Origin of the sequence: Alsobacter soli (genome assembly GCF_003004785.1) — a bacterium.
GTDB classification, from domain to species: Bacteria; Pseudomonadota; Alphaproteobacteria; order Rhizobiales; family Beijerinckiaceae; genus Alsobacter; species Alsobacter soli.
Genome location: NZ_PVZS01000034.1, coordinates 1 through 52,451 on the forward strand (window position 1 = coordinate 1; position 52,451 = coordinate 52,451).

A 52,451-nucleotide genomic window follows, 5' to 3' on the forward strand; every position below is an offset into this window, starting at 1 on the left:
GCCACCGTGGGCGAGCAGCCGCTTCCGGACACCTACGCGTTCTGGACCTTCGGAGCCCTCGGGCTGTTCGTCGGTCTCCTGTTCACCCTGCCGATGAACTGGTGGCTGGTGGCCATCGGCTGGAAGCACGGACAGGGCCACGAGCATATGCTGAAGCAGATGGCCCAGCGCGACGGAGCCCGAAACGCGCCGGAGCGCCGACACGAAGCCCATTCGGGCGTACGCGCCAGCGGGGCACGCCGATGAAGCGGACAGGGATCGCGGTGATGGCCTGCGCGGCTGCGGTGTTCCTCGCTGGGCCGCTGCGGGCGGACGAGGGCGCCAAAGGGCTTGTCACGAGCCATTGGGCCGCGAGCCTCGACCCGTTCAAACGCGGCCTGGTTGCAGACATGCGGGACAGCGCCGCCGGCCTTAAGGACGACCGGCGCGCGTCGGCCATGGCGGCCCTGAACAGGGCGCGGCATCTCGCGCTTGCGACCACGACGGTCGGCAGCCTCGACCAGCAGACGGCCCAAGCTTTTCGGCAGGCCCACGATGCGATCAAGAAGGCGCGCGCCCTCGTGCAGGACGGCCGCCCGGAGCGGGCCGCGGAGGTGCTCGGGCAAGCGGCGTCAGGACTGGAAAAGGCGCCGACGGGACAGCCCGCGGCGTTCGGGGCGGCGGACGTGCTGTCGGGCGCGCTCGGACAGACAGCGGTCAACGCCCGCGGGGAGAGCCTGGGGACACTGAACGCGCTGCGCGCGGACAAGGACCACCTGGTGGCGGACCTTCGTGTTGGCGGCGTGCTTGGGCTCGGAGCCAAGACGATCAGCTTGGACGCCGAACAGGTGCTGCTCGGTCGCCCATACGTCGCGCTCGCCACCGAGGCGCGCGCGACTGATCTGAGAAGGAAATCCAGCAGAAGAGGCAGCCCGTGACACCGAAGCCTGATGACTTCCGTCTTGAACGCGACGGCGACGCCGTCATCGCGACCTTCGCGCCGACCGGCGCCCGCTACACCGCCGCGGGCGGCCAGAGCGCGGCGCAGGTCGAGGCGCCCCGCGACGGCCGGGGCGACTATGTCGAGGACGAGGTCAGGGCCATGGCCGGCAAGCTCATCGCCTTGGCTGCCCAGCCGACGCCTTCGAACTGAGGCGACGCGCCATGCGGACCTACGTTCTCGCGCCGACTGGCGAGGGGCGGGGCGAAAAGGCCCTTGAGGATGCGCTCCGGGCGTCGCTGCCCCGCGACATCCCCGTGAGAATCGACCTTCAGCACGGCGAGGTCCGGGTGGGCGCCGACGCCGACCCGCAGGCCGTCGTCTTCGCCATCGAGAGCGCGGGGTATCCCGTCAGCTCGGTCGAGGAGGTCCGGTCGTGAGCCGCCTCGTGCCGGACGACCAGGGACCCGACACGCCGATCAACGCGGCGGCCTCGGTGGCCGACGAGGAGCCCCCGTTCGCCGGCTCGACCCCCGACGCACCCGCCATCGCCGAGCCCGGATCCGCCCGGGACTTCGACGCCTTGTCGACGCCTTCCCCACGCGCCGACCTGGACGCCCGCACGCCCGAGCAGGTCCTCGACGAGCACCTTCGCCTCAGTCGAACGGGGACCCTCGACGAGGACCTCGTCCGAAACTTCTCGCCCGATCTCGTGGTGCTGACCGGCGATGGCGTTCACCGAGGCCACGCTGGGATGCGCGACCTCGCCGCGCGGCTGCGGCGCGAGCTGCCCGGCATGGAGTTCACCTACAAGGCGACGGTGGTGTCAGGCCACATGGCCTTCCTTGAGTGGTCGACCACCGCCCGCAACGGAGCGCGCGTGGACGACGGCACGGACAGCTACTGGATCGAGGGGGGCAGGATCGTGGCGCAGACGATCCACTACACGGTGATCCCGCCCCAGAGCTGAACCCGCGTTCAGAGCCCGACCCGGTGTCGGGCAGCACTGCGGCCGCCCACCGTGTCACTTTTTCGCATGCTTCTCCGCCAGGCGGTCATTTCCTGGAAGTCCTTCTCCTGGTCCTTGATCATCCGCTCGGCAATCTTCCTGGCCTGCGGGTCGTCCCCGTGCTTGAGCACGACGCGAGCCATCGCGATGGCGCCCTGGTGGTGGGGGATCATCCCGCACACGAACGCCACGTCGGCGTCCTTGGCCATCATGCCCTCCATCATCGGCTGGCGCATGTCCACCATGGCCTGCATGTAGCCCTTGTGCGTCTCATCCATGCCCTTCATGGCGTCCTGCATACTCTGCTGCGTCCCGCGGACGCGCTAAAGCGTCTCCTGGCCGACCGTCCCGCCGGAAAAGGGCTGGCCGTGCCAGGCATGCCCGCGGGCTCGCCCGGCATGGACGCGCCGGGAGCGAAGGGCGACATCTACGAGGCCATCGTGTTCGGTGCCGAAAGCCCGATCGTGTTCGCCCGCTGCAAGGGGGCGACCGCCCTCTGACCGGTGATGCAATTCGGACGAACTCGCGCTAAAGCAGCTGACCGTCTCATTCGCCGGGATTTGTGAGCGGCCGCGCCGACCAAGCAGCCAACTTAGAAAAAGGGCCAGACGGATGTCGGCCGTGCTTGGCGGCGCTTCGGCCACTATTCGCGCGGGCCATCCGGGCCTCTGCCGCTTTGCGTGAAAGTGCGGACTGCACGAAAAGACCGCCGGAACTTGCACTTTGCACTGTCCCAAGGTGGTACACAAAGATGGCGCACTTAGCTCGGCGTGGCGACGTTAAGATATTGATTATGCTTGGTTATAGTAAAGGGGGTTCGCCTCCCCTCAGCTCCACCAGGGTGTTCTGTTGATCGCTGACGAGATCCGCGCCGCTCGTTTTGAGCCCGCGAACGGGCCTGCGTGCGCCCTGAGCGTTTGAACGAGCCGCGAGCAGCTCGGCTCCCTTCGACGGGCCCGCGCGACGATTGAACCTTTCGCGCTCACCTCGCGTTTGGATCATCATTGGAAACGCTTGGGAGCTTCACATGAAGACTATGATTCTCGCTGCCGCCGCGCTCGTCGGCATGGGCACGCTGGCCGCCAACGCGCAGGGCGTCGACATCCGCGTGCGCCATGACAATGGCTACCACCGCGGGTGGGACCACCATCGCGGCTGGGAGCGCCGCCACGAGTTTCGCACCGGCAGCATCCATGGCTGCAAGACGGTGATCATCCACCGCGAAGGCATGACGAAGCGCATCAAGAAGTGTGGCTGACCCGCAAGGAAGGAGGCCGGGGCGAAGCCCCGGCCTAACCTGCAGCCTGTTCATCGGCCGGGCCGCCCCAGGGCGCCCGGCCGAAGCGCGTTACGGGGTGTCGGCGTCCATGATGCGGACGACCTGGCGGCTGCGCGGCTCAACGACGACGATCTTCTCGTCGGGCGAGATGAAATACGCGAAGCGGGCCATCCGGCCCGAGCCGAAGGAGGTCATGGGCCTCAGCTCGACATCCTCAGGCACGATGCTGCCGACCCGCACGGTCCCGCCCTGGAGCTCCACCGGGGGAAGCCGCTCCTGGATGATCCGGCGGCGGATGATGGTTTCCTGCTCCGGCGGCAGGTCATAGCCCCCGTCGACGGCTCCAGTCTGGTCCTCGATGATGGTGGTCGTCTGCGCCTTCGCGGACGGCGCAGCGAAGAGACCGGCCGCCGCGACGCCGAACAGCGCCGCCGTCACGATGCGGTTGAGGGTCATGGTGTCGCTCCTGTCCTGGTTAGGGGACCGGGCAACGCCTCGCCGCGGCGGCGGTTCCGCTCGGCTCAGTGCGCGAACAGCACCGGAAGGGTGGCGTTCGCCAGGATGTGGCTGGTCACGCCGCCGAAGATCATCTGCCGCAGGCGGCTCTGGGTGTACGCCCCCTTGATCATCAGGTCGGCCCCGAAGGCGCGGGCGTGGTCGAGGCTCGCCTCCCCCGCCGTCATGCCGGCCGGCGTCACCGTCACGGCGTCAGCCTCGACGCCGTCGAGCCGGAGGCGGCGGACCAGGTCTTCGCCGGAGGGGCCGGGCACCGTGGCGCCTTCCACGGTGAGCACGCGGATGCGCCGCGCCTGGACGAGGATCGGCATGGCCATCGCGACCGCGCGGGCGGTCTCCGTGCTGCAATTCCAGGCGATCACAACGGTCTCTCCGATCGTCGACCGCTCCGACAAGCCGGCCGGCGGCGCCATCAAGACCGGCCGGCCGCTCTCGAACAGCACGGCCTCCAGCAGCGACAGCCGCGGCCCCGCCGAGCCCGAACCCGGCCGCCCCACGATGGAGATGTCGAAAACCCTGGCGTGCGCCGCCACGGCGCTGTCGCCCAGCAAGGCGCCCTCCCGCATGGCCCAGCACGGTCCCTGGCTGGCGCGCTCCCGGCGATGGACGTCGTGCTCCTCCATGAAGCGCTCGAACAGGAGCAGCGCCTCGCGCGAGCTGTCGCCCGTGCCGGTCTGCGCCGGCGGCCACAGGGGCACCATCTCGCCCACGATGTAGTTGTCGATGAGCGGAAGCGGAGCCACGGCCTCCAGGCAGCTGCCGAAGCGGCGGGCGAACACGAGGGCGGTCTGCAGGATCGATTGGGCTCCCTCGTTGTCCTCGATCGGGACCAAGACCGATTTCATCACCATGGGCGCGCTCCCCAGCTTGTGCTCGACATCGAAAGCTTAGCATGTCCGCAGCCGGCGGCGAGTGGCCAGAAAGAGGTGGGATCTCTGCGTCTTACGCCGGCCGTGGCCTCCCGGCGCTTGCGGCGGCGCGCGATTGCTGCAGGCTGTGGCGGATGATTCGGGGGCGGCGATGGGCTGGCGCGTTCTCTTTGGGTTTGTGGCGGGATTTCTGTCTGTGCTGCTGGTGCACCAGACGGCGCTTTATGTCGGCGGCCGGGTCGGCTTCGGCGGCGGGGGAGCGTGGTCCATGGCCCCGGTTTCCCACTGGCGGATCCCGTCGGTCATCGTGACGGCCGCCCTGGGCGGGCTCTGGGGCGTCCTGCTGGTGCATATCCTGCCGAACCTGGGCCGGGGGCTCTGGGGGGCGGTTTCGGCCGTGCTGATCTTCGCCGTCCTGATCAGCCTGACGAACTGGTTAGTGCTCGCCCCCCTGTTGCGGCACGGCAGCGGTTTCGCCGCCAGCACGGCGATTTACCCGCTGGTGTACAATGGCGTTTGGGCCGCCGGGGCCCTCGCGCTCTTGCGCCTCACCCCGCGCGCGGGAGGCTGATCAGCTGGTCTGCTCGCAGCGGCGCCAGAGTTCCGGCGCGCTGGTTTCGCCGGCTTGCACCTGCACCACGTTCTCGCTCAGGAGCCGCATCGCGACTGCAGCGCCTGCCGGCGCTTCGGCCTCCGGGACCGTGTAGCGGAACGAATGCCGCGTATACGCGCCCTCGAGCCGCGCGCCGCCCGGGGTTACGATCGAAGGCCCGTGAATCTCGAAAGTCTTCCCGGTCTTCTCGTTGCACCACGTCCCATCGATGGCGTCCGCCATGCAAGGGGAAGCCGCGAGAAGCGGAAGGCCGGCGGCGAGAACCGCAAGTGAGACTTTGGCCATGGGCTCCCTCCTGGTGAGGATGCCAGATTACGCCGGCGGCTCCGGAACGCGAAGCGCCCAAGGGCCGCTCTCGCGCAGCCGTGAAGGCCTCAGGCGAAGGCGGGTGCGCGATCCGGGAGGGCCGCGACGGGGACCTGGTCCTTGGCCGCACAGCGTTGCGCGCCCGTGGCGGCCTGCGGCGGAGACAGCCAGTGGTCGAGGAAAGCGTCCAGCCAGCGGCGGACGCCGGCGTCGTTCAGGTGCCACCCGTGCAGGTGTTCGTGCCGCGGCCGGGCGCCGGGCATGGCCATGCGCTCATGGGCCCGTACGGTCCACCGGCACATCATCGCGTAGGTCACTTCCGGGTGGAACTGAAGCCCGAACGCCCTCTCGCCGCACCGGAAGGCCTGGTTGGGGAAGATGTCGCCTTCGGCCAGGGGCTCGCAGCAGGACGGCATGTCGAACCCTTCCCGATGCCACTGGTACACCCGGCTGGGCCAGGCGGCCCCGATCTCCTCCGCGAAGCCGTGGCCGTGCGGGTCCGTCGGGCGCAGGTCGTAGTAGCCGATTTCGGCGTGCCCTTCGGGGTGCTTGTCCACCCGCCCCCCGAGCTGGCGCACGAGCATCTGCGCGCCCAGGCACAGTCCCAAGTAAGGCGTACCGGCGTCCAGCACGGAGCCGATCCAGTCGATCTGGCGCTTGGCCCAGGGAAACTCGTCGTTGGCGCTCATCGGGCCGCCGAACACCACGGCTCCGGCGTAATCGCCCATGTTCTCCGGCAGCTCCTGCCCGAGGGGGGTGCGGCGGATGTCCAGGGCGTAGCCACGCTCCTGCAGCAGGCGCCCGACCCGGCCGGGCGTCGAGTGCTCCTGGTGGAGCACGATGACGATGCGGTCACTCACGAGCGAAGGCGCCCCGATAGCCAATGGCGACGTAATCTGTCGCACTGAACAGTCTTTGCATCAAGCGTGCCACAAGCGGCGCCCGTCGTCGAGCGGCGGATCGGCGCATGCTGCCCCTCACGTCGCCGCCTCCCCCGCGCGGATTCGCGCGGTGTCCTCGGCGGAAAGGCCCAGGATCTCCGCCGCGCGCTCGATCAGGCTCTCCTCGACCTCATGAATCCGTCCATCCGCGAGGGCGACGCGCCACATCAGGGAGACGATCTGCTGGCGCTGGTCGGACGGCAGCTGGCGCCCAAAAGCCGACAGGCTTTCCGCGGCGCCGCCCGCCTCCTGTACGCGGGCGCGGGTTTCGGCGATGAAACGACGCGCCTCGCTGGGACCAAGGCCGGCGCGCGCCATGACGGCGTCCTCCAGCCAGCGCTCCTCCGCTTCGGTGATTCTGCCGTCCGCCAGCGCGACCTGCACCAGAAGGGCCGCGCTGGCGCGCTGGCTCTCGTCGATCGCCGGCTCGCCCGCGGGCGCGCCGCCGGCGATGGACTGGAGCAGGTCAGCGAGGGTCTGAAACATGGTGGCTTCTCGCACGATGCAACCGGGCCGTGTGGTTAGGCCCGGATCCGCTGCACGGCAAGGCCGCCTTTCGGGCGCCGGTCAGGGCGTGGACAAAGCCGCGCAGTTCCGCCGGCCGGCCTCGAAGCAGTTCTGCGCCTTTCTGGCGCGATCCATGGATTCGACCAGGAACAGTCCCGCTCCGAGCAGCAGCAGGCACACGATGGCGGCCACCAGGTTCACCGTCGTCCGGCGGCCATCGTCGGCCTCGTCAGGTTCGTCCCGCCTGTCCAGCATGGGGCTCTCCTCGGAGCCAGCGTACGTGAGTCGTCGGCCCGCGCAACGGGCTGCAACTCTGGATCACTCGCGTGCGTTGCAAATCCAACCCAAGCCTGGAACAGGCCCTTCGAGGGGGCGCTGCGGACAGCCGCGGCCAAGGGGGTCTCGTCGGGACAGACGATGACCGGCGAGCCATGGCCAACTTGCCTGGCGACCGATGGCGCGTGCGAAGCCAGGGCCGCCCGACCCGAACTGGATGCCGTCATGAAGCTTGGACTCGCCGCATGCGCGTTTGCGTCTTGCGTGGTCGCTTCGCCGACCGCCATCAGCCACGATTTCTGGATCAACCGCGGCCAATACAAGGATCCGACCAGCGGCGTGCATTGTTGCGGCCCGAGCGACTGCTCGTCCGTTACGCCGGCCCGCATCACGGTCGTCAAGGACGGCTACCTCATCGACGGGCAGGAACTCGTGCCCTTCGCGGAGGCCTATACGTCCGAAGACCATGATTTCTGGCGCTGCAAGAGAGCCGACGGCTCACGCCGCTGCTTCTTCGCGCCCACCATGAGCTTCTGAGGCTCAGCGAAAGAGCCACCATCCGACGGGGCTGCGCGCCCACGACTTGGCGGAGACCGGAGCCGGGCTGGGGGCATAGCCCAGCGGCTCGGCCGGCGCACGGCGGGCCGCGTAAGTGGCCGGGGTCCGATGGCGGGCTGACGCGTAGCTCTTGGCCTTCCTGGGGCCGGAAGCCACCGCGGTGGTCGGCGCGGACCCCGTGATGGTGATCACCGCGCCTTCCTTCTGCACCATGGCGTAGAGCTGCGCGGCGTTCCCCTTGGCCAGCCGCACGCAGCCGTGCGAGGCGGGACGGCCGAGCGACCCCACCGCGCCGGTGCCGTGGATGGCGTAGCCGCCCTTGAAGAAGATGGAGTGCGGCATCGGCGACAGGTCGTACTTGCGCGAGTAGTGCATCTTCTCCAGCCGCTGCGCCCGGTAGACGCCCCGCGGCGTGACGTATCCCTTGCGGGCCGACGAGATCTTCCAGGTGTGGCTGCCGCCCTCGTCCGACGAAACGTGCATGGTCTGGGTCGTCAGGTCCACGTTGACCCGGACGGTGGCTTGGGCGCCAGGCAGGAGCGCGAAGGAACCGGCGATCAGGCCGACGACGGCCACGAGACAACGAGCCAGGAAACGCATGGCGAAAACCTTCGGATGAATGACGGACCCTGTCGGTCGGACGGTCTGCGCCGCCTCGCCGCTGCTGCAGCAAACAGCAGGAAGGTTTCCCTTCGCCTACAATCCTGACTCCGCCGACGCGCGAACGCCAGCATCTTTGAGTTGCAGTGAACGTAGATCGCGAAAAGTTTAAGCGCCCGACTTTCCGTCAACCGGCGGCGGATAGATGTGGCGCGCGCCGCGAAAGTCCTCGACCATGCCGCCGTCCATGGCGTCCGGCCCGATCGGGGCCTTCCCGTGACCGCCGGGGATGTCGAGCACATAGGTGGGCTGGCACAGGCCCGAGAGCCGCCCGCGCAGGGCCCTCACCAGGGCGCGCCCTTCCTCGACAGTGGTCCGCAGGTGGGCGGTGCCCGGCGCGAGGTCGCCATGATGCAGGTAATAGGGCTTCACCCGCGCTTCCACGAAGCCGCGCATCAGGGCCGCGAGCGTCTCCACGTCGTCGTTCACGCCCTTGAGCAGCACCGTCTGGCTCACCATGGCGATGCCGGCGGCGATCAGGCGCGCGCAGGCGGCCCGCGCCTCGGGCGTGAGCTCGCGCGGGTGGTTGGCGTGAAGAGCGACATAGGTCGTCTTGTCCGAGGCCGTCAGCGCGCCGATCAGTTCGGCCCCGACCCGGGCGGGATCGACCACCGGCAGCCGGGTATGCCAGCGGATGATCCGCACATGCGGGATCGCCCCGATGGCCTCCACGACCTCGCGCAACCGTCGTGGGGAGAGCACCAGGGGGTCGCCTCCGGTGATCACCACCTCCCATATCTCCGGCCGCGCGCGAACGTAGTCCAGCGCCGCCTCGAAGGCGGCCGGCGACAGCGTGCCCGAGCCCGCCGGCCCCACCGTTTCGCGCCGGAAGCAGAAGCGGCAATACACGGCGCAGACATGCACCAGCTTCAGCAGCACCCGGTCGGGATAGCGGTGCACCAGCCCTTCGGCCGGGCTGTGGGCGTCGTCCCCGATCGGGTCGGCCAGGTCCTCCGGCCGGGCGTCCAGTTCGCGCGGGTCGGGCACGAACTGGCGCGCGATGGGATCATCCGGGTCGCCCGGGTCGATGAGGGCCTGCATGGCGGGCGTGACCGCCACCGCGTAGCGCTCCGCCACGGCGGCCGCTCCCTCGCGCTGCTCGGGGCGCAGCAGGCCGGCCGACACCAGGTCGTCCGCGCTGCGCAGGCTGCGAGGCAAGGGGGTCGGCTTGGGGGCGGACTGGGTCATGGGGGCTCCGGGCGCGCGGGTCTTCTCACGGCGGCGACGGACTGACAACACCGTCGTCCATCATCCGTCATCGCGAGCGAGCGACGCGATCCAGGAAGACGGCCCGGGCGCGCCTGGTGCAAGCGAGACGCTCACCCCGCCACGGGCGTCCACACCACCTGCTCGATGCGCGACGCGCCGGTGGCCAGCATCACCAGCCGCTCGAGCCCCAGGGCGATGCCGCTCGCGGAAGGCATGAGCGCCAGCGCGGCCAGGAAGTCCTCGTCGAGCGGGTAGCGCTCGCCATAGACGCGCTCCTTCTCGGCCATCTCCGCCTCGAAGCGGCGCCGCTGCTCGGCAGCGTCCGTGAGCTCCCCGAACGCGTTGGCCAGCTCCACCCCGCAGGCGTAGAGCTCGAAGCGCTCCGCCACGCGGGGGTCGCCCGCCTTCGGCCGCGCCAGCGCGGCCTCGCTCACGGGGTACTCGCACAGGATCGCCGGGCGGCCGAAGCCCAGGTGCGGCTCGACCTTCTCCACCAGCACGCGGCTGAACACGTCCGCCCAGGTGTCGTCGTCCGCCACACGGATCCCGGCGCCCCGGGCGGCAGCCGCAAGGGCGTCCCGATCCGTTTCGGTGGGCGTCATCGTCGCCAGAAGGTCGATCCCGGCCCGCTCGGCGAAGGCCTGCGCCACAGTCACGCGCTCAGGCGCCGCCAAGGGGTCGGCCTCGCCGCCCCGGAAGCGCAGGCGCGCGGCGCCCGCCGTCTCGGCCGCCAGCCGCAGCAGCGCGGCGCAGTCGTCCATCAGCGCCTCGTAGGGCTCGTCCGCCCGGTACCACTCCAGCATGGTGAATTCGGGATGGTGCAGCGCCCCGCGCTCCCGGTTCCGGAACACCTTGGCGAAGTCGAAGATCCGCCGCTCGCCGGCGGCCAACAGCTTCTTGCAGGCGAATTCTGGCGAAGTGTGCAGGTAGAAGGGCGCGCGCTCGCCCGCCGGGCCCAGCATCTCCGTCGCGAAGGCGTGCAGGTGCGCTTCGTTCCCCGGCGACGCCTGCAGGATGGCGCCCTCGACCTCGATGAAGCCGCGCTCGCCGAACCACGCGCGCATCGCGGAGACGATGCGATTGCGCGCCAGCAGGAAGGGCCGGCGGTCGGCGTGCACGTGCGGCGTCCACCATGGCGACGCGCCGGGAGCCGCGCCCTTCACGGCGCGGACCCGTGCGAATCGCTGGTCATTTGCGCCAAATCGTGCTGAAAGGCTGCAGCCTCGGCGACCCGCATGCGCGGTCGCGCGCCCCGCTTTTCCGCGACCCGCTCCGGGACGCGACCGTCAGTTGAGAGAGACACACCCGTGAAGGTCATCGCCAGCTCGCTCCGCAAGGGCAACATCGTCGAGAAGGACGGCAAGCTCTACGTCATTCTGACCGCGGAAAACATCCACCCCGGCAAGGGCACCCCGGTCACTCAGCTCGACATGCGCCGCATTTCCGATGGCGTGAAGGTGTCCGAGCGCTATCGGACCACCGAGCAGGTGGAGCGCGCCTATGTGGAGGACCGCGACTACAACTACCTCTACAGCGACGGCGAGGGCCATCACTTCATGAACCCGGAGAACTACGAGCAGATCGCGGTTCCGGACGACGTGATGGGCGACCAGGCCATCTGGCTGCAGGAGAACATGGTCTGCACCATCAGCGTCCACGATGGCGTGCCGGTTGCGATCCAGATCCCCGCCCGCGTGGTGCTCGAGATCACCGAGACCGAGCCCACCGTGAAGGGCCAGACGGCCTCTTCGTCCTACAAGCCCGCCATGCTGTCGAACGGCGCCCGCACCATGGTGCCCCCGCATATCGGGGCAGGCACCCGCGTCGTGATCATGACCGAGGACAGCTCCTACGTGGAGCGCGCCAAGGACTGACCCGCGCTGCGGCGCGGAACGGACCGGCAGCTTGGGCGTTGCTCTCGCCCAAGCCTGAGGTCCCGCCGTGCCGCATCCCATCCTCGATCGCCGCCGTTTCACTGCTCTCGGCGGCGCGGCCCTGGCGGTCGGCCCTTTGGCGGCCCCAGGCGCTCTCGCCCAGACCGCGCCCGCCCAGCCCCCGGCCCAGTCGCCCCCTCCACCCGCGCCCCCTCCGAGCCCGCCGCCTCAGCCGAACTTTCGCTTCGAGGACGTGATCGACCGGGCGCGCAGGCTCGCTGGAGAATCCTTCCAGGCGGAGCCTCCGCCCCTGCCGCCCGAACTGGCGCAGCTCGACTACGACGCCTACCGCGACATCCGCTTCCGCCCCGAGAAGGCCCTGCTCGGCGAGAACGGCAGCCCGTTTCGCATGCAGCTGTTCCACCTGGGCTTCCTGTTCAAACGCCCCGTGGTGGTGAACGTCATCGACCATGGCGTCGCCGCGCCCGTGCCCTACTCGGCGTCCCTGTTCGACTACGGCAAGAACAAGTTCCCCGGTCCGCTCCCCATCGGGCTCGGCTTCGCCGGCTTTCGCCTCCATTACCCGCTCAACAATCCCGATCAGCTGGACGAACTCGCGGTCTTCCTGGGCGCCAGCTACTTCCGCTTCCTGTCCCGTGGGCAGCGCTACGGCCTCTCGGCCCGGGGCCTCTCCATCGGCAGCGGCCAGCCCGACGAGGAGTTTCCGTTTTTCCGCGAGTTCTGGGTGGAGCACCCGGCGAAGGGCGACGAATTCATCGTCGTCTACGCCTTGCTGGACGGCGCGTCCGTGACCGGCGCCTATCAGATCATCCTCCGCCCGGGCCCCGAGACCGTGGCCGAGGTGCGCAGCCAGCTCTTCCCCCGCAAGCCGATCCCGTCCATCGGCGTCGCGCCGCTCACCTCCATGTTCTACACCAGCGAGAACGACCGGCGGCTGCGCGACGACTTCCGCAACGAGATCCACGATTCCGACGGCCTGCTCGTTCACACCGGCGGCGGCGAGTGGATCTGGCGTCCCCTCGCCAACCCGCCGGCGCCCCGCACCTCTCATTTCGGCGACAAGAACCCGGCCGGCTTCGGCCTCCTTCAGCGCGACCGCAATTTCGCCCGCTACGAGGACCTTGAGGCCCGCTATGACCTGAGGCCGAGCTACTGGGTCGAGCCGCGCGGCGACTGGGGCGAAGGCAGCATCGACCTCGTCGAGCTCAACACCCCCGACGAGACCAACGACAACATCGTCGCCTTCTGGCGGCCGGCCAAGGCCCCGGAGCCAGGCGCCCCGCTCGAGCTCAACTATCTCATCCGCTCCCTGGATAGCCGAGAGCTGCACCGCGGCGGCAAGGCGGCAGGCACCTTTCAGACGGGGCTCGCCGGCCCGCCGGGCTCCGGCGACGTCGTGCGCCGCCGCTTCATGGTGGATTTCACCGGCGGCGACCTGCCCTTCTACCAGGCCTCGCCCAAGCGCGTGGCGCTGTTCGCGGAGGCCAGGGGCGGCCGGTTGGCCCGCAGCAACCTTGAGCCAAACCCGGTCACACGCGGCTTCCGCGCCTATCTCGACATCGAGGCGCCGAAGGCCGCGACCGTGGAGATGCGCAGCTACCTCACCGTCGAAGGCCACCCCATGACGGAGACATGGGCCTTCGCCTGGCGCGCGCCTGACTAGGCCAAGGGTCGTCACGAACGTTCCAAGCTTGAAACATTCGTTCCGCTCGTGCTTCATCGCTGGGCGCCCCGGACGTCTTCGGAGGCCGCGCTCAGAGACCGGCCATGCAGATAGACGCTCCTCGCGACTACGATCAGCTGAAGGCCCTGCTGGTGGCCCGCCGTCCAGACCTGCCCCGGCGGCTCCAGCAGGTGGCGGAGTTCGCCGTCAGCCACCCCGACGAGCTCGCCTTCGGCACCGCCGCCAGCATCGCCGAACTCGCGCAGGTTCAACCCTCGACCCTGGTCCGTTTCGCCAAGGCCATCGGGTATTCCGGCTTCTCGGACCTGCAGAGCGTCTTCCGACGCCGGATGCGGGACCGCTGGCCCGACTACGGCGAACGCTTGCGCTCTCTGCACGAGGCCAGGCCCTCCGCGGAGGATCCCGCCAAGTTGCTCTTCGGCTTCGCCGAAGCCGCCACCGCCTCCATTCATCGCATGCGGCAGACCGTGGCGGCCCGCGATCTGGACGCGGCCGTCGACATCCTGGCGGAGGCCGAGACCATCTACCTCGTCGGCCTGCGCCGCGCCTTCCCGGTCGCGGCCTACCTGGCCTACGCGCTGCCGAAGCTGGGCATCCGGACCTCGTTGATCGACAACGTCGCCCACATGGGGGCCGATCAGATCGCCCATGCGGGCCCCCAGGACGCCCTGCTGGCGATCAGCTTCTCGCCTTATACCCAGGCCACCATCGATCTCGCGGAAGCCGCCGCCCAGCGCGGCGCGCCCGTGGTGGCGCTGACCGACAGCCCCTTCAGCCCGCTGGCCGAGATCGCGTCCGTGTGGCTGGAAATCGTGGAGGCCGACTTCGCCGCCTTCCGGTCCATGGCGGCCACGCTCTGCCTCGCCATGACCCTGGCGGTGGCCGTCGGGGAACGCCGGGCGGGGTGATCCGCCGCCCGGCGCCGCGTCTCAGAGAACCGTGCTCCACTGCGCGGGCACGAACGTGTAGCCCTTGCCGTCCTTGGCGATGTAGCCCTGCGCCGGGAACGGGAAGTGGTAGCCGGCCACGTGCATCCGCTCCGCGGCCATCATGTCCAAGACCTTGTGCCGGGTCGCCCGCGCCATGTCGGCGTCCTGGTCGAAAACCGCCGACCAGTCGGGATTGCGCACGAACAGCGCCGGATGATTTGTGACGTCCGACAGGATCATCATCCGGGCGCCGCCGGAAGCCACCGCGAAGATGGTGTGACCGGGCGTATGGCCGGGCGCCCCGATCGCGGTGACGCCAGGCGCGACCTCCCTGTCCCAATCGAAGCGCTTCACGTCCTTGGCGATGGGCCCGAACACGCGCCGCACGTTCTTGAAGTTGGCCACGAGGCCCTCCGGGGCCTGCGCCATCTTGGCGTCATCCATCCAGAAGTCCCATTCCGGCGCCGGGACGAGGATCTCGGCCTTGGAGAAGCTCTCGAAGCCTTCCTTGGGCCGGATGCCGTTGATGTGGTCGCCATGGAAGTGGCTGATCACCACCGTGTCGATGGCGGCCGGGTCGATGCCGGCGGCGCGCATGTTCGGAATGAGTTGCCCGCTCGTCGGCCCGCCGAGGCCGCCCAGGCCGGTATCGATCAGGACGAGCTTGCCGCCGGTGTTCACCACGAGCGCCGTGAAGGTGATCGGCAGTTCGTCAGGCGCCATGAACGCCTGCTTGAGCGCGTCCTGCACGTCCGGGAGCTTGGCGTTGCGCACGAAGCCCTCGTTCAGCTTCATGCGGTTGACGCCATCGTGCACGGCGGTGATCTCGATGTCGCCGACCTTGTACCGGTAGGCGCCGGCCGTCTGCTTGCCGATCGGAGGGGCGCTCGCGCTGGCGGCTTCGGGGAGAACGGTTGCGGCCGCCAGTCCGGCGGCCGCGGTCATCAGGGTGCGGCGGTCAAGCGACATTCGGAAGCATCTCCTCGCGAGCTTCTGGGCGCGCGGGCTGTGGCCGCCCGCGTCGACGCGCCCTGAGATAGGGCGCGCGCCCGCATGGTGCAGAGGATTGCGCCGGAGCGCCGCTCACGGAAGCGTGAGGCGGCGTGCCGTCAGCCGCGGCCCACGAACGGCATCTTGGTCGCCATGACGTTCATCGTGAGCACGTTCGCGTCCAGCGGCAGCGTGGCCATGTACACCACGGCGCGCGCCACATGCTCGGCGTCGATGCGCGGCTCGGGCGCCATCGTCCCGTTCGCCTGCATCACGCCGCCGGTCATCCGCTCCGTCATCTCCGTGGCGGCGTTGCCGATGTCGATCTGCCCCACCGCGATGTCGTACTTGCGGCCGTCCAGCGAGGCCGACTTGGTGAGGCCCAGCACGCCATGCTTGGTGGCCGTGTAGGGCGCGGAGTTCGGTCGCGGCGCGTAGGCCGATACGGAGCCGTTGTTGATGATGCGCCCGCCCCGCGGATTTTGGTCCTTCATCACCCGGAAGGCGTTCTGGATGCCGAGGAAGACGCCGGTCAGGTTGGCGTCCACCACCGTCCGCCACTGGTCGAAGCTGAGCTCCTCGAGCGGAATCGCGGGGGCGCCGGTTCCGGCGTTGTTGAACACCACGTCCACGCGCCCGAAGGTCTCGACCGTCTTGTCGAACAGGGCGCGCATGGAATCCGGGTTGGCGACGTCGGTGGGGCAGGCCAGCGCCTTGGCCCCGCCCTGGGCCATGCCGATGGCGGCCTCCAGCGGCTCGCGGCGGCGGCCCGCGAAGGTGACCGCGAACCCTTCCCGCAGCAGCGCCAGCGCGGCGGCGCGTCCCACGCCCGTGCCTGCGCCCGTCACGATGGCGACCTTGCTCATGCCCTTCCTCCCAGAAATCCATTTCGGGGCTCGATCCCCGTTCGGCACGCACTCTGGAGGGGGCCCCGCGAACGAGCAACCGCTTTGTCGCAGCCCCGCCCTGCGCACAGGTCGGCTTGAGCGCGACGGGGAACCGGGTCCGACCTCGACTGTTGAGTCTCAAACAGGACGAAGGAGGACGTAATGGCTTCCGAGACCGGAATTCGAAGTTTGCGACTGGGCGTCGTGGCCCTCGCGTGCGCGCTCTCGACGGGCGCGATGGCGCAGGTCAAGGCCCAGCCGCCGAGCCAGCCGCCGAGCATGGATCCCAAGCAGACCGTCCCTGAAAAGGTCGACCCGCCTCTGAACGCGGACAAGCCCGGGACGCCCGACACCACGGGAACCATCAAGGGCCGCTCGCTGAGCGACCAGCTCAACAAGAGTGACGGCGTGATCACTCCGCCCCCCGGGACAGACCCCGGCATCAGCGCTCCGGCCCCCGTTCCGAACCCCGGCACGACGCCCGTGATTCCGCCGCCCAACGGCCAGAACAGCACGGTCGATCCCAAGTAGCGTCCCACGTGGAGGAGGACCGCATGAGCGACGCGCATCCTGGCCCGACGCACGAGCGCGGGCTTCCGATCAACGAGACGGAGCGCCTGATCGCCTCTGACAAGGTCGAGGGAACCGGCGTGTACGACCGTCAGGGCCGCAGCCTCGGCACGGTGTACAACTTCATGGTCGACAAGGTCACCGGCAAGGTCGCCTACGCGGTGATGTCGTTCGGAGGCTTCCTGGGGATCGGGGAGAGATACCACCCATTTCCCTGGAAGAAGCTGGAATACGACACCCGCATGGGCGGCTACGTGGTGGACATGACCAAGGAGGAGCTCGAGCACGCGCCGAGCTACACCGCCGCCGAGACGCCCTGGCAGAACCCGGAATACGGCCGCAGCGTCTACGAGTACTATCGCATTCCGTTCTACATGTAGGCCATGCGGCCGCGCCGGGACGGCAGGCCAGGCGGAGAGCCGCCTGGCCTCTCGCCGTGTCCGGGCGCTTGGAGAGAGTTCTCCGCGCTTGCAATCGCCGATTGGTTCAAATTGCGCGCATCGGATGAAGTCGACGGTGACCGTACCGTCGTCCTGCCCAGCCGTTAAGGCCCGGATCCCTCAAATTTGAGCGGATTTTCTCAGCGGCTGCTGGGAAGCGCGCGCCAAGGATCATCCCAACACACAGGGATGATCATGTTCCTCCGTTCGCTTCTCACCCTCTCCGGCGCCGCCCTCGCCATTTGCGCGGGCATCGGGGCGGCCGCTGCGGGCCCGGTTGACCGCCTCGCCGGCTTGCCCCCGCTCGCCCAGCCCGCGCTCGCCTCCGGCGCCGCCCGTCCGATCGTGGCCTGGCAGGCCTTCTGCGCCCAGTACCCCGCCGAATGCCGCGTGGACCTCAACGAACCCGAGCGCATCGTCGTGACGGCGACCGCCTGGAAGCAGATCGCCGACGTCAACGCGCGCGTCAACCACAGCATCAAGCCCCTGACGGACCTCGAACACTGGGGCGTGGTCGACCAGTGGGACTTCGCCGACGACGGTTATGGCGACTGCGAGGACTACCAGCTCCTCAAGCGCCGCAGGCTGGCCGAGCTCGGTTTCCCGCGCCGCGCCATGCTGATGACGGTGGTGCTGGACGAGAACAACGAGGGCCATGCGGTGCTGATGATCCGCACGGACCGCGGCGACATCATCCTGGACAACAAGCGCGACGACGTCCTGACCTGGCAGCAGACCGGCTACGTCTACGTGAAGCGCGAGAGCCAGGTCGAGACCGCCTGGGTGAGCCTGAACCACGTCTCTGGCGTGACCGCCACGGCCTCGCGGCGCTGACGGCCGCCAGGGCGCGCCGCGCTCATAGCCCGCAGCTTCAACCCGTCATCGCGAGCGTAGCACTTCGCGAAGGACAGACCCCTACTCCGCCGCGTTCAGCCGGCTCACCGGCGTGATGCGCAACGCCGTGATGCGGTTGCGGGACTTGCGGAGCACCTGGAACCGATAGCCGTAGAAGGTGAACACCTGCCCAGCGTCCGGGATGATCTGCGCCTCGTGGATCACGAGGCCCGCGATGGTGGTGGCCTCCTCGTCCGGCAGGTTCCAGTCCATGGCCCGGTTCAGGTCGCGAACAGGCACGGACCCGTCGACGCTCACCGACCCGTCCGGGTGCGGCCGGACGCCCTGGACGCTGAGGTCGTGCTCGTCCTTGATGTCGCCGACGATCTCCTCGAGGATGTCCTCGAGGGTCACGAGGCCCATCACCTCGCCGTACTCGTCCACAACCAGCGCGAAGTGCGTCTTGCGGCTCAGGAAGGCCTTCAGCTGGTCGGCCAGCGACGTGGTGTCCGGCACGAACCACGGATCCAGCGCGATCGCCCGGACGTCGAGCTTGCTGGCGTCGCCTTTCACGGCGTCCAGCGCCCGCAGCAGGTCCTTGGCGTGCAGCACGCCGACGATGTTCTCCGGCGTGCCGGACCACAGCGGCAGGCGCGTATAGGGCGAGGACAGCACCTCGCGCACGATCTCCTCGGACGAAAGGTCCGCCGAGATGGTGCGCATCTTGGTGCGGTGGATCATGACGTCGGAGACGCCGAGCTCCTCCAGGTCGAGGAGGCCGCCGAACATGCGGCGCGCCTCCTTCTGGACGCCGCCTTCCCGGTGGAGCAGGTCCACCGTGCCGCGGATTTCCTCGCTGGCCGACAGCACGCTCTTGTGTTCGCTGATGTCGATGCGGAACAGCCGCAGCGTCACGCGCACGAAGGCCTCGATGGCCATCGTGACCGGGCCGAACAGGGCCACGATCCACGACACGGGGCGCGCCAGCAGCAGCGCTGCCTGGTCCGGCTTGTTGATCGCCACCGTCTTGGGCATCACCTCGGCGAAGACGACGACGAGCACCGACATCGCCACCGTGGCGTAGATCACGCCCTCAGCCCCGAAGAAGCTCACCAGCACGCTGGTGGTGAAGGCCGAGGCGCCGATGTTCACCACGTTGTTGCCGATCAGCATGGCGCCGATCAGCCGCTCCCTCGCCAGCAGCAGGCGATTGACGATGCCGGCCCGTTTGTCGCCCCCGTCCTGCAGCGCGTGCATGCGCGCCCGGGAAGCCGCCGTGAGCGCGGTCTCCGCGCCGGAGAAGAACGCCGACAACGCCAGGCAGAACACCACGATGGCGAGCGCCATCCAGGGATTCGCGTGAACCTCGAGATTTTCCATGGGGAGAGAATCAGGCGCGCGCCAGCTCCGCGTCAAGGAACTCGCGCACGGATGACGGCTCGACGCCGCGCGAGATGAAGCTCTGGCCGATGCCGCGCGCCAGGATGAAGGTCAGCGCCCCGCGCTTCACCTTCTTGTCCTGGAACATGGCGTCCAGGATCGCGGCGGCGTCGCCGTCCCAGCCGGGGATGCCGCGGATGCGCGTCGGCAGCCCGACCGTGCGTAGGTGGCCCTCCACGCGCCCGGCGTCCTGCCCGGAGCACAGCCCCAGCGCCGCCGAGAACCGAAACGCGCACACGAGCCCGATCGCCACCGCCTCGCCATGCACGAGCCGGGCGCCGTCATAATGCGTCAGCCGCTCGAAGGCGTGCGCGAAGGTGTGGCCCAGGTTGAGCAGGGCCCGGTCGCCCTGCTCCGTCTCGTCCCGCACGACCACCGCGGCCTTCGCCGCGCAGCTTGTCTGGATGGCGTGGGCCCGCTCCGGCCCGCCGGCGAACACACCCCGGTGGTTCTCCTCCAGCCACGCGAAGAAGGCCGGGTCGTCGATCAGGCCGTATTTCGCCACCTCGGCGTAGCCCGCCCGGAACTCGCGCTCGGGCAGCGTGTCCAGCACGCCCACGTCGGCCAGCACGAGGCTGGGCTGGTGAAAGGCGCCGACCAGGTTCTTGCCGTGCGGCGAGTTGATGCCGGTCTTGCCGCCAACGGACGAGTCCACCTGCGCCAGCAGGCTCGTCGGGATCTGCACGAAGCGCATCCCCCGCCGGACCACCGCCGCCGCGAAGCCCGCGAGGTCGCCGATCACCCCGCCGCCGAGCGCCACGACGACGTCGCCCCGCTCCATGCGCGCCCCGATAATGGCGTCGCACACGGTCTCGAACCAGCGGTAGCACTTGGTCGCCTCTCCGGGCGGGCACACGACCTGCGCGTGCCGGATCCCTGCCGCCTCCAGGCTGCGCTCGAGCGCCGGCAGGTGCGTCCTCGCCAGGTTCTCGTCCGTCACGATCGCGCAGGCCGCGCCCGGCGTCGCCGCTCCGATGAGCTCGCCCGCGCGCTCGATCAGCCCGTGGCCGATCCGGATGTCGTAGGCTCGCTCGCCGAGCGGCACATGCACGATGGCGTCGCTGGCGCTCATGCCCCTTCCCCGTCACTCCCGCCGGCCCCGAATCGCCGGTCCAGCGCCCCGATGATCTCGCTCACCACAACGTCGTGCGGCACGTCCCGGCTATGCACCGTCAGGTCCGACAGCGCGTACACCGGGTAGCGCTCGTCGATCAGCCGACGCAGCGTGCCTTCCGGGTCGGGGTTCTTGAGCAGCGGCCGGTTCGAGCGCTTGCGCACGCGCCGCATCAGCACGTCCGCGTCGGCCTTGAGCCACACGGACAGGCCCTGCTCGGCGATTCGCTGCCGCGTCTCGGCGCTCATGTAGGCGCCTCCGCCCGTGGCCAGCACCTGCGGCCCTTCGGCCAGAAGGCGGGCGATCACGCGGCGCTCGCCGTCGCGGAACTCGGTTTCGCCGCGGCTGGCGAAGATCTCCGGGATCGTCATGCCGGCCGCCTTCTCGATCTCGGTGTCTGCGTCTGCGAACGGAAGGCGCAGCTTGAGCGCCAGGCGCCGCCCAACGGAGCTCTTGCCGGCGCCCATCATGCCGACCAGCACGATGGAGCGACCGCCGAGCCCGGCGCGGATGCGCTCCACCGGATCGTTCTCTTCAAGGGTCTCGGCGACGACGTTCGACACGATGTCCAGCTGGCCGGCGCGGCCACCTCCCGGATGAAAGGCGTCTCCGCCAGCGGCCGCCTGCGCCTCCTCTAGCACGGACCCGATGCGGTTTTCACGCCCCCTTGCGTTCAACCATCGGGCGTGTTCGAAAGGTGGTCCCCTCACGATGAGCCCGCCGTGCCCGTCATCCTCCGTTTCCTGCTGATCTGCGCGATCTTGGCCGGCTGCGTCTATGCCGGCCTTTGGGCCCTCGCGACCCTCTACGAGCCCGAGCAGCGCGAGATCACCGTCACGATCCCCTCGTCCAAACTGCCTCGATGAAGCGCGCCGCGCCGGCTCCCGAACGCGCCCGGATGGGCGCTGCCCCGAGGGCGAAGGCCGGGGCCGCCGCCCAGATCGACGCCTTCCTGGCCATGCTGTCGGCCGAGCGCGGCGCGGCCCTCAACACCATCGAGGCCTACCGCCGCGACCTGGAGGATTACGCCGCCTTCCTGGCCACGGAAGGGCTCGACGTGCTGGACGCCGGCGTGGAGGCGATTCGCGCCTACTTGGCCGACCTGTCGGCCCGCGGCCTCAAGACCTCATCGGCGGCGCGCCGGCTCTCCGCGGTCAAGCAGCTTCACAAGTTCCTCTACGGCGAGGCGATCCGCGCCGACGATCCCACCGTGGCCCTGTCCGGCCCAAAGCGGGGCCGCCCTCTGCCCAAGACGATGACGATCGGCGATGTCGACCGGCTGCTGGCGACCGCGGCCGAAGGCGTCGACGCTGCCGAGCGCCCACTTGGCGAGCGCCTGCGCGCCGCCAGGTTGTCCGCCTTGCTGGAGGCCCTGTATGCCAGCGGTCTGCGCGTCAGCGAGCTTGTCGCCCTACCGGCCAGCGCCGCTCGGGTGCGCGACCAGCTGCTCGTCGTGCGCGGCAAGGGCGGCAAGGAGCGCCTCGTCCCTTTGAACGCCCGCTCCAAGGCCGCCATCGCCCGCTACCTCGCACTGCGGGACGAAAAGGCCGCCGCCGACAAGGCCCTGGGCGCCGGGAGCCCCTGGCTGTTCCCGGCCGACAGCGAATCGGGCCACCTGACCCGCCAGGCCTTCGCCCGCGACCTCAAGGCCTGCGCGGTCGCCGCCGGCCTCTCGGCCGACAAGGTCAGCCCGCACGTCCTCCGCCACGCCTTCGCCAGCCATCTTCTGCACAACGGCGCGGATCTGCGTGTGGTCCAGCAGTTGCTCGGACACGCGGACATCTCGACGACCCAGATCTACACGCATGTGGTGGACGAGCGGCTGAAAAGCCTGGTGCGGGACCTGCATCCGCTCGGGGACGAGTGATCACTTCCCCCGCGAGAGCACCAGCACCGCCTGCTCGCCGAACAGGTTCCACACGCCCCACGGCAGTCCAGCCCGCATGGGGCGACCTCCGGCGTCCAGCGCCACGCCCTTCTCGATCTGCGCCCCGACTTCCCCGCACAGGTCGATGAAATCGCGGATCGTGCAGAAGTGGATGTTGGGCGTCTCGTGCCAGGAGATCGGCAGGTTCTCCGTCACCGGCATGCGGCCGCTGAGCGCCAGCCTGGCCCGGATCTTCCAGTGGCCGAAGTTCGGGAAGGACACGATGGCGCGCCGCCCGATCCGCAGCAGGTGCTCCATGACCACCTTGGGACGGTGCGTCGCCTGGATGGTCTGCGACAGGATCACGTAGTCGAAGCTGTCGTCGGGATAGTCGGCGAGGTCCGTGTCGGCGTCGCCCTGGATCACCGAGAGCCCATGCGCCACGCACTGGTTCACGCCCGCCTGGCTGAGCTCGATGCCGCGCGCGTCTACGTTGCGGCCGTCCTGCAGCATGCGCATCAGCGCGCCGTCGCCGCAGCCCACGTCGAGCACCCGGGAGCCCGGCTCCACCATTTCGGCCACGACCATGAGATCGACGCGCGCCGCGCTCGCGTTGGTCGAGAACTGCGCGTCAGCCACGGGCCGGCTCCGTCAGCCCGCGCGCCCGCGCGGCGGAGTCGATGAAGCCCTTTGTGGTGGCGAAGAGCTCCGGCACGTCCAGCAGGAAGGCGTCGTGCCCCTTGTCTGTCTCGATCTCCACGAAGGACACCGAGGCGCCGGACGCGTTGAGCGCGTGCACCACCGCGCGGGACTCCTGCGTGGTGAACAGCCAGTCGGACGTGAAGGAAACCACGCAGAACCGCGTGCGCGAGCCCCGGAACGCCTGCGCCAGGCGGCCGTCGTAGTCGGCCGCGAGGTCGAAATAGTCCATGGCGCGGGTGAGGTAGAGATAGCTGTTCGCGTCGAACCGCTCCACGAAGGCGCGCCCCTGGTAGCGCAGGTAGCTCTCGATCTCGAAATCGGCGTCGAACGAGAAGGTCGGGGCCGCGCGGTCCTGCAGCTTGCGGCCGAACTTCCGGTGCAGCGCCGGCTCGGACAGGTAGGTGATGTGCGCCGCCATGCGGGCCACCGCCAGGCCCTTCTCGGGCCGGGTGCCTTCGGCGAGGTAGCGCCCGCCCTTCCACTCGGGATCCGCCATGATCGCCTGGCGCCCGACCTCGTGGAACGCGATGTTCTGGGCCGAGTGCTTGGCCGCCGTGGCGATGGGCAGCGCGCAGAACACCCGCTGCGGATAGCTCGCCGCCCATTGCAGCACCTGCATGCCGCCCATGGAGCCGCCGGCCACGCAGAACAGCGTGTCGATGCCGAGCTGGTCGATCAGCATGGCCTGGGCCCGCACCATGTCCCGGATGGTGACCACCGGGAAGTCGAGGGCGTAGGCCGGTCCGCCATCCAGCCGAGAGGCGGGACCCGTCGTCCCCATGCAACTCGACAGCACATTGGAGCAGATGACGAAGAAGCGATCCGTATCGATGGGCTTGCCGGGGCCCACCATGGTTTCCCACCAGCCGCCCTTGCCCGTGACCGGGTTCACGTTCGCGACGTGCTGGTCGCCCGTGAGGGCGTGGCAGATCAGGACGGCGTTGCTCTTGTCGGCGTTGAGCGTCCCGTAGGTCTGATAGGCGATCTGCAGGGGCGCCAGGGCGATGCCGCAGTCGAGGTGCAGCGGCTCGTCCGCGCCGAAACGCGCTACGAGGCTGGACGGATCGTCGGCCTCATGGCGGGGCGTGGGAGACAGGGCGTGGGTTCCGAGGGTCCGGGCCATCGTTCCGCTGGCAGTCCGCTTCGTTCGGAGTACAGAACGTCTCTGGGTACTGTCGCCGCGCGTCTCCCGCAACAAAAATCATGGCTGTGAGGCGCTTGCGGCGATCAGTCCCGCTCCGCGACCTCCCAGACCTGCCCCGGCCGGAGCGGCAGGAAGCGCTCGGGATGGACCCCGTGCTTCTCCAAAGCCTGCCCCAGGGCTTCCGGCGGTCGCTCAATGCCTTCATCGGTCAGTTTGAAAGTGCCCCAGTGGTGGCCCAGCGCCTGCTCGGCCCCGCAGGCCAGCATGGCGCGGACGGCGTCCTCCGGGTTCATGTGCTGGTCGCGCATGAACCAGCGCGGCTCATAGGCGCCGATCGGCAGGATCGCGAGCCGCGGCGGCCCGTGCCGCTCGCGGACGGCGGCGAAATGAGAGCCGTCCCCAAAGCCCGTGTCGCCCACATGGTAGATCGCGCCCGCCGGCGTGCGCAGCACGAAGGCCGCCCACAAGGCCCTCTGCCGGTCGCGCAACCCACGCGCCGACCAGTGGATCGCCTGCTCGGCGTGGACGGAGACCTCCTCCGACAGCGGAGCGGCGTCGCCCCAGTCGAGCGTTCGCGTCGGGACCGGCACGCCCGCCTCGCGCAGGATCGTGTCGTTGCCGAGCGGCGTCACGATCCGGAGGGGGTGGCGCGCCGCAAGCCGCCGCAAGGTGTCGACGTCCAGGTGGTCGTAGTGGTTGTGCGTGAGCAGCACGACGTCGATGGGCGGAAGGTCGTCGAACGCCACCCCCGGCGCGTTCACGCGCTGCGGCCCCGCGAACGAGAAGGGCGAGCAGCGATCTGACCACACGGGATCGGTCAGGATGTTGAGCCCGGCCGTCTGCAGAAGGAAACTGGCGTGGCCGACCAGGGTGACCCGCAGGCCCGCCCCGGGGACCCTGGCGGGCGGCGTGTCGCGAAACGGGCTCGGATACTGCGCCGGCCAGGCCTCCTTGCCGTCGGCGAAACGCCATTTCAGCAGGTCGCCGAAGCCCTTCCCGTTCGGCCCCCCCGGGTTGAAGAACCGCACGCCGTCGAAGTGATCCGAGACGGGGCCCCGGTAGTAGGCGTTGGCGCCGGGCCTTAGCCCGAAAAGGCCGGTCAGCGCGGTCGCCATGGCGTGGAGGGAAAGCGGGCGGGAGGAGGTGCGGTCGGTCATGCGCCCAAGATGGGCCGTTTCGGCGGGCTCGCAAGGGAGGCCTTTCCGCGCGGGCGTTGACAAGCCGCCGGCTTTCTGTTCCTTTTTCGTTCTCATTCGGACCTGGACTGCATGAACGCCGCCCGCCTCTCGCCCGACCTGCCCGCAAGCGCGACAGCCACGGCCGAACCGCGCCACGAGCCGTTGCGGGCCGGGGCAGGATTGGCCCTCGTTCGGCGGTTTCACGCCTGGCGCGGCCGGTCGGGACGCCGCTACGTGGTGTCGGCCTACGAGGCCGGCGCGGCTCCGGACTACGCCGGCGTGGTGGCCCTCGCGGTGCGCCGCACGCCCGATGGCCGCCTCACCATGCTGGGCGCCGTCGCCAGGGATTCGGAAGACGTCTCGCTTGTCGCCAACCCGGCCTTCGCGCGGGCCGACGAGATCCACCTTCACCTGCTGGCCGAAAACGAAGCCGATCGCGCCAAGGTCGTGCGCGACCTCGCCGGGGAGGCGCCGCTCCGCTGACGTTCCGTCATCGCGAGCGCGGCGATGCGATCTGGGGGGCGTGCGCCGCCTCGGGTGGCTTTGCCGTAGACGACTGGCGGGACGGCGGCCTTCTCACACCGCGCTCGTGCCCGGCAGCAGCCGCTCGGACAGCCACGCCAGGGTCGCGTCCCGGATGCCGAGCTCCAGCAGGTGCGAATGCGTGTTGCGCACGTAGTCCGGGTTTGCGCCCGAGATTCCGACGCCCTTTTCGACGATGCGCAGCAGCTCGGGCTCAGGCAGGCGCGGAGCGTACTGGACATGGGCCCGGTTCACCGTATAGGCGACCCCGTCCACCACCCGCCCGTCGATGAGCCGCAGCTGGTGCGTGGTCTCGCGATACACCATCGTCACCTGCTCGCGCTCGCGCAGATAGGCGAGCGTGGCCCCGGCCTTTTCCGCCCCCACCCGGAACGCCACGCCCCGGCAGGAGCCGCCCCGGTCCAGCCCCAGCACGAGCCCCGGTTGCTCGGCCGTCCCCCGGTGCACCACCGAATAGACGCAGAGCGACCGATGGTAGCCGTGCAGCGTCGCCACCACGCGCTCGTCGTAGTCGAAGCCGGGCCGCCACATCAGCGAGCCGTAGCCGAAGACCCACAAATCGCCCGTTTTCGATCCCATGCCCCGCGTCGCCCTCTCGGCCGCTCACGCGTGGGTGTGTTGGCGGAGCGGCGGACAGCAGGTAGAGCATTTCACAGCGATGCGGAAGCAGCGGCGCGGCGAGCCGCGGTCCGGGTCGCGAGGCAGGAGAATGGCATGCAGCAGGTCAGGCGCTGGTCCAGCACGCGGCGCGAGCCGGCGAAGCCGAAGCGACCGTCGCGGCTGCGCATCTTCGCCCCCACCCTGCTGGTGCTGGTCTGCGGCGCGGCGGCGGCGGGATTCTGGAGCTTCGCGTCCTGGCGCACCGGCCAGGCGATCGACGCGTGGCTCGACCGCGAGGCCGCGCTCGGCCGCGAGTGGAGCTGCCCTGACCGCAAGATCGGGGGCTTCCCCTTTCGTATCGAGGTCACCTGCGCCAGGCCGAGCTTCCGCGGTCCCGCCGAAAAACGCCAGGTGACCGGCCAGCTCGCCTCCGCGCACGCGGTCGCGCAGGTCTACAGCCCCAACCACGTGATCGTGGAGGCGGAGGGCCCGCTCGAGGTCCGGGACGAAACCGGCGCCACGGCCCAGGCCGCCTGGGAGCTGCTGCGCGCCAGCGTGGTGGGCCGGCCTGGCGGCGCGCTCGAGCGCGTCTCGGTCGAGGGCAAGGGCCTGACCCTGGTGGCCCAGAGCGAGGTGGGCTCGCTGGAGACAGGAGCCCGCGCGCTGGAGCTCCACCTGCGCCGCACGCCCGACCGGCCGGCGACGGACGGGGCGTTCGACGTCGCCGGCAGGATCAACGGCGCCCGCGTGCCGCCGCTTGACGCCGTCCTGGGCGGCGCGGAGCCCACGGACGCCACCGTGCTGGCCACGATCACCCAGGCCGAGCCGCTCAGCGGCCGCGGGCTCCAGTCGGAGCTGGACCGCTGGCGCCAGGCCGGCGGCAGGCTGCAGCTGACGAGCCTCACCGTCCTGAAAGGCGCCAAGCGCGTCGACGCGGCGGGCAGCCTCGGCCTTGACGACCTGCACCGCGCCCAGGGCCGCGTGGAGGTCACGCTGACCGGCCTGGACGAGTTGCTGCAGTCCATGGGCGTGAGCCCGCGCACCGCCGCCATTGGCGGCCTCATCGCGGGCGTGCTCGGCGGCAAGAAGCCCGCCGACGTCGATCCGCCGCCTGGCGCCGGCAACGCCCTCAAGGGCGTCACCCTGCCGCTGCGCCTCGACGGCGGGAAGGCCTTCCTGGGCCCGATCCCGGTCGCCCGGCTCGCGCCCCTCTACTGAGAGGCGCCGCCGCCCGGCTCAGTGCCGGAAGTGGCGATGCCCGGTGAACACCATGGCGAGGCCCGCCTCGTCGGCGGCCTTGATCACCTCGTCGTCCCGCATGGAGCCGCCCGGCTGGATCACCGCCGTGGCGCCCGCCTCAGCGGCGGCCAGCAGGCCGTCCGCGAACGGGAAGAACGCGTCCGACGCCCCCACCGAGCCTTTCGCGAGCGACTCAGGCAGGCCTGCCGCCTTCGCGGCCTCGGCCGCCTTCCAGGCCGCGATGCGCGACGAGTCCACGCGGCTCATCTGCCCGGCGCCGATCCCCACCGTCGCGCCGTCCTTCACGTACACGATGGCGTTCGACTTCACGTGCTTGGCGACCCGGAAGGCGAAGCGCATGTCGGCGAGCTCCTGCGCGGTGGGCTGGCGCTTGGTGACCACCTTGAGCGCCATGTCGTCCACCACGGCGTTGTCCCGGGCCTGGAGGAGGAAGCCCCCCGCGACCGTCCGCATGGCGAGCCCCTCGGCCCGCGGGTCCGGCAGGCCGCCGGTCACCAGCAGTCGCAGGTTCTTCTTGGCCGCGACGAGCGCGATGGCGTCCTCGTCCGCCTCCGGGGCGATGATCACCTCCGTAAAGATCTCCACGATGGCCCTGGCGGCCTCCGCGTCGAGCCTGCGGTTCAGCGCCACGATGCCCCCGAAGGCCGACACCGGGTCGCAGGCGAGCGCCTTGCGGTAGGCCTCCACCAGCGACCCGCCCTCGGCCACACCGCAGGGGTTGGCGTGCTTGATGATCGCCACAGCCGCCGCGCGCGCCGGGTCGAACTCGGCCACGCACTCGAAGGCGGCATCCGTGTCGTTGATGTTGTTGTAGGACAGCGTCTTGCCCTGCAGCTGGCGCGCCGTGGCGACGCCGGGGCGGTTCTCCGGCGTGCGATAGAAGGCCGCCCACTGGTGCGGGTTCTCGCCATACCGCATGGTCTCGGCGAGCTTCCCGCCGATCGCCCGGTAGGTCGGCGAGGTCTCGCCGAGTTCCTTGGTGAACCAGTTCGAGATCGCCGCGTCATAGGCCGCTGTGCGGGCGTACGCCTTGGCCGCCAGCCGCTTGCGGGTCGCCAGCGTGGTCGCGCCGTTGTTGGCCGCGATCTCGCCGAGCACCAGCGCGTAGTCGTCGGCGTCCACCACAACGGCCACGTCGCCATGGTTCTTGGCCGCGGCCCGGATCATGGCCGGCCCGCCGATGTCGATGTTCTCGACGCAGTCGTCATAGGCCTTGCCGGCCGCAACCGTCGCCTCGAACGGATAGAGGTTCACCACCAGCAGGTCGATCGGCTGGATGCCGTGGGCCAGCATGGCCGCCTCGTGCTCGGGGTTCTCGCGGATCGCGAGAAGGCCCCCGTGGACCTTCGGGTGCAGGGTCTTGACGCGCCCGTCCATCATCTCCGGAAAGCCGGTGAGGTCCGACACGTCCAGCACAGGCAGGCCCGCGTCCGCGATCGCCTTGCTGGTGCCGCCCGTGGATACGAGCTCCACGCCGGCGCCGTGAAGGGCCCGCGCCAGGTCGATCAGACCGGTCTTGTCGGAAACGGAGATGAGGGCGCGGGTCACGCGCCGGAGATCGCTCGCCATGGTGCACCTGGATGTGGAAAGGAGGCCGCCACGGCGGCATTTCGCGGGCGCGATAGCACGATCGGCCCGCGCGGGGAATGCGCCTAAGGCAGTCCCGCGACGCTGATGAACGATTCGACGCGCTTCAGGGCAGAAAAGCCGTGGACCCTTGGCATCAGCCGCGCGGCTCGCGGGTGAAGCTCCAGCGCACGACCGGCTCCGACCTGTAGGCGCCGTGCACGACCAGTTGTTCGCTCCGCCGCGCCCCGTCCGGCGCGGCGAAGAAGATGCTTTCCTCTACGCTGACGGGCATGCCGCCGGCCTCGAACACCCAGGCGCCGCCGCCCGGGGTCGCCAGCCTCACGGAGAGACCGTCGGGCCCTCGGTCGAGATGCACGGTCGGGTGCAGGTGGAACCGAACCGCGAAGTGGTCCGGCCCGGCCTGCGCAGCCGTCTCGGCCGCGATCCGGATGGCGTCCTCGCCGGCGAGGCGGTCGCCGCTCGCAGCCAGCGTGATCCGGCGTGCGTGAATGACGCCGAAAGCCTCCTTGTAGCCGTCGTGCGAGGCCGCCACGCCGATCGACGGCTCGTCCGAGTCACGCTGGTCCTGCCGCTCGACGACGACCTCGCGCGGCCCGGCCAGGATGGGCGAGCCCAGGAAGGCGGGCCCTTCCTGAACGAAGCGGCAGGACGAGGTGTCGTTCACGGTCACCGTCGAGTGCGCCGCCGTGGCGCGCGCCATCTGCCGCCAGGGGTCGCCCCCGGGCGGCGGGGCTCCGCAGTTCACGACGAGGCGGCACGGGCCGTCGGAGAACTCGAAGGACAGGCACCCTGCATGGGCTTTGCCCGAGAACGCCTGTGGGGGCGGAGGGCCGACATCCATGATCACCAGGGAGCCCCGGGCCTGCAGCCGCTGGAACCCCGTATGCGGCGCGTTCTCCGTCGCCTGCGAGCGCGCATCCGTATAAGCCAGCAGCGTCACCAGCGTGTCGAGCGGCGTCACGCTCATGCCGTTGAACAGGGCCAGCGATCCGTCCCCGTGCCGGAACATCCTCAGCATCGGCATCATGCGGTCGATGCCGTTCAGCAGGGCCCGGGGCGGCTCGACGCCCTGGTTGGCGTACACCTGGCGCAGCGGCAGCAGATCCGTGAGCAGGTCCACAAGCACGCGCGGGTTGCGAGCCACATGCCCGCCGTCCGGCAGGATCTGGCGGTCGAGCTCTTCCGCCAGCTGCCGCGACGCGCGCTTCTGGGCGCTGGGGCCCGCGCCCGTGCACAGGGCCACATAGGCCAACGCGATGGCCCCGAGCAGGCGCCGCTCCCCATCCTCCGTCCGCGCCAGCTGCTTCTGCAGCCGCGTCGCCTGGCGCGACAGGGAACGGAGGAACTTGCGGTAGAACTCCCGGTCGGCGCCATCCAGGATCACGGGCGACTGGCTCAGCCATGACATCAGCCGGCGCGCCATCACGCCGGTCTCCCACGCGATCCCGCGTGGCCGCCCGCAGGCGGCGATCCAGTCGTCCACGAGCGCCCGGGCGTTGGCGCGGGCGAGCGCCGACTCAGCCGCGCGCAGGTGGCGCAGCCAGCCGAACCCCATCAGGCCCTCGGCCCAGGCCGTGGACGCCGGCTCCAGCTGGAAGGGCGAGCGCCCGCCCGCCGCCACCACTTTGCCGGCGAAGGCGAAATAGCCGGCGTAGATGTCGTTGGCGACGGTGGGATCGGTCGTGCGCAGGTCCTGCGGCGCCACCACCAGACGCTCGGCTGCGGGCTTGCCGGAGGGCGTCAGAGCCCGCACCGGCGCGAGGAGCGCGCCCAGGCTCCGCCGCAGCCCGAGACGCGCCACGAGCCATGCCAATCGCCAGCGATCCGCGGTGACACGCGTCGTCAAGGCAGGCTCACTCCCAGACTGGCGAAACAACGCCGCCCCTCACCCGATGCTCACCATAAGGCCGCGACGAAGGTCGGCCATGGTGAATCGTTGATGGTTAACGGTAGCGGAGGGGGCAGGGCAACGCCCCTGGAGTTGTTTTCCCGCTCGATTTCAGGGCCTTGCCCGCAATCGGTCCGGCAACGCTCGCGACGATGCGCGCGTTTACCCAACCGTAAGCTTTGAGTCGCCGCTCGCGTCGGGCGCGGCTATGCCTTCGATGCTGATGAGGAGGAAGCAGCATGCACGTGGTCCGAGGCTGCGTCGCGGCCCTTGTCGTCCTTACCGCGGGCGCCGCGCAGGCCGCCGTGGAGCGTGTCCCCTTCGACGGCGGCGTGCAGCGCGGGGCCATCGTGGTCCGCACCGCCGAGCGGAGGCTCTACCTGTCCCTGGGCGACGGCACGGCGCTGCGCTACCCGGTCGCGGTCGGCAAGTTCGGCAAGGCCTGGAGCGGCGTCGCCCGCATTGACGGCAAATATGTCGAGCCCGCCTGGTCTCCGCCCGCCGAAGTGAAGCGCGACAACCCCCACATGCCCAACGTTATCCCTCCAGGCCCCAACAATCCGATGGGGGCCCGCGCCCTGACGCTCTCGGGCGGCGAATACGCCATCCACGGCACGACCCGGAAGATGCGCGCCTCCATCGGGACGGCCGCGTCCTACGGCTGCATCCGCATGTACAACGAGGACGTGATCGACCTGTTCGACCGCGTCGCGGTGGGGACCACCGTCTACGTCACCCACTGACCCTGGCCTTCAACCGCTGACGGCGGGTCCCCGCTCACCATAGAGGTCGGCCCGGCTCGGGGGCAGCCCTGCCGGGCCCTTGGTGCGCTTCGAGACCAGGGTCTGGAAGATCCCGACGGCCGAGCGCTCGAAGGCGAGCGAGCACCCGGCGAGGTAGAGCAGCCACATGCGGGTCTTTTCCGGCCCGACCTCCGCCTCGGCCGCGGCCCGGTTGGCGTTGAGCCGCTCGAACCACAGGCGCGTGGTGCGCGCATAGTGCTCGCGCCAGCCCTCCACGTCGTGGATCTCCAGCTTGGCCCGCTCCATGTTGGCGATCGACATGCCGACATGGTCGAGCTCGCCGCCCGGGAAGATGTAGCGCACCAGCGCCTTGTATTCGGGCCGCATCTTGCGGAACTGCTTGTCGGAGCCCTTCGCGGGTCGGGAAATCGCGTGGTGCAGGTAGAGGCCGCGTGGCCGCAACAGGCGGTTGATGGTGGCGAAATAGGCCGCGTGGTTGTCGATCCCAACATGCTCGAACATGCCGATGGAGGCGATCTTGTCGAACTGCTGGTCCAGCGCCCGGTAGTCCCTCAGTTCGATGGTGACGCGGTCCGAGAGGCCGAGACGGGCGGCCTTCTCGGTCGCGAGCGCGAGCTGCTCCTGCGAGAGCGTCACCCCGGTGGCCTGGACGCCATAGTGCTGGGCCGCATGGCAGACCAGCGCGCCCCAGCCGGAGCCGATGTCCAGGAAGCGGTCCCCGGGCTGGAGCCGCAGCTTCCGGCAGATCATGTCGAGCTTGTCGCGCTGGGCCCGGTCGAGGTCGTCGTGCCACTCCGGCTGGAAGTAGGCGCAGGTGTAGACCATCTCCTCGTCCAGGAAGAGCCGGTAGAAGGCGTTCGACACGTCGTAGTGGTAGGAGATGTTCTCCTTGTTCGTCTCGGCCTTGCCGCTGCGCCGGGAAGCGTCGTCCTCGATGCCGCCGAGCGGCTGGCGCTGGCGCGCCTCCTTCGGGGCGAGCAGGAAGAGGCCCGCCGCGCGCAGGAGCTTCAGCTTCGAGAGCTTGCGGACGAGCCGCCCGGTCTTGCCCTCCGGGCGGGCCTTGGCGAGGTCGAAGATCGTGCCGTTCTCGAGCTCGATCCGTCCCGCGACATGCGCCTCGATCAGGGTGTCGAGCCTGGGCCGCCGCATCAGGCTGGCGAACACGCCCTCGTCGGCGACGGCGATGCGCAGCTTGTCGGCGGGCCAGTCCGCCGGGACCGTGGTCCCGTCCCAGAGCCGGAAGCCGAAGCCCAGCCCGAGCGTCTGATGCGCGTCCGCCAGCGCGGCCCTGAGCGCCGCGAGCCTTTTGCGCGCCTTGTCGTCCATCGATCCAGCCCGTCCTGCCAAAAGCGCCGCCACTCTAGCGGGAACCCGCGCCGGATCAATTCGCGCGGTGGAAAACGAAAACGGCCCGCACGAGGCGGGCCGTTCGCGATGCGCTCGGGAGAGCGGATCAGAAGCGGTAGGTGACGCCGACGCCGACCAGCCACGGGTCGAGGTTGACCTTGGTCCTGACCGGGACGACGCCCGCGACGGTGGCCTTGCCGGAGGTCTCCAGCCAGAGCTTCTTCACGTCGACGTTGATGCCCCAGTGCTTGTCGATCATGTAATCGAAGCCGGCCTGCAGGGCGAAACCGACATTGTCCTTGAGGCTCAGGTGCGTCACCACGCCCTTGGCGTCTTCGTTGTAGAAGAAGGTGTAGTTCACGCCTGCGCCGACATACGGCTTGAACGCGCCGAAATTGGTGAAGTGGTACTGCAGCGTCAGGGTCGGGGGCAGCAGCCAGGCGCGGCCCACGGCGTACTTGGCGCCCGCCGGGCCGAGCACCGCCGCGTTGTCGCGCAGGCTCAGATTATGCGGCGTGGTGCCGAGGACGAGCTCGGCGGCGATGTTCTGAGTGAAGAAGTAGGTGATGTCCAACTCGGGAACGACCGAGTCCGAGACCTGGACTTTCTCGCCCGGGGAGTTCGTGCCCAGCACGTAGAAGTCCTTCGTCGACTCCTGCGGGATCACGCCGAGGGCGCGCACGCGCACCATCCAGGGGCTCAGGGCCTCCTCGACGAACACGGGGGCCTTCTTGGAGGACGGGAGGTCGGCGGCGACGGCCGACAGGGCGGTGCCGGCGAGGAGAGCGGCAGCGAGCGCCACGGAAGCGGTGAATTTCATGTGTTGCACCCCAAAAGTTCCCTGATCCGACTCGCCGCTCGGGGGAAAGCGCCGGGGATCGGTCCTGCTTGTCATGCAGGAGCGGGGTTCCGGACAAGTTGATTTAGCTCAAAGCGTCCAAGCTTGCGGATGGCTGTGATCGGATTGCAACAATCACGCGTGCACGCGTCATGTGCGCCGTGGCGGCGACTCCGATTTGGTCAAGCCAGGAATAATCCGGGCGCAGGAGAGTCGACGGGAGCGCCGTCCGCAGTTCGCCGAGCGAGCGCGCGCAGGGCCAGATAAAAAGTCAGGTTGGATTCGACCCGGGCTCAGAAATCCGCCGTAAGGCCCTTGATCTCCCAGTCGCCGTAGCGCACGGGTTCGAGCCCGCCGCGCCCCTGGCGCTCCGGTGGCAGTTCCGCCGCCTGCGCGTCGATGGCGGCGCGCCGGGCGGCCGCTTCCGCGAGGGCGCGCTGGGCGGCCGGACTCAGCGGCTTGCGCGCGGGCTCGGCTTCCGTCCCGGCGTCGGCCGCCTGGTCGGGCCCCGCCTGCGGCTCGGGGTTTGTCATGGTCGTGCTCGGGTCTTCTGGTCAGTGTTGCGGACCATAAAGGCCCGCCGCGCGAGAATTTCAATGCCGCACGCCGTCGCGCGCGCTTAAAGGATGAGTCATGCATCGACCCAGCAAGCGCCCCGACCGCCCCCGCCCGCCGGCCCAGGCCCCTGACGCCCCCGGCCTTCCCGCCCGCAAGCTCGCCGCCGAGGCCGTTGCGGCCGTGCTTGACGAGCGCCGGGCCCTCGACGAAACGCTCGACCGCCTCCTGGACGGCCCGAGGGCCTCCGCTATGGAGGACCGGGACCGCGCGCTGGTGCGCGCCATCGCCACTGTGGCGATCCGCCACTTCGGCGCCATCCGCAAGGCGCTGCTGGCGCGCATGAAGTCCGGCATGCCGGCCCAGTCCGGCGTGCTGGCGTCCGCCCTCGCGACCGGCGCGGCGCAGCTGCTGTGGCTCGACGTGCCAGACCACGCCGCCGTGGACCTCGCCATCCGGCTCATCCAGTCCGACCGCCGCGCCGAGCGCTACGCGGGGCTCGCCAACGCCGTCCTTCGCCGCATCGGCCGCGAGAAGGACGCCATCCTCGCCGCCATCGATCCGCTGGCGGACGACACCCCCGAATGGCTGGCGAAGCGCTGGTCCGCCGCCTACGGCGCGGATGCCGCCCGCATCGCCGCCGCCCAGGGGCACGAGGCCTCCGTCGACCTCACCGTGAAGGCCGACCCGCAGGCCTGGGCCGCGAAGCTCGACGCGCTGGCCCTGCCCACCGGCTCCCTGCGCCTGCGCCAGCGCACCGCCCTGCCCGAGCTGCCCGGCTACGCCGAGGGCGCTTGGTGGGTGCAGGACGCCGCCGCCGCGATGCCGGCCCGGCTGCTCGCCCCGAAGCCCGGCGAGCGGATCGCCGACCTCTGCGCCGCCCCGGGCGGCAAGACCGCCCAGCTCGCCGCCGCTGGCGCGGCCGTGCTCGCCGTCGACCGCTCCGAGCCTCGCCTCAAGCGGCTCCGCGTCAACATGGAGCGCCTCGGCCTCACGGTGGAGACCCGCGCGGTCGACGCCCTGCTGCTGGACGAGCCGGACGGCTTCGACGCGATCCTGCTGGACGCGCCCTGCACGGCGACCGGGACGCTCCGCCGCCACCCGGACGTGGCCTGGACCAAGGACGAGGCGGACCTCGTGAAGCTCGCCAGCCTGCAGACGCGCCTTCTCGACAAGGCCGCAACGCTCCTGCGCCCCGGCGGCCGACTGGTCTATTGCGTGTGCTCGCTGGAGCCCGAAGAGGGCGAGAAGCAGGTCGCGGCCTTCCTGGCCCGCCATCCGGATTGCGCCCGGGCCCCGATCACGGCCGAGGAGGTCGGCGTCGCCGAGGCGGTGACCCCGTCGGGCGACCTTCGCACCCTGCCCTTCATGCTCCCCCATGACGAGTCCCGCCTCGCCGGCCTCGACGGCTTCTACGCCGCACGGCTGGTGAAGGAGGGCTGAATGGCCTCTCCGCCGGCCCGGGTTTCACGTTCCGCTTTGGCCCGTCATCCCCGGCCCGAGCCGTGAAGTGGCGAAGGGAAAGGGGGATCCAGGGGCAACCCGGCTAACCCGGTCCCCTGGATCCCCGTCCCCGCGCTTCGCGCCGCCGGGGATGACGGCGAAGGTTGCAAGCCTGAGCGTGGCTTAGTCCCGCTTGTTCTGCCGGTGCTCGATCAGGTCGTTGACCACGGTCGGATCGGCCAGGGTCGAGGTGTCGCCCAGCGCGCCGAACTCGTCCTCGGCGATCTTGCGCAGGATTCGGCGCATGATCTTGCCCGAGCGGGTCTTCGGCAGGCCGGGGGCGAACTGGATCAGGTCCGGCGAGGCGATCGGGCCGATCTCCTTGCGCACCCAGGCCACCAGCTCCTTCCGCAGAGCTTCGGTGGGCTCCTCGCCCGTCATCAGGGTCACGTAGGCGTAGATGCCCTGGCCCTTGATGTCGTGCGGATAGCCCACCACCGCGGCCTCCGACACCTTCGGATGCGCCACGAGCGCGCTCTCCACCTCGGCCGTGCCCATGCGGTGGCCGGACACGTTGATCACGTCGTCCACGCGCCCCGTGATCCAGTAGTACCCGTCGGAGTCGCGGCGGCAGCCGTCGCCCGTGAAGTACTTGTTCGGGTAGGTGGAGAAGTAGGTCTCCATGAAGCGCTGGTGGTCGCCATAGACCGTGCGCATCTGGCCCGGCCAGCTGTCCGCCATCACGAGGTTGCCCTCGCAGGCGCCCTCCAGGATCTTGCCTTCCGCGTCCACCACCTCGGGCTTCACGCCGAAGAACGGCCGCGTGGCGGAGCCGGGCTTGAGCGCCGTGGCTCCGGGCAGCGGGGTGATCAGGATGCCGCCGGTCTCCGTCTGCCACCAGGTGTCCACGATCGGGCAGCGGTTGTCGCCCACCACCCGGTAGTACCACTCCCAGGCCTCGGGGTTGATCGGCTCGCCCACCGAGCCGAGCAGGCGCAGCGACGCGCGCGAGGTCTTCTTCACGGGCTCCTCGCCGGCGCCCATCAGCGAGCGGATGGCGGTGGGGGCGGTGTAGAAGATGTTGACCTTGTGCTTGTCCACCACGTCCCAGAAGCGGGAGATGGACGGATACGTCGGGATGCCCTCGAACATCAGCGTCGTCGCGCCGTTGGCGAGCGGGCCGTACACGATGTAGCTGTGGCCCGTCACCCAGCCCACGTCCGCCGTGCACCAGTAGACGTCACCCTCGTGGTAGTCGAACACATACTGGTGCGTCATGGACGCATAGACCAGGTAGCCCGCCGTGGTGTGCACCACGCCCTTGGGCTTGCCGGTCGAGCCCGACGTGTACAGGAGGAACAGCGGGTCCTCCGCGTTCATCGGCTCCACCGGGCAGTCGGCCGACGCCTTGGCGGCGGCCTCCTCGTACCAGACGTCCCGGCCCGGCTGCATGCTGATCGAGCCGCCGGTGCGCTTCACGACCAGCACGGTCTTGAGGCAGTCCACCTTGTCGGCGGCGGCGTCCACATTGGCCTTCAGCGGCACCTTGCGGCCGCCGCGCAGGCCCTCGTCCGCCGTGATCACCACGGCCGAGGCCGCGTCCTCGATGCGGCTCGCGAGCGAGTCGGGCGAGAAGCCCCCGAACACGATGGAGTGGATGGCGCCGATGCGGGCGCAGGCCAGCATGGCGTAGGCCGCCTCCGGGATCATCGGCAGGTAGATGGTGACGCGGTCGCCCTTTTTGACGCCGTGCGCCTTGAGCACGTTGGCGAAGCGGCACACCTCGGCGTGCAGCTCCTTGTAGCTGATGTGCTTGGATTCGTTCGGGTCGTCGCCTTCCCAGATGATGGCCGTCTGGTCGGCGCGCCGGGCCAGGTGCCGGTCCACGCAGTTCAGCGCCACGTTGGTGACGCCGTCCTCGAACCACTTGATCGAGACCGCGCCCGGCGCATAGCTGACGTTCTTCACCTTGGTGAAGGGCTGGATCCAGTCGATCCGCTTGCCGTGCTCGCCCCAGAAGGCGTCCGGATCCCGAACTGACGCGGCGTACATTTCCTGGTACTTCGCGTCGTCCACCCAGGCGCGCTTCGACCATTCGGCGCTGACGGGATAGACCTTCTCGGACATGGCGCTTTCTCCCAAAACGCGCGGCCGCCGCGGGGCGACCGTTGTGACTCGCATTGATTTCGAGGCCGCGGGGTCGGCCTTTTTCGCGGCGCATTATGCGAAGCGCCCAATTCGGCGGCAAGGCGGCGGCGCTCGTGCTTTGGTCGGGTCGACTTTTGGGGGGAGTCCGGGGCCTGGCCGAACGCTCTTGGCCCCGCCCGCGGCCCGTGCCACAAAGAGGCGTCGAGGTGTCCGGCTTGCGCCGGAAGAATCGGGAAGGCGGCGAAACTCCGCCACGTGCCCAACGCTGTGAGGGGGACCGCCGCGCACGACGCCACTGGCCTGGGCCGGGAAGGCGCGCGGACGGGATGAACCCGAGTCAGAAGACCGGCCTCGATCCATAGGACGTCGCCCGCGGACGGGGCCTCGTCGGCTTCGATCCGTGAGGGGAATCATGGACGTTTCGGGAGCGTTCTCCGCCGAGGAGCGCGCAGCGGTCTACCAGTGCATCCAGTCGCGCCGCGATGTGCGCGGCGAATTCCTGCCCGATCCGGTGCCGGACGCCGTGCTGGCGCGCATTCTCACCGCCGCCCACCACGCGCCGTCCGTGGGCTTCATGCAGCCGTGGGACTTCATCGTCGTGCAGGACCGGGCGGTCCGCGCGGAGGTTCACGCCGCCTTCCGCGACGCCAACGCCGAGGCCGCGGCCCGCTTCGACGACGAACGGGCGGCGCGCTATCGCGCCCTTAAGCTCGCCGGCATCCTGGACGCCCCGCTCGGGATCTGCGTCACCTGCGACCGCGACCGCGCCGGCCCAGTGGTGCTCGGCCGCACCCACCAGCCCGACATGGACCTCTACAGCACCGTCTGCGCCGTCCAGAACCTCTGGCTCGCCGCCCGCGCCGAGGGCGTCGGCGTCGGCTGGGTCAGCATCATCGACCCCTCGCGTTTGAGGTCGATCCTCGGGATCCCGGACGCCATCGTGCCCGTCGCCTACCTGTGCGTCGGCTACGCCAGCCTGTTCAGGACCACGCCCGAACTGGAGGAAAAAGGCTGGGCGAGGCGCAGGACCCTCGCTGAGCTTGTGAGCTTCGAGGGATGGCGGCGGCAGCCCGAGGACGAGCCGCTGATCGGGATGCTGCGCGCGGAGGCATCGAAAACCCGCCCTTGAAATTTGTACGCCTAAGCGTACATAATGGCGCATGAAGACGACCACCGCCTCTCACCTGCGCACCAACCTCGCCACCACGCTCGATCGCGTCGCGGACGATCACGAGCCCGTGGTGGTGACCCGCGAAGGCGGCAAGCCGGCCGTGGTGCTGATCTCGCTGGAGGATTACGCATCCCTCGAGGAGACGCGCCACCTCCTGCGCAGCCCGGCCAATGCGAGTCGGCTGCTCGCTTCCGTAAGGGACCTTGAGGCCGGCCAGGGAGTCGAGCGCCAAATCGAGGAATGAGGCTCGTCTTCAGCGAGGCGGCCTGGGACGACTACCTGCACTGGCAGAAGCAGGATCGGAAGACCCTGGAGCGCATCAACGGCCTGATCAAGGAGTGCCTGCGAACCCCGTTCGCAGGCCGTGGGAAGCCGGAGCCGCTACGCGGCGAACTCTCCGGCTGGTGGTCCCGGCGCATCGATCTGGAACACCGGCTCGTCTACCGGCTGGAGGGCGACGCGCTGATGATCGCGCAGTGCCGCTACCACTACTGACGGCGCCGCCTCACAGTCCGCCCATCTCCCGCACCACGTCCCACTCGGCGTCCGTCACCGGCTGAACCGACAGCCGCATGCAAGTGACGAGCGACATCTTGGCGAGGCGCGGCTCCAGCTTGACCGCGGCGAGCGGCACGGGTCGGGGCAAGGCCTCCACGGCCTTGATGTCGACCATCACCCAGGGCGAGCCCTCCGGGGCCGTGTGGTCCGGGTAAGCCTCCCGGATCACCTCGACGATCCCGACGATCTCCTTGCCGATGTTGGAATGGTAGAAGAACCCGCGATCCCCGAGCTTCATGGTGCGCAGGTTGATCTTGGCGAGGTGGTTGCGGACCCCGTTCCAGTGCGTGCCCTTGTCGCCGTCCGCGACGAGCTGGTCCCAGGAATAAACGTCGGGTTCGGACTTGTAGAGCCAGTGGGCCATGGGTCGGTCGTTCCGGTGAATCGGGGCGGAGATTAGGGTCAGAGCGGGAGCGGCGCCACTGCTTCCCAAGGTGTGAAAGTTTGCACCCTCATTCCCCAAGGGGAGATGGCGAGGGGACGTCGAACGCGCTGGCCCACATCCGCCCCTTCGGACCACCTTCTCCCCGCGCCGGGGCTACTCCAGCCCCGCGATCGCGCGGGCGAAGTCGCGGGCCTCGAAGGGCTCCAGGTCGTCCACGCCCTCGCCGATCCCGATGAAGTGCACCGGCAGGCCGAATTTGGCGGCCAACGCGACCAGAATGCCGCCCCGCGCCGTGCCGTCGAGCTTGGTCATCACAAGGCCGGTAACGCCCGCGATCTTGCCGAAGATCTCGGCCTGGGACAGCGCGTTCTGCCCCACGGTGGCGTCGAGCACCAGCAGCACCGCATGCGGAGCGGCCGCGTCGATCTTACGGATCACCCGCACCACCTTCTCGAGCTCCGCCATCAGTTCGGCGCGATTCTGCAGGCGCCCCGCGGTGTCGATCATCAGCACGTCGACGTTCTGCTCCCGCGCCTGGGTCAGCGCGTCGAAGGCCAGGCCGGCGGCGTCGGCGCCCTGGGCGCGCGCGACCACCGGCGAGCCCGTCCGCTCGCCCCAGACCTTGAGTTGCTCGATGGCCGCGGCGCGGAACGTGTCGCCGGCGGCGAGCATGAGGCTCTTGCCCTCGCGTTTGAACTTGGCCGCGAGCTTGCCGATGGTGGTGGTCTTGCCGGAGCCGTTCACCCCCACCATCAGGATCACGAAGGGCTTCTTTCCCCCATCGAGCACAAGAGGCTGGGCGACGGGCGCCAGCACCTTCTCGACCTCGGCGGCCAGCACCGACTTCACCTCCTCCGGCGCGATGTCCTTGCCGTAGCGTCCCTTGCCGACGGCCTCCACGATGCGGGTCGAGACCTCCACGCCGAGGTCGGCCTGGACCAGGATGTCCTCGAGGTCCTCCAGCGTGTCGGCGTCCAGCTTGCGCTTGGTGAAGATGTCCGTGATGCCGCCCCCGATGGCGGAGGACGAGCGCGACAGGCCTTCCTTGAGGCGGGTCCACCAGGAGCGCTTGGGAGCGGGCTCGGCCGCAGCGACAGCGACCGGCGCCGCTGGCGCAGGCTCGATGCGTTCGGGCTCGACAGGCGCCGACGGGGCCGAGACGGGCTCCGGCGGGGGCGGAGTCACGACCGGCTCAGCCGCCGCCAATTCGTCGATGAGAGACGGCTCCGGGGCAGGCTCTGGCGCGGACGGCGCTTCCGCGGCCGACGGCGCGGCGGCGGGTTCTTCCTCGGGCTCAGGCTCGACCGGCGCCGGAGGCGGCGGCGCAGCCGGCTCTTCCGGCTTCGGAGCAGGCTGCTCGCGCCCGAACAGGCGGGAGAAAAATCCGGTCTTCTTCGGGGTCTCGTCGCTCATGCGGCCTCGATAGCTGTTTCCGCCGGCGGCCGAAAGGGATAAGCCCGCCCCATGACCGCTTCAGCCTCGCTCTGGGGCCCGGCGCGCGCGCCGGGGCTTGATCTCCACTCCCGCCTGCTCTATCGCGACGGGCTGATGCTGATCCTCGACAAGCCCCATGGCGTGCCCGTCCACAAGGGCCCGAAGGGCGGCCGGCCCGGCGAGATCAACCTGGAGCAGTTCTTTGACCAGCTGATGTTCGGCCTCCCCCGCCCGCCAGCCCTGGCCCACCGGCTCGACAAGGACACCTCTGGCTGCCTCGTGCTGGGCCGCCATCGCAAGGCGCTGGAGAAACTGGCGCTGCTGTTCAAGCAGGGCAAGGTCGGCAAGACCTACTGGGCCGTGGTGGAAGGCGAGCCTGCAGCGGACGAGGGCGCGATCGACCTGCCCCTGGGGCGCTTGGACGAGACGCGCGGATGGTGGATGAAGGTGGACCCGGCGGGCCAACAGTCCCGCACCAACTGGCGCGTGCTCGGCCGGGGGACGGACCCGGACACCCGGCTTCCCATCGCGTGGCTCGCCATGGAGCCCGTCACCGGCCGCACCCACCAGCTGCGCGTTCACAGCCAGGCCATGGGCTGGCCCATCCTGGGGGACCCGATCTACGGCACGGCCCCACGCGAAGGCGGCACGCCGCTGCACCTGCATTCGCGCGCGATCGTCGTGCCGATTTCGAAGAACAAGGAGCCTGTAGCCGCGACCGCGCCCGTCCCCGGGCACATGCGCGAGCGGCTGCTGGCCTGCGGGTGGGACGGGGTGGAGGCTTTGCCGCCGAGCTCCGCCCCGATCACCAACTAGCCGCGACAGTTTCAGCCGTCATCCCCGGCCGGAGCGCCGGAGGCGCGGAGGGGAAGGGGATCCAGGCGCCGCGGGGCGGTTCGCCGCCACGCGGCCCGCCCGGCCGAATAGTCCGTCATTGCGAGGAGCGCAGCGACGAAGCAATCCAGAGTCGGGCATGGAACGCCACCGTCGCGGGAGCAGGCCTTCCCCGGTGAACGGATTGCTTCGCCTTCGGCTCGCTATGACGAAACAGGCCGCTTCCTAATCCGCCTTGCGGCGTCCGAAGTCCGGCTCGGGCGTTTCCTGCCCGATGTCGATGATCCCCCGCCGGATCGCGCGGGTGCGGGTGAAGAGGTTGAACAGCGTCTCGCCGTCCCCCCACCGGATGGCGCGCTGCAGGGCCGAGAGGTCCTCGTTGAAACGCCCCAGCATCTCCAGCACCGCGTCCTTGTTGTTGAGGAACACGTCACGCCACATCGTCGGGTCGGAGGCCGCGATGCGGGTGAAGTCGCGGAAGCCGCCGGCGGAGAACTTGATCACCTCGGACTGGGTGACCTCCTCCAGGTCCGCCGCCGTCCCCACGATGTTGTACGCGATGAGGTGCGGCACGTGGCTGGTGATCGCCAGCACCAGGTCGTGGTGCTGCGGCGTCATGGTCTCCACGTTGGAGCCGAGCTTCTCCCAGAAGGCGCGCACCCGCGCCACAGCGGCGGGATCCGTCCCCTCCGGCGGCGTCAGGATGCACCAGCGGTTGTGGAACAGCGTCGCGAAGCCGGCGTCCGGCCCCGAGTGCTCCGTGCCCGCCACCGGGTGCGCCGGCACGAAGTGGACCCCCGCCGGCAGCTGCGGCTGCACCTGCGCCACCACGGAGCCCTTGACCGAGCCCACGTCGGAGACGATCGCGCCCGGCGCCAGCGCCTGGCCCATCTCGGCCGCCACGGACCCGCACGCGCCCACGGGCACGCACAGGATCAGGTAGTCGGCCCCGCGCGCGGCCTCGGCGGCCGTCTCGGCGACCACGTCCGCCAAGCCGAGCTCGGCCACCCGCGCCCGCACGGCGGGCGACGCGTCCGCCGCCACCAGGGTGCGAGCCAGGTTCAGCCGCTTGGCGGCGCGCGCCAGCGAGGAGCCGATGAGCCCCAGGCCGACGATGACGAGCCGCTCGAATAGCGGCTCAGCAAGGGGCGGTCCCAGACGCTCAGGCACCGGCCTCGCCCTTCATGAAGTCGCGCAGCGCCTGGACGACGAGGCGGTTCGCTTCCTCGCCCCCGACCGTCAGCCTGAGCGCGTTCGGCAGCCCGTAGGCGCCCACCGCGCGCAGGATCAGCCCGCGCTGGGTCAGAAAGGCGTCCGCCGCCTTGGCGGTCTTGCCGGCGGTCTCCGGGAAGTGGACAAGCAGGAAGTTGCCGACGCTCGGCGTCACCGTCAGCCCCAGCGCCTCGATCTCCTGGGTGAGCCACGGCAGCCAGCGCTCGTTGTGCGCCACCGCCTCCGCCACATGCGCGTCGTCCGCGATCGCCGCCACGCCCGCCTCCAGGGCAGGGCCGCCGACGTTGAACGGTCCGCGGATGCGGTTCAGCGCGTCGGCCACATGCGCCGGGGCGTAGCACCAGCCGAGCCGCAGCAGCGCGAGCCCGTAGATCTTCGAGAAGGTCCGGCACATCACCACGTTGTCGCTGGTCGAGACCAGCTCGATGCCCGACGCGTAGTCGTTGCGCCGCACGTATTCGGCGTAAGCCGCGTCCAGCACCAGCAGCACGTGCGGCGGCAGCCCGGCATGGAGGCGCTTCACCTCCTCGAACGGCAGGTAGGTGCCGGTCGGGTTGTTCGGGTTCGCCAGGAACACGATCTTGGTGCGCGGCGTCACCGCCGCCAGGATGGCGTCCACGTCCGCCACGTAGTCCTTCTCCGGAACCACCACGGGCGTGCCGCCCGCCGCCAGCAGGGCGATCTTGTAGACGAGGAACCCGTACTGCGAGTAGATGCCCTCGTCGCCCGGCCCCACATAGGCGTGCGTCAGCAGGTTGAGCAGCTCGTCCGAGCCCGCCCCGCACACGATGCGCGCCGGATCGAGCCCGTACTTGGCCCCGATCGCCTCGCGCAGCGCGATGGCGGAGCCGTCCGGGTAGAACTCCAGCTTCTCGGCCGCCTTCTTGTAGGCTTCCACCGCCCGCGGCGAGGGCCCGAGCGGCGTCTCGTTGGACGACAGCTTGTGCAGCTTCACGCCGGCCGGGGCCGCGCTCTTGCCCGGCACATAGGCCTCGATCGCCAGGACGCCGGGGCGCGGAACGGGGCGGGCGGGAGCGGCTGCGGTCATGGTCGTGTCCAGTGCGGTGGTGAAACGGAAACTCAGGCGGGAAGCCGGAAGCGCGCGGCGTGGGAGCCGATCTCGCGGATGTCGAAGACGCCGACGCCCAGCCCGGCCATGGCGGACATCAGGGCGTCCAGCGTGACGTCCCCGGGCGCGGCCACCAGCAGGTCGAGCCCGGCGTCGCCGCCGGCGCTGCTCTCGACGGTCGCGCCGATGCGCGCCAGCGCCGGTTGCAGCCCCTCGCGCCAGCGCTCGATGCCGAGCGCATACAGCACGATGTCGCGCACCGCCGCGTCCTCGATGGGCTTGGAGATGCAGTAGACGGGCGTTCCCGCCGGGTGCTGGGGCCGCTCCACGAAGGGCAGCCGCGCGATGATCTTGGGCCGGTCGGCGCCGGCCAGCGCCGTCCACCACGCCCCCGCGGCGCGGCCGGGCTCCGCCCGGAAGATGCCGAGGTCCCCCGCCGAGGACGCCACCGCGTCGATCACCGACTTGGCGCTGTCATGGGTGACGAAGGGCACCGTGAAGCCGAAATGGAAGCGCGCCGTGTCCCGCATGGGGGCGTCGCCCCCGGAGACGTCGGCGTGCACGCTGTAGGGCGCCTGGACGTAGGTGAAGGTCGAGATGATCACCCGCCAGATGCCCTCGACGGTGTCGAAGGGCAGGATCCCCCCGTGCCGCCCGGCCAGCACCCGCATCTGCGACGCCTCGCGCCCCGGCCGGAAGGCCGAGCCCGACACCTGCGTCTTCTTCACCTGGATCAGCGTGTCGATGATGCGGCCCCGCTCCATCAGGAGCTCGTGCATGCTCGCGTCGATGCGGTCGATCTCCCGGCGGAGATCGTCCAGGGTCGGCATGGAGCCTTGGGGCGAGGGGGCGTCGGCCATGGCGTGCGGGATCCGGAAGCGGCGGAACCCGCCGCGCGGGCGCAGTCATAGAGCAAAACCCGCCCCGAGGGGAACGGGAAACCGCGCCGCTATGCGCCGGGCCGGCGCGGGCTGCAGGGCGTTTCGAAGACGAAGCTCGGCCCTCTCCCCCTCATCCCCGGCCGGAGCGGCGAAGCCGCGGAGGGGAAGGGGATCCAGGGGCAGCGCCCGCCAACCGATCTCGCAAGGTCTGGAAGCCCACGGTTCACGCCCAGTCCCCTGGATCCCCTTCCCGGCCTGCTGCGCAGGCCGCCGGCGATGACGGCCGAGAACTCAGGAGCGCTCACGTCGCGGCGCCTCGTCTCCCTCGCAAGAATGAAACCCGTCATGGCCGGGCTCGTCCCGGCCATCCACGCCGTCGCGCAGGGCATGGATCCCATGGCAGATGTGCGTGGATGACGGCCCGGCAGACAGGCCGGTTTTGACCCGCCGGCGCCGGCGCCAGGGGACGATGCGCCCCTTCGTCCTGAATTGCTTCGCTTCGCTCTCAGAGACAGAAGCGGAGACCTACCCCTCGGCCTTCAGCGGCCGCGTCATCAGCGCGTCGATCGCCTGGTCGATCGTAAGCTGGCCGGACAGCACCCGGTCCACAGCCTCCGCGATCGGCATATCGACCCTTCGCGAGCGCGCCATCTCGACCAGCGCGCGCGCCGTGAACACGCCCTCGGCGAGCTTTCCGCCGCCCGCCAGGGCGGGCGCGGCGCCGGCGCCCAGGTCGAACCCGTAGGCGAAGTTGCGCGACTTGGCCGAGCCGCAGGTCAGGATCAGGTCGCCCAGGCCCGAAAGCCCCATCAGGGTCTCCGGACGCCCCCCAAAGGCCTTCGCGAAGCGCGAGAGCTCGGCGAAGCCGCGCGCCGTGAGCGCCGCCTTGGCGCTCTCGCCGAGTTGGCGCCCCGCCACGATGCCAGCCGCGATGGCGAGCACGTTCTTGGCCGCGCCGCCGATCTCAACCCCGCGCACGTCGACGCCGTGGTAGACGCGGAAGCGCGACGACGACAGCGCCTCGGCCAGCCCCTCCGCGGCTACCGGGTCGCCGCACGCCAGCACCACCGCCGTAGGCAGGCCGCGGGACACGTCGTCGGCGAAGCTCGGGCCGGACAGGATGGCCGGGAGCGCGCCAGGCGCCGCCTCGGCCGCCACCTCGCTCATGAACCGCCCCGTGCCGCGCTCGATTCCTTTCGCGCACACCACGACCGGCGTCCCGGCCCGCAGGTGCGGCGCCAGCGCCTGCGCGACCCCGCGCAGGGCCTGCGCCGGCACGGCGAGCAGGATCCCGTCGGCCTGCCCGAGCTCGGCCATGTCCGCCGTGGGCGCGACCCCGTCCTCCAGGCGCACGCCCGGCAAGCGCCGGACGTTCTCGCGCCGAGCGCGCATCGTCTCGACCTCGGCCGCGTCCCGCGCCCACAGCGTCACGGAGCGCCCGGCCCGCGCCGCCGCATTGGCCAGGGCCGTGCCCCAGGCGCCGCCGCCGGCGACGCCGATATGCGCGAAGCCGCTCAAGCCGTGGCCTCCGCCTTCACCTCCGCCAGGGGCCAACGCGCCCGCGGCGCGACGCCCATGTCGTCCTTCAGACCCTTGCGCAGCCGCTCCACGCCCGCCCAGGCGATCATGGCCCCGTTGTCCGTGCACAGGGAGAGCGGCGGGGCCGCAAGCCTCAGGCCGGATTCGTTGGCGAGCCGCAGCAGGGCGCGGCGCACCGACTGGTTGGCGGCGACGCCGCCGGCGACCACCAGCGCGTTGGGTTTGCCCGGGAACACCCGCAGGGCGGCGCGTGTCCTGTCCACGACCACGTCCACCACGGCGGCCTGGAACGAGGCGCACAGGTCCGCCACGTCCGTGGGCGTCAGCGGCGCGATCCGCTCCGCCTCGAGCCGCACGGCCGTCTTGAGCCCGGACAGGGAGAAGTCAGGCTCGGCGCGCCCCGCCAACGGCCGGGGCAGCGCGAAGCGCTCGGGATCGCCGCGCTCGGCCTCCTTCTCCACCTGCGGACCGCCCGGATAGGGCAGCCCCAGCATCTTGGCGGTCTTGTCGAACGCCTCCCCGATAGCGTCGTCCATGGTGGTTCCGAGGCGGAGGTAGTCGCCCACGCCTCGCACGGCGAGCAGCTGCGTGTGCCCGCCGGACGCGAGAAGCAGCAGGTAGGGAAACTGGATCTTGTCGGTCAGCCGCGCCGACAGCGCATGCGCTTCCAGGTGGTTCACCGCGATGAACGGCTTGCCCGCCACCAGCGCCAGCGCCTTCGCGGTGGTGAGTCCCACGATGACGCCGCCGATGAGTCCGGGCCCGGCGGCGGCCGCCACCGCGTCGATCTCCGAAAGCTTGGTTCCGGCCTTCTCCAGCGCCCGCGCCACGATGCGGTCCAGCACCTCCACATGCGCGCGGGCCGCGATCTCCGGCACCACGCCCCCGTAGGGCGCATGCTCGGCGATTTGGCTGAGCACCTCGTTGGACAGGATCTCGACTTCGCCTTCGCGGGGCGAGTCGACCACGGCCGCAGCGGTTTCGTCGCAGGTGGTTTCGATGCCGAGAACGCGCATGAAGGATCCTTCCAGCCCCGCGGACGTCATTGCGAGGAGCGCAGCGACGAAGCAATCCAGGAGGACCACGCGTTCCTGGATGGCGTCGCCTGCGGCTCGCGACAACAAGCCGGGGCCGNCCACGCGTTCCTGGATGGCGTCGCCTGCGGCTCGCGACAACAAGCCGGGGCCGGCTTTCGCGCCCCGGTCCGACACCCTATAGTCCGCGTCGCCCGCGAAGGAAACGGCGGGGCATGAGGACAAGGCTTTGGCGACCAGCGATATTCGGCTCAGGATCGGAACCCGGGGGAGCCCGCTCGCCCTGTGGCAGGCGCGGGAGGTCCGGTCCCGGCTCCTGACGGCCAACGACTGGCCGGAAGCAGCCGTCGAGCTCGTCGTCATCAAGACCACCGGCGACATGATCCAGGATCGAGCGCTGTCGCAGGCGGGCGGCAAGGGGCTTTTCACCAAGGAGCTCGACGCCGCCATGCTGGCTGGCGACATCGACCTTGCGGTCCATTCCGCCAAGGACCTGCCCACCTTCTTCCCCGAAGGCATCGCCATCGTGGGTTACCTGCCTCGCGAGGACGTCCGCGATGCCCTGATCTCCCCTCGGGCGAGGAGCCTGGCGGACCTGCCGCAGGGCGCCGTGGTCGGCACCGCGAGCCTGCGCCGCCAGGCCCTGGTGAAGCGCCTGCGCCCGGATATCCGCACCACCCTGCTGCGCGGCAACGTCGAGACCCGGTTGCGCAAGGCCAACGAGGGCGAGATCGACGCCACCCTGCTGGCGCTGGCGGGCCTGAAGCGCCTCGGCCTCGCCGACCGCGCCGCCGCCGTGCTGGACATCGACGACTTTCCGCCCGCGGTGGGCCAGGGCGCCATCGCCATCACGGCGCGCCCGCACGACGAGGCGGCCGCGGCCGCCCTGGCCGGCGTGGTCTGCGCCGCGACGGCAGTGACCTTGGCCGCGGAGCGCGCCTTTCTCACGGTTCTGGACGGCTCCTGTCGCACGCCGATCGCCGGCCACGCGACGGTGGCCGACGGCCGCGTGTCGTTCCGCGGATTGCTGCTGCGCGAGGACGGCTCCGAAGGCTACGAGGCGGCCCGGGAGGGCGCAGAGGCGGATGCGGCGAGCCTGGGCGCCGAAGCCGCACGCGACATCCTCGCCCGGGCTCCGAACGATATCTTGGCGCCGAAAGACGCCTCTGCGCATTGAAAGCCGCCTGGGCGTCCGCTCGGGTCACCTGGTCAAGACACCCGCATGCACGCACTCCTGTCCCGCCCCGAGGCTGAGGCTCGCCGCACGGCGGAGCGCCTCGCCTCTTTCGGCCACGACGCCGTGGTGGCGCCCGTTCTGTCCATCAGCCGCACCGAGGCGGAACTGCCGGCCGATCCGGGCTACGGCCTGATCGCCACCTCCGCCAACGCCAGGATCGCCTTTGCGGAGGGCGTCCCCGAAGGCTGGCTCGGCCTGCCCCTCTATGTCGTCGGCGAGCGCACGGCCGAGCCCTTCCGGGCGCTCGGCTTCGGGCGGATCCACGTCGCCCAGGGCGACGCCGCGTCCCTGGCCGGGTTGATCCGCGATGCGGCCCCTGCTGGGGCGCGCCTGCTCTACCTGGCGGGCGCGGACCGGAAGCCTGCGCTGGAGACGGCGCTGGCGGAGGCCGGCGTCGGGCTCGCCGTGGCTGAGATCTATCGCGCCGAGGCGGCTCAGGCCTTGCCAGAGGGGGCCGCGCAGGCGCTGCGCGACGGCCCGCTCGACGCTGCGCTCCACTTCTCGCGCCGCAGCGCGGAGATTCTGTTCGCCCTTGCCGACCATGAGCGCCTGGGCGCGCCCCTGCGCGCCCTGCGCCACCTGTGCCTGTCGGACGATGTCGCCCGCGCCGTCCGGCGCGCCGGCGCCGCCCAGGTCGAAGTGGCGGGCGCGCCGAACGAAGCCAGCCTGCTGGCCCTGCTGGACACGCCGGCCGACGCCATGGCGGCCACCCTCGAACGGACGGGCTGTGAAGGGTCGGAAGCTGCAGCTATAAGGGATCGCGAGCCGCCGCCCGGCAGGGCCGGCCCAGCCGAGCGGAGCATCATGACGGCCGATACGGACAAAGAGCGGAGCGCCCGCAAGCGCTCCTCTGGCCCGCAACGCGAACCGCAGGTCCTCGACCTGCCCCCCGACGCGGTCACCGAAGCCACTCCGGAGCAGCAGGCGGCGGCCGTCGCCGAGACCCCCGTCGCCGAGACGGACGCGTCCCCGGCGCCCGAGGCGAGCGCCGCCCTGGGCGAAGGCGCACCCCCGCCCGAGGCCGAGCCGGCAGAGGCCGAGCCGCCCCCTCCCCCGCCTGCGGAGCCGCCTCCTTATCGACGCCCGCCGTCTCCTTCCTATGGGGTTCCGATTGCGGCCGGCCTGCTCGGCGGCGTCGTCGGCGCGGCCGTCATCGCCCTGGCGGCGACCCTGTGGGGCGGTCTCGGCGACATCAACGACCGGCTCACCGGCCTCGAATCCAGCGTGGGCGAGAAGGCCACGCGCCGCACCGTCGAGGCCATCGACAAGCGGGTCGCTGCCGACGAGGGCGCGGTCCAGGGCCTTCGTGGGGACCTCGACGCCTTGTCGAAGCGCGTGCCGGCGGACCCTGCCTCCGCCTTGGCCCAGCTCTCTGAACGGCTGGAGAAGCTCGAGACGGGCGTGGGCGCCCTGGAGAGCCGGCCCACTCCCGCCGCTCCCTCTTCGCCGCCGCCTCCGCCCGCTCCGGCGATCGGCGCGCGCGAGACCGCGATTCTGTCCGTCGCCTGGCTGGTCCGCGACGATCTGCAGCGGTCGCTGCCCTACGCTCGCGAGTTGGAGGCGCTCAAGTCGGCCAAGGCCGATCCGGCGGCGATCGCCGCCCTGGAACCGTTCGCCGCGAAGGGCGCGCCGATGGTCGCCGCCTTGCAGGCGCAGTTCGCGCCCCTCGCCGAAAAGATCGCCAATCCGCCTCCGCCGCCTGTCCAGGGCGGCTGGTGGGAGCGCATGCAGGCGCGCGTCGCCGGCCTCTACAAGGTGCGCCCGCTCGGTGAAGCGAGCGGGGATACGCCGGCCGCCATCGCGGCCCGGGCCGACGCCGCCCTGAAGCGCGGCGCCCTCGCGGATGCCGTCAACGAGCTCGGCAAGCTGCCGGACTCGGACAAGGCCTCCATCAAGTCCTTCCTCGATCTCGCCCAGGCGCGCCTCGCGGCCGGCCGCGCGGCGGACGACCTGGTCACGAAGTCGGCGGATCAGGTTCTCGCGGCCACTCAATCCGGAGGCGCGGTCCGATGATCCGCACGCTCATCTTCATCGCGATCCTCATCGGCCTCGCCTTCGCGGGCGCCTGGCTCGTCGAGCAGCCCGGACAGGTCATCGTCACCCTGCCCCGCTTCGGGCAGGTGCAGACCTCCCTGCTGGGCGGCGCAGCCGCAGTGTTGGCTTTCGCGCTCGCCGTGCTGCTGCTCTGGACGGTGCTGCGCTTCGTGCTCAGGCTGCCGTCGATCCTCAGCTTCACCGCCCGCGCCCGCAAGCGCGCCCGCGGCTTCGCCGCCGTCTCCCGCGGCATGATCGCCGTGGGCGCGGGCGACCCGCGCTCGGCCAAGCGCTATGCCGCCGACGCCGCCAAGCTGCTCGGCAAGGAGCCGCTCGCGCTGCTGCTCAAGGCCCAGGCCGCCCAGATGGCCGGCGACCGCGGCCAGGCCGAGGGCGCCTTCCGGCAGATGCTGGACGACCCGGAGACGCGGGTGCTCGGCCTGCGCGGCCTCTTCGTGGAGGCGCGCCGCAAGGGCGACACGGCGGCCGCCCGGGCCTACGCGGCCGAGGCCTCGCGCCTGGCCCCCAGCGTCGCCTGGGCCGGCGAGGCCCTGCTCGAGTTCCAGTGCGCGGACCACGACTGGGCGGGCGCGCTCGCCACCCTCGACCGCGGCGCCCGCGGGCTCGACAAGGCGGCCGTGAAGCGCCAGCGCGCGGTGCTGCTCACGGCCGACGCGCTCGCCCGCGCCGAGCGCGAGCCCGACGCCGCGCTCCTGCGCGCGCAGCAGGC

60 protein-coding genes, 1 pseudogene and 1 riboswitch are annotated in these 52,451 nt (G+C 70.4%); of the genes and pseudogenes, 29 read left to right on the plus strand and 32 right to left on the minus strand.

The window, feature by feature from the left end; genetic code table 11:
* From SLNSH_RS21255 to SLNSH_RS21275, 5 genes are all read left to right on the plus strand, one after another.
* Positions 1–246 (plus strand): DUF4396 domain-containing protein (locus tag SLNSH_RS21255; RefSeq protein ID WP_146140344.1); only part of this gene is annotated, 246 nt, incomplete at its 5' end.
* Positions 243–917, plus strand: a complete 675-nt coding sequence (locus SLNSH_RS21260; RefSeq protein ID WP_106339745.1) for a hypothetical protein — start codon at positions 243–245, stop codon at positions 915–917. The genes SLNSH_RS21255 and SLNSH_RS21260, both read left to right, overlap by 4 nt.
* The gene (locus SLNSH_RS21265) at positions 914–1,132 is read left to right on the plus strand and encodes a hypothetical protein (RefSeq protein WP_106339747.1); all 219 of its coding nucleotides are present in this window, start codon (positions 914–916) and stop codon (positions 1,130–1,132) included. The genes SLNSH_RS21260 and SLNSH_RS21265 overlap by 4 nt, the downstream gene beginning before the upstream one ends.
* Positions 1,133–1,143: 11 nt before the next feature.
* Complete coding sequence (locus tag SLNSH_RS21270; protein ID WP_106339749.1) at positions 1,144–1,359, plus strand: copper chaperone; 216 nt, start codon at positions 1,144–1,146, stop codon at positions 1,357–1,359.
* Complete coding sequence (locus SLNSH_RS21275; RefSeq protein WP_210202555.1) at positions 1,356–1,889, plus strand: nuclear transport factor 2 family protein; 534 nt, start codon at positions 1,356–1,358, stop codon at positions 1,887–1,889. The genes SLNSH_RS21270 and SLNSH_RS21275 overlap by 4 nt, the downstream gene beginning before the upstream one ends.
* Positions 1,890–1,897: 8 nt before the next feature.
* Here SLNSH_RS21275 and copM read toward each other — a convergent pair whose 3' ends face one another.
* A complete protein-coding gene (copM, locus tag SLNSH_RS21280) occupies positions 1,898–2,227 on the minus strand; it encodes a CopM family metallochaperone (RefSeq protein ID WP_106339751.1) in 330 nt (109 codons plus the stop codon).
* Here copM and SLNSH_RS25760 point away from each other — a divergent pair.
* The 3 genes and pseudogenes from SLNSH_RS25760 to SLNSH_RS21290 all read left to right on the plus strand — a co-directional run.
* Positions 2,192–2,287 (plus strand): annotated as a pseudogene (locus SLNSH_RS25760) (hypothetical protein); the annotation flags it as partial. The gene copM and the pseudogene SLNSH_RS25760 sit on opposite strands and share 36 nt — an antisense overlap.
* 9 nt (positions 2,288–2,296) lie before the next feature.
* Positions 2,297–2,428, plus strand: coding sequence for a DUF411 domain-containing protein (locus tag SLNSH_RS25765; protein WP_245422447.1), 132 nt, complete (start codon positions 2,297–2,299; stop codon positions 2,426–2,428).
* Between the two features lie 527 nt (positions 2,429–2,955).
* A complete protein-coding gene (locus SLNSH_RS21290; protein ID WP_106339753.1) occupies positions 2,956–3,186 on the plus strand; it encodes a hypothetical protein in 231 nt (76 codons plus the stop codon).
* A gap of 90 nt (positions 3,187–3,276) precedes the next feature.
* On the opposite strand, the gene SLNSH_RS21295 is transcribed toward SLNSH_RS21290, so the two are convergent.
* Together SLNSH_RS21295 and SLNSH_RS21300 are read right to left on the minus strand one after the other, a co-directional pair.
* The gene (locus tag SLNSH_RS21295; RefSeq protein ID WP_106339755.1) at positions 3,277–3,663 is read right to left on the minus strand and encodes a DUF1236 domain-containing protein; all 387 of its coding nucleotides are present in this window, start codon (positions 3,661–3,663) and stop codon (positions 3,277–3,279) included.
* Between the two features lie 65 nt (positions 3,664–3,728).
* Positions 3,729–4,574: a universal stress protein gene (locus tag SLNSH_RS21300; RefSeq protein WP_106339757.1), complete on the minus strand. Its 846-nt coding sequence runs from the start codon at positions 4,572–4,574 to the stop codon at positions 3,729–3,731.
* Positions 4,575–4,743: 169 nt separating this feature from the next.
* Between SLNSH_RS21300 and SLNSH_RS21305 the strand changes: the two genes are divergently transcribed.
* The gene (locus SLNSH_RS21305) at positions 4,744–5,163 is read left to right on the plus strand and encodes a hypothetical protein (RefSeq protein WP_106339759.1); all 420 of its coding nucleotides are present in this window, start codon (positions 4,744–4,746) and stop codon (positions 5,161–5,163) included.
* Here the strand turns inward: SLNSH_RS21305 and SLNSH_RS21310 are convergent, their stop codons facing one another.
* From SLNSH_RS21310 to SLNSH_RS21325, 4 genes are all read right to left on the minus strand, one after another.
* The gene (locus tag SLNSH_RS21310; RefSeq protein WP_106339761.1) at positions 5,164–5,490 is read right to left on the minus strand and encodes a hypothetical protein; all 327 of its coding nucleotides are present in this window, start codon (positions 5,488–5,490) and stop codon (positions 5,164–5,166) included.
* Positions 5,491–5,579: 89 nt separating this feature from the next.
* Positions 5,580–6,371 carry a glutamine amidotransferase gene (locus SLNSH_RS21315; RefSeq protein WP_245422441.1) on the minus strand — a complete coding sequence of 264 codons (792 nt, stop codon included), beginning with the start codon at positions 6,369–6,371 and terminating at the stop codon, positions 5,580–5,582.
* A 117-nt stretch (positions 6,372–6,488) separates the two neighbouring features.
* Positions 6,489–6,938: a tellurite resistance TerB family protein gene (locus SLNSH_RS21320; protein WP_106339763.1), complete on the minus strand. Its 450-nt coding sequence runs from the start codon at positions 6,936–6,938 to the stop codon at positions 6,489–6,491.
* 81 nt (positions 6,939–7,019) lie between these two features.
* Positions 7,020–7,214, minus strand: a complete 195-nt coding sequence (locus SLNSH_RS21325; protein WP_106339765.1) for a hypothetical protein — start codon at positions 7,212–7,214, stop codon at positions 7,020–7,022.
* A 246-nt stretch (positions 7,215–7,460) separates the two neighbouring features.
* Here SLNSH_RS21325 and SLNSH_RS21330 point away from each other — a divergent pair, with 246 nt between their 5' ends.
* Entirely contained in the window at positions 7,461–7,772 is a 312-nt protein-coding gene (locus SLNSH_RS21330; protein WP_106339767.1) for a hypothetical protein, read from the plus strand.
* A 3-nt stretch (positions 7,773–7,775) separates the two neighbouring features.
* On the opposite strand, the gene SLNSH_RS21335 is transcribed toward SLNSH_RS21330, so the two are convergent.
* From SLNSH_RS21335 to epmA, 3 genes are all read right to left on the minus strand, one after another.
* On the minus strand, positions 7,776–8,393 hold the full coding sequence (locus SLNSH_RS21335; RefSeq protein WP_106339769.1) for a L,D-transpeptidase: 618 nt from the start codon (positions 8,391–8,393) through the stop codon (positions 7,776–7,778).
* Positions 8,394–8,561: 168 nt separating this feature from the next.
* Positions 8,562–9,641: a lysine-2,3-aminomutase-like protein gene (locus SLNSH_RS21340; protein ID WP_106339771.1), complete on the minus strand. Its 1,080-nt coding sequence runs from the start codon at positions 9,639–9,641 to the stop codon at positions 8,562–8,564.
* A 131-nt stretch (positions 9,642–9,772) separates the two neighbouring features.
* A complete protein-coding gene (gene epmA / locus SLNSH_RS21345) occupies positions 9,773–10,825 on the minus strand; it encodes an EF-P lysine aminoacylase EpmA (RefSeq protein ID WP_106339773.1) in 1,053 nt (350 codons plus the stop codon).
* 144 nt (positions 10,826–10,969) lie between these two features.
* Between epmA and efp the strand changes: the two genes are divergently transcribed.
* The 3 genes from efp (at position 10,970) to SLNSH_RS21360 (ending at position 14,149) form a co-directional block, all read left to right on the plus strand.
* Positions 10,970–11,536, plus strand: coding sequence for an elongation factor P (efp, locus tag SLNSH_RS21350; RefSeq protein WP_106339775.1), 567 nt, complete (start codon positions 10,970–10,972; stop codon positions 11,534–11,536).
* 67 nt (positions 11,537–11,603) lie between these two features.
* Positions 11,604–13,220, plus strand: a complete 1,617-nt coding sequence (locus SLNSH_RS21355; protein WP_245422443.1) for an OpgD/OpgG family glucan biosynthesis protein — start codon at positions 11,604–11,606, stop codon at positions 13,218–13,220.
* 104 nt (positions 13,221–13,324) lie between these two features.
* Positions 13,325–14,149, plus strand: a complete 825-nt coding sequence (locus SLNSH_RS21360) for a MurR/RpiR family transcriptional regulator (protein WP_106339777.1) — start codon at positions 13,325–13,327, stop codon at positions 14,147–14,149.
* A gap of 21 nt (positions 14,150–14,170) precedes the next feature.
* Here SLNSH_RS21360 and SLNSH_RS21365 read toward each other — a convergent pair whose 3' ends face one another.
* Together SLNSH_RS21365 and SLNSH_RS21370 are read right to left on the minus strand one after the other, a co-directional pair.
* Positions 14,171–15,139, minus strand: coding sequence for an MBL fold metallo-hydrolase (locus tag SLNSH_RS21365; RefSeq protein WP_106339779.1), 969 nt, complete (start codon positions 15,137–15,139; stop codon positions 14,171–14,173).
* A 140-nt stretch (positions 15,140–15,279) separates the two neighbouring features.
* The gene (locus SLNSH_RS21370) at positions 15,280–16,026 is read right to left on the minus strand and encodes an SDR family oxidoreductase (protein ID WP_106339781.1); all 747 of its coding nucleotides are present in this window, start codon (positions 16,024–16,026) and stop codon (positions 15,280–15,282) included.
* 183 nt (positions 16,027–16,209) lie between these two features.
* On the opposite strand from SLNSH_RS21370, the gene SLNSH_RS21375 reads away from it, so the two are divergent.
* The 3 genes from SLNSH_RS21375 (at position 16,210) to SLNSH_RS21385 (ending at position 17,891) form a co-directional block, all read left to right on the plus strand.
* The gene (locus SLNSH_RS21375) at positions 16,210–16,578 is read left to right on the plus strand and encodes a hypothetical protein (protein ID WP_106339783.1); all 369 of its coding nucleotides are present in this window, start codon (positions 16,210–16,212) and stop codon (positions 16,576–16,578) included.
* A 23-nt stretch (positions 16,579–16,601) separates the two neighbouring features.
* A complete protein-coding gene (locus SLNSH_RS21380; RefSeq protein ID WP_106339785.1) occupies positions 16,602–16,997 on the plus strand; it encodes a PRC-barrel domain-containing protein in 396 nt (131 codons plus the stop codon).
* Between the two features lie 255 nt (positions 16,998–17,252).
* Positions 17,253–17,891, plus strand: a complete 639-nt coding sequence (locus SLNSH_RS21385) for a transglutaminase-like cysteine peptidase (protein ID WP_245422444.1) — start codon at positions 17,253–17,255, stop codon at positions 17,889–17,891.
* Between the two features lie 81 nt (positions 17,892–17,972).
* Here SLNSH_RS21385 and SLNSH_RS21390 read toward each other — a convergent pair whose 3' ends face one another.
* Genes SLNSH_RS21390 through SLNSH_RS21400 form a run of 3 tightly spaced genes read right to left on the minus strand, consistent with a single transcriptional unit; the run spans position 17,973 to position 20,966 of the window.
* Complete coding sequence (locus tag SLNSH_RS21390) at positions 17,973–19,271, minus strand: HlyC/CorC family transporter (RefSeq protein ID WP_106339789.1); 1,299 nt, start codon at positions 19,269–19,271, stop codon at positions 17,973–17,975.
* Between the two features lie 10 nt (positions 19,272–19,281).
* On the minus strand, positions 19,282–20,403 hold the full coding sequence (gene aroB / locus SLNSH_RS21395) for a 3-dehydroquinate synthase (protein ID WP_106339791.1): 1,122 nt from the start codon (positions 20,401–20,403) through the stop codon (positions 19,282–19,284).
* Complete coding sequence (locus SLNSH_RS21400) at positions 20,400–20,966, minus strand: shikimate kinase (protein WP_245422445.1); 567 nt, start codon at positions 20,964–20,966, stop codon at positions 20,400–20,402. Before SLNSH_RS21400 ends, aroB begins: the two co-directional genes overlap by 4 nt.
* 201 nt (positions 20,967–21,167) lie before the next feature.
* On the opposite strand from SLNSH_RS21400, the gene SLNSH_RS21405 reads away from it, so the two are divergent.
* Positions 21,168–21,311, plus strand: a complete 144-nt coding sequence (locus tag SLNSH_RS21405) for a histidine kinase (RefSeq protein ID WP_106339793.1) — start codon at positions 21,168–21,170, stop codon at positions 21,309–21,311.
* Positions 21,312–21,343: 32 nt separating this feature from the next.
* Positions 21,344–22,312 (plus strand): site-specific tyrosine recombinase XerD, encoded by a 969-nt coding sequence (locus tag SLNSH_RS21410; RefSeq protein WP_106339853.1) that lies wholly within the window; start codon positions 21,344–21,346, stop codon positions 22,310–22,312.
* Here the strand turns inward: SLNSH_RS21410 and metW are convergent, their stop codons facing one another.
* From metW to SLNSH_RS21425, 3 genes are all read right to left on the minus strand, one after another.
* Positions 22,313–22,951, minus strand: a complete 639-nt coding sequence (metW, locus tag SLNSH_RS21415; RefSeq protein WP_280954491.1) for a methionine biosynthesis protein MetW — start codon at positions 22,949–22,951, stop codon at positions 22,313–22,315. It lies immediately after the preceding gene.
* A complete protein-coding gene (metX, locus tag SLNSH_RS21420) occupies positions 22,944–24,137 on the minus strand; it encodes a homoserine O-acetyltransferase MetX (RefSeq protein ID WP_106339795.1) in 1,194 nt (397 codons plus the stop codon). The genes metW and metX overlap by 8 nt, the downstream gene beginning before the upstream one ends.
* Before the next feature lie 104 nt (positions 24,138–24,241).
* Entirely contained in the window at positions 24,242–25,315 is a 1,074-nt protein-coding gene (locus SLNSH_RS21425; RefSeq protein WP_106339797.1) for an MBL fold metallo-hydrolase, read from the minus strand.
* Positions 25,316–25,426: 111 nt separating this feature from the next.
* Between SLNSH_RS21425 and SLNSH_RS21430 the strand changes: the two genes are divergently transcribed.
* Positions 25,427–25,819 carry a hypothetical protein gene (locus tag SLNSH_RS21430; protein ID WP_106339799.1) on the plus strand — a complete coding sequence of 131 codons (393 nt, stop codon included), beginning with the start codon at positions 25,427–25,429 and terminating at the stop codon, positions 25,817–25,819.
* A gap of 93 nt (positions 25,820–25,912) precedes the next feature.
* On the opposite strand, the gene SLNSH_RS21435 is transcribed toward SLNSH_RS21430, so the two are convergent.
* A complete protein-coding gene (locus SLNSH_RS21435) occupies positions 25,913–26,458 on the minus strand; it encodes a gamma-glutamylcyclotransferase (RefSeq protein WP_106339857.1) in 546 nt (181 codons plus the stop codon).
* Positions 26,459–26,593: 135 nt separating this feature from the next.
* Between SLNSH_RS21435 and SLNSH_RS21440 the strand changes: the two genes are divergently transcribed.
* Complete coding sequence (locus tag SLNSH_RS21440) at positions 26,594–27,697, plus strand: DUF2125 domain-containing protein (RefSeq protein ID WP_158266846.1); 1,104 nt, start codon at positions 26,594–26,596, stop codon at positions 27,695–27,697.
* An 18-nt stretch (positions 27,698–27,715) separates the two neighbouring features.
* On the opposite strand, the gene purH is transcribed toward SLNSH_RS21440, so the two are convergent.
* Together purH and SLNSH_RS21450 are read right to left on the minus strand one after the other, a co-directional pair.
* Positions 27,716–29,308, minus strand: coding sequence for a bifunctional phosphoribosylaminoimidazolecarboxamide formyltransferase/IMP cyclohydrolase (purH, locus tag SLNSH_RS21445; RefSeq protein ID WP_106339803.1), 1,593 nt, complete (start codon positions 29,306–29,308; stop codon positions 27,716–27,718).
* Between the two features lie 154 nt (positions 29,309–29,462).
* On the minus strand, positions 29,463–31,175 hold the full coding sequence (locus tag SLNSH_RS21450; RefSeq protein WP_106339805.1) for a heparinase II/III family protein: 1,713 nt from the start codon (positions 31,173–31,175) through the stop codon (positions 29,463–29,465).
* A 281-nt stretch (positions 31,176–31,456) separates the two neighbouring features.
* On the opposite strand from SLNSH_RS21450, the gene SLNSH_RS21455 reads away from it, so the two are divergent.
* Positions 31,457–31,960: a L,D-transpeptidase gene (locus SLNSH_RS21455; RefSeq protein WP_106339807.1), complete on the plus strand. Its 504-nt coding sequence runs from the start codon at positions 31,457–31,459 to the stop codon at positions 31,958–31,960.
* A 9-nt stretch (positions 31,961–31,969) separates the two neighbouring features.
* On the opposite strand, the gene SLNSH_RS21460 is transcribed toward SLNSH_RS21455, so the two are convergent.
* The 3 genes from SLNSH_RS21460 to SLNSH_RS21470 form a co-directional block, all read right to left on the minus strand.
* Positions 31,970–33,307 (minus strand): SAM-dependent methyltransferase, encoded by a 1,338-nt coding sequence (locus tag SLNSH_RS21460; RefSeq protein ID WP_106339809.1) that lies wholly within the window; start codon positions 33,305–33,307, stop codon positions 31,970–31,972.
* A gap of 127 nt (positions 33,308–33,434) precedes the next feature.
* Complete coding sequence (locus SLNSH_RS21465) at positions 33,435–34,148, minus strand: OmpW/AlkL family protein (RefSeq protein ID WP_106339811.1); 714 nt, start codon at positions 34,146–34,148, stop codon at positions 33,435–33,437.
* Positions 34,149–34,459: 311 nt separating this feature from the next.
* A complete protein-coding gene (locus tag SLNSH_RS21470) occupies positions 34,460–34,699 on the minus strand; it encodes a DUF1674 domain-containing protein (protein WP_106339813.1) in 240 nt (79 codons plus the stop codon).
* A 100-nt stretch (positions 34,700–34,799) separates the two neighbouring features.
* Here SLNSH_RS21470 and SLNSH_RS21475 point away from each other — a divergent pair, with 100 nt between their 5' ends.
* Complete coding sequence (locus SLNSH_RS21475; protein ID WP_106339815.1) at positions 34,800–36,164, plus strand: RsmB/NOP family class I SAM-dependent RNA methyltransferase; 1,365 nt, start codon at positions 34,800–34,802, stop codon at positions 36,162–36,164.
* Between the two features lie 183 nt (positions 36,165–36,347).
* Here the strand turns inward: SLNSH_RS21475 and acs are convergent, their stop codons facing one another.
* Positions 36,348–38,291, minus strand: a complete 1,944-nt coding sequence (gene acs, locus SLNSH_RS21480) for an acetate--CoA ligase (RefSeq protein ID WP_106339817.1) — start codon at positions 38,289–38,291, stop codon at positions 36,348–36,350.
* Between the two features lie 208 nt (positions 38,292–38,499).
* A riboswitch (cobalamin riboswitch) is annotated at positions 38,500–38,680 on the plus strand.
* A 44-nt stretch (positions 38,681–38,724) separates the two neighbouring features.
* Between acs and bluB the strand changes: the two genes are divergently transcribed.
* From bluB to SLNSH_RS21495, 3 genes are read left to right on the plus strand one after another with little or no spacing between them, the layout of a single operon-like run.
* A complete protein-coding gene (gene bluB, locus SLNSH_RS21485) occupies positions 38,725–39,441 on the plus strand; it encodes a 5,6-dimethylbenzimidazole synthase (RefSeq protein ID WP_106339819.1) in 717 nt (238 codons plus the stop codon).
* A 31-nt stretch (positions 39,442–39,472) separates the two neighbouring features.
* Positions 39,473–39,727 carry a type II toxin-antitoxin system Phd/YefM family antitoxin gene (locus SLNSH_RS21490; RefSeq protein ID WP_106339821.1) on the plus strand — a complete coding sequence of 85 codons (255 nt, stop codon included), beginning with the start codon at positions 39,473–39,475 and terminating at the stop codon, positions 39,725–39,727.
* Positions 39,724–39,978, plus strand: a complete 255-nt coding sequence (locus SLNSH_RS21495; RefSeq protein ID WP_106339823.1) for a Txe/YoeB family addiction module toxin — start codon at positions 39,724–39,726, stop codon at positions 39,976–39,978. Before SLNSH_RS21490 ends, SLNSH_RS21495 begins: the two co-directional genes overlap by 4 nt.
* A 10-nt stretch (positions 39,979–39,988) precedes the next feature.
* Here SLNSH_RS21495 and SLNSH_RS21500 read toward each other — a convergent pair whose 3' ends face one another.
* Together SLNSH_RS21500 and ftsY are read right to left on the minus strand one after the other, a co-directional pair.
* Positions 39,989–40,405 (minus strand): EVE domain-containing protein, encoded by a 417-nt coding sequence (locus SLNSH_RS21500; RefSeq protein ID WP_106339825.1) that lies wholly within the window; start codon positions 40,403–40,405, stop codon positions 39,989–39,991.
* Positions 40,406–40,579: 174 nt separating this feature from the next.
* A complete protein-coding gene (ftsY, locus tag SLNSH_RS21505) occupies positions 40,580–41,839 on the minus strand; it encodes a signal recognition particle-docking protein FtsY (RefSeq protein ID WP_106339827.1) in 1,260 nt (419 codons plus the stop codon).
* A 51-nt stretch (positions 41,840–41,890) separates the two neighbouring features.
* On the opposite strand from ftsY, the gene SLNSH_RS21510 reads away from it, so the two are divergent.
* Positions 41,891–42,676 carry an RluA family pseudouridine synthase gene (locus SLNSH_RS21510; RefSeq protein ID WP_106339829.1) on the plus strand — a complete coding sequence of 262 codons (786 nt, stop codon included), beginning with the start codon at positions 41,891–41,893 and terminating at the stop codon, positions 42,674–42,676.
* 243 nt (positions 42,677–42,919) lie between these two features.
* Here SLNSH_RS21510 and SLNSH_RS21515 read toward each other — a convergent pair whose 3' ends face one another.
* The 5 genes from SLNSH_RS21515 to tsaD all read right to left on the minus strand — a co-directional run bounded on the left by SLNSH_RS21515 (position 42,920) and on the right by tsaD (position 48,432).
* Positions 42,920–43,864 carry a prephenate/arogenate dehydrogenase family protein gene (locus SLNSH_RS21515; RefSeq protein WP_106339831.1) on the minus strand — a complete coding sequence of 315 codons (945 nt, stop codon included), beginning with the start codon at positions 43,862–43,864 and terminating at the stop codon, positions 42,920–42,922.
* Entirely contained in the window at positions 43,857–44,975 is a 1,119-nt protein-coding gene (gene hisC, locus SLNSH_RS21520; protein ID WP_106339833.1) for a histidinol-phosphate transaminase, read from the minus strand. Before hisC ends, SLNSH_RS21515 begins: the two co-directional genes overlap by 8 nt.
* 32 nt (positions 44,976–45,007) lie before the next feature.
* Positions 45,008–45,856 carry a chorismate mutase gene (locus SLNSH_RS21525; RefSeq protein ID WP_106339835.1) on the minus strand — a complete coding sequence of 283 codons (849 nt, stop codon included), beginning with the start codon at positions 45,854–45,856 and terminating at the stop codon, positions 45,008–45,010.
* 546 nt (positions 45,857–46,402) lie between these two features.
* On the minus strand, positions 46,403–47,395 hold the full coding sequence (locus SLNSH_RS21530) for an NAD(P)H-dependent glycerol-3-phosphate dehydrogenase (protein ID WP_106339837.1): 993 nt from the start codon (positions 47,393–47,395) through the stop codon (positions 46,403–46,405).
* Positions 47,392–48,432 (minus strand): tRNA (adenosine(37)-N6)-threonylcarbamoyltransferase complex transferase subunit TsaD, encoded by a 1,041-nt coding sequence (tsaD, locus tag SLNSH_RS21535; protein WP_106339859.1) that lies wholly within the window; start codon positions 48,430–48,432, stop codon positions 47,392–47,394. Before tsaD ends, SLNSH_RS21530 begins: the two co-directional genes overlap by 4 nt.
* A gap of 247 nt (positions 48,433–48,679) precedes the next feature.
* Between tsaD and hemC the strand changes: the two genes are divergently transcribed.
* The 3 genes from hemC to SLNSH_RS21550 form a co-directional block, all read left to right on the plus strand.
* A complete protein-coding gene (hemC, locus tag SLNSH_RS21540) occupies positions 48,680–49,627 on the plus strand; it encodes a hydroxymethylbilane synthase (RefSeq protein ID WP_106339839.1) in 948 nt (315 codons plus the stop codon).
* Between the two features lie 45 nt (positions 49,628–49,672).
* Entirely contained in the window at positions 49,673–51,700 is a 2,028-nt protein-coding gene (locus SLNSH_RS21545) for a uroporphyrinogen-III synthase (protein WP_106339841.1), read from the plus strand.
* Positions 51,697–52,451 (plus strand): heme biosynthesis HemY N-terminal domain-containing protein (locus SLNSH_RS21550; protein WP_280954492.1); only part of this gene is annotated, 755 nt, incomplete at its 3' end. The genes SLNSH_RS21545 and SLNSH_RS21550, both read left to right, overlap by 4 nt.

Excerpts from the sequence above, each read along its gene's own strand:
- SLNSH_RS21260 (WP_106339745.1), top strand. The coding sequence starts at position 243 with ATGAAGCGGACAGGGATCGCGGTGATGGCCTGCGCGGCTGCGGTGTTC.
- SLNSH_RS21270 (WP_106339749.1), top strand. The coding sequence starts at position 1,144 with ATGCGGACCTACGTTCTCGCGCCGACTGGCGAGGGGCGGGGCGAAAAG.
- copM (WP_106339751.1), bottom strand. The coding sequence starts at position 2,227 with ATGCAGGACGCCATGAAGGGCATGGATGAGACGCACAAGGGCTACATG.
- SLNSH_RS21290 (WP_106339753.1), top strand. The coding sequence starts at position 2,956 with ATGAAGACTATGATTCTCGCTGCCGCCGCGCTCGTCGGCATGGGCACG.
- SLNSH_RS21295 (WP_106339755.1), bottom strand. The coding sequence starts at position 3,663 with ATGACCCTCAACCGCATCGTGACGGCGGCGCTGTTCGGCGTCGCGGCG.
- SLNSH_RS21300 (WP_106339757.1), bottom strand. The coding sequence starts at position 4,574 with ATGGTGATGAAATCGGTCTTGGTCCCGATCGAGGACAACGAGGGAGCC.
- SLNSH_RS21305 (WP_106339759.1), top strand. The coding sequence starts at position 4,744 with ATGGGCTGGCGCGTTCTCTTTGGGTTTGTGGCGGGATTTCTGTCTGTG.
- SLNSH_RS21310 (WP_106339761.1), bottom strand. The coding sequence starts at position 5,490 with ATGGCCAAAGTCTCACTTGCGGTTCTCGCCGCCGGCCTTCCGCTTCTC.
- SLNSH_RS21320 (WP_106339763.1), bottom strand. The coding sequence starts at position 6,938 with ATGTTTCAGACCCTCGCTGACCTGCTCCAGTCCATCGCCGGCGGCGCG.
- SLNSH_RS21325 (WP_106339765.1), bottom strand. The coding sequence starts at position 7,214 with ATGCTGGACAGGCGGGACGAACCTGACGAGGCCGACGATGGCCGCCGG.
- SLNSH_RS21330 (WP_106339767.1), top strand. The coding sequence starts at position 7,461 with ATGAAGCTTGGACTCGCCGCATGCGCGTTTGCGTCTTGCGTGGTCGCT.
- SLNSH_RS21335 (WP_106339769.1), bottom strand. The coding sequence starts at position 8,393 with ATGCGTTTCCTGGCTCGTTGTCTCGTGGCCGTCGTCGGCCTGATCGCC.
- SLNSH_RS21340 (WP_106339771.1), bottom strand. The coding sequence starts at position 9,641 with ATGACCCAGTCCGCCCCCAAGCCGACCCCCTTGCCTCGCAGCCTGCGC.
- SLNSH_RS21360 (WP_106339777.1), top strand. The coding sequence starts at position 13,325 with ATGCAGATAGACGCTCCTCGCGACTACGATCAGCTGAAGGCCCTGCTG.
- SLNSH_RS21365 (WP_106339779.1), bottom strand. The coding sequence starts at position 15,139 with ATGTCGCTTGACCGCCGCACCCTGATGACCGCGGCCGCCGGACTGGCG.
- SLNSH_RS21370 (WP_106339781.1), bottom strand. The coding sequence starts at position 16,026 with ATGAGCAAGGTCGCCATCGTGACGGGCGCAGGCACGGGCGTGGGACGC.
- SLNSH_RS21375 (WP_106339783.1), top strand. The coding sequence starts at position 16,210 with ATGGCTTCCGAGACCGGAATTCGAAGTTTGCGACTGGGCGTCGTGGCC.
- SLNSH_RS21380 (WP_106339785.1), top strand. The coding sequence starts at position 16,602 with ATGAGCGACGCGCATCCTGGCCCGACGCACGAGCGCGGGCTTCCGATC.
- SLNSH_RS21385 (WP_245422444.1), top strand. The coding sequence starts at position 17,253 with ATGTTCCTCCGTTCGCTTCTCACCCTCTCCGGCGCCGCCCTCGCCATT.
- SLNSH_RS21390 (WP_106339789.1), bottom strand. The coding sequence starts at position 19,271 with ATGGAAAATCTCGAGGTTCACGCGAATCCCTGGATGGCGCTCGCCATC.
- aroB (WP_106339791.1), bottom strand. The coding sequence starts at position 20,403 with ATGAGCGCCAGCGACGCCATCGTGCATGTGCCGCTCGGCGAGCGAGCC.
- SLNSH_RS21410 (WP_106339853.1), top strand. The coding sequence starts at position 21,344 with ATGGGCGCTGCCCCGAGGGCGAAGGCCGGGGCCGCCGCCCAGATCGAC.
- metX (WP_106339795.1), bottom strand. The coding sequence starts at position 24,137 with ATGGCCCGGACCCTCGGAACCCACGCCCTGTCTCCCACGCCCCGCCAT.
- SLNSH_RS21425 (WP_106339797.1), bottom strand. The coding sequence starts at position 25,315 with ATGACCGACCGCACCTCCTCCCGCCCGCTTTCCCTCCACGCCATGGCG.
- SLNSH_RS21430 (WP_106339799.1), top strand. The coding sequence starts at position 25,427 with ATGAACGCCGCCCGCCTCTCGCCCGACCTGCCCGCAAGCGCGACAGCC.
- SLNSH_RS21435 (WP_106339857.1), bottom strand. The coding sequence starts at position 26,458 with ATGGGATCGAAAACGGGCGATTTGTGGGTCTTCGGCTACGGCTCGCTG.
- SLNSH_RS21440 (WP_158266846.1), top strand. The coding sequence starts at position 26,594 with ATGCAGCAGGTCAGGCGCTGGTCCAGCACGCGGCGCGAGCCGGCGAAG.
- purH (WP_106339803.1), bottom strand. The coding sequence starts at position 29,308 with ATGGCGAGCGATCTCCGGCGCGTGACCCGCGCCCTCATCTCCGTTTCC.
- SLNSH_RS21455 (WP_106339807.1), top strand. The coding sequence starts at position 31,457 with ATGCACGTGGTCCGAGGCTGCGTCGCGGCCCTTGTCGTCCTTACCGCG.
- SLNSH_RS21460 (WP_106339809.1), bottom strand. The coding sequence starts at position 33,307 with ATGGACGACAAGGCGCGCAAAAGGCTCGCGGCGCTCAGGGCCGCGCTG.
- SLNSH_RS21465 (WP_106339811.1), bottom strand. The coding sequence starts at position 34,148 with ATGAAATTCACCGCTTCCGTGGCGCTCGCTGCCGCTCTCCTCGCCGGC.
- SLNSH_RS21470 (WP_106339813.1), bottom strand. The coding sequence starts at position 34,699 with ATGACAAACCCCGAGCCGCAGGCGGGGCCCGACCAGGCGGCCGACGCC.
- SLNSH_RS21475 (WP_106339815.1), top strand. The coding sequence starts at position 34,800 with ATGCATCGACCCAGCAAGCGCCCCGACCGCCCCCGCCCGCCGGCCCAG.
- acs (WP_106339817.1), bottom strand. The coding sequence starts at position 38,291 with ATGTCCGAGAAGGTCTATCCCGTCAGCGCCGAATGGTCGAAGCGCGCC.
- bluB (WP_106339819.1), top strand. The coding sequence starts at position 38,725 with ATGGACGTTTCGGGAGCGTTCTCCGCCGAGGAGCGCGCAGCGGTCTAC.
- SLNSH_RS21490 (WP_106339821.1), top strand. The coding sequence starts at position 39,473 with ATGAAGACGACCACCGCCTCTCACCTGCGCACCAACCTCGCCACCACG.
- SLNSH_RS21495 (WP_106339823.1), top strand. The coding sequence starts at position 39,724 with ATGAGGCTCGTCTTCAGCGAGGCGGCCTGGGACGACTACCTGCACTGG.
- SLNSH_RS21500 (WP_106339825.1), bottom strand. The coding sequence starts at position 40,405 with ATGGCCCACTGGCTCTACAAGTCCGAACCCGACGTTTATTCCTGGGAC.
- ftsY (WP_106339827.1), bottom strand. The coding sequence starts at position 41,839 with ATGAGCGACGAGACCCCGAAGAAGACCGGATTTTTCTCCCGCCTGTTC.
- SLNSH_RS21510 (WP_106339829.1), top strand. The coding sequence starts at position 41,891 with ATGACCGCTTCAGCCTCGCTCTGGGGCCCGGCGCGCGCGCCGGGGCTT.
- hisC (WP_106339833.1), bottom strand. The coding sequence starts at position 44,975 with ATGACCGCAGCCGCTCCCGCCCGCCCCGTTCCGCGCCCCGGCGTCCTG.
- SLNSH_RS21525 (WP_106339835.1), bottom strand. The coding sequence starts at position 45,856 with ATGGCCGACGCCCCCTCGCCCCAAGGCTCCATGCCGACCCTGGACGAT.
- tsaD (WP_106339859.1), bottom strand. The coding sequence starts at position 48,432 with ATGCGCGTTCTCGGCATCGAAACCACCTGCGACGAAACCGCTGCGGCC.
- SLNSH_RS21545 (WP_106339841.1), top strand. The coding sequence starts at position 49,673 with ATGCACGCACTCCTGTCCCGCCCCGAGGCTGAGGCTCGCCGCACGGCG.